The sequence below is a fragment of the Psychrobacter sp. BF1 genome, assembly GCF_019279065.1.
GTDB classification, from domain to species: Bacteria; Pseudomonadota; Gammaproteobacteria; order Pseudomonadales; family Moraxellaceae; genus Psychrobacter; species Psychrobacter urativorans.
The window spans coordinates 230686-284414 of record NZ_JAGYWV010000004.1; the positions used below are offsets into that span (position 1 = coordinate 230686).

A 53729-nucleotide genomic window follows, 5' to 3' on the forward strand; every position below is an offset into this window, starting at 1 on the left:
TATCCCTATCACCAATGGCCTAGCTGCCGTTACCGGAACGGCTAGATGTTGATCAGTTGCTTGGTGAATCAACTCAGTGTCTTTAGCATACGAGATAGAATCAGTCATAAAAAACTCTTAATAGTAATGATTTACTATGAATGGTATAACCATAAATAGAGAAGTATAACAAAATTTTGGTTTTGACATTCCAGTTATGAGTCAATAAAGTCGCCGACTGCCCTTGTCAACTCAAGGTTTTCAAAGCATAATGAATATCCCTATAAATTAGTTAAACGACATATAATCATGACAACACCAGCTACTCATAACGCAGATATTGATGACGTGAATATTGAAAAGTTCATCCCCCTGATCACTCCCGCTGAGCTAAAAACTGAGCTTCCTCTTTCAAATGAAGCTTATAAAACAGTGCTGAAAGGTCGCCATACCATTCAAGATATCTTAGATGGTAAAGACAAACGCTTGTTTGTGGTTATTGGCCCTTGCTCTATCCATGATATCAAAGCCGCTCACGAATATGCTGATCGCTTAGCTATATTGGCCAAAGAGATTGAAGATAGTATCTTTGTAGTGATGCGCGTTTATTTTGAAAAGCCACGTACTACTGTGGGCTGGAAAGGCATGATTAACGATCCTGATATGAATGATAGCTTCGATATCGAAAAGGGTCTGCGTCTCGCTCGTAAATTACTATTGGAGTTAAATGAAAAAGGGCTACCTTGTGCTACTGAAGCCCTCGATCCTAATACCCCCCAATACATGCAAGACTTGATCAGCTGGTCGGCGATTGGTGCTCGCACTACTGAGAGCCAAACCCACCGTGAGATGAGCTCAGGCTTATCCTGTCCAGTAGGTTTCAAAAATGGTACTGATGGCGGCATGACTGTAGCGGTTAATGCTATGCAAGCGGTCAAAGAAGGCCATAGCTTCTTGGGCTTGTCATCAGACGGTAAAGTATCAATCATCAAATCTAAAGGTAACCCATACGCCCACGTGGTATTGCGTGGCGGTAATGGCAAACCTAACTATGATGAAACTGCTGTTGCCCAAGTAGAGAACGCTTTAGCTGAAGGCAAAACCAGCGGTAAGATTATGATCGACTCAAGCCATGCCAACTCAGGCAAAGATCCGTACTTGCAGCCAATGGTTATCAATAATGTCGCTGAACAAATCCAAAATGGCAATCAGTCAATCATTGGTATGATGATTGAGAGTCATCTTAAAGGCGGCAGTCAAAAACTAACTGCTGATTTGGACGCACTAGAGTATGGTGTCTCAATTACGGATGGTTGTCTCGATTGGGAAAGTACGGTCACTGCGCTACATAACTTACGTGACATGGTAAAAGACGTTTTGCCTACTCGTTAAACTTAACAAGCATTAAACTAAAACCCCCTCTAGTATTGATTACTAGAGGGGGTTTTTTAACGTTTATAATTTTATATCGTATTAAATTTTATAGCCTAATAAATTATTTATCGGCGGCGCCAAGAACGCTGTCCAAGCTCTCCAATACGTGTTTGGAAGTCGCTTGCTGCTGCAATTCGCTGAGTTTGTCATGGGCTAGTTGACGACGGGGCTCTACCAAAGTATACCAACGGGCTAATACTTGTAATAGTCTAGAAGCCATTACTGGGTTAGCATCATCGAGCTTTTTGATCACGCCAATATAGATATCTAAGCCTTCAGCGCTCCATAACACTGCCGGCTGGGCGGTAAAAGCACTGACCACAGAGCGTATACGGTTCGGGGTATTCCAGTCAAAGTCAGCATGCGCCAACAAAGTGTTGATGGTATCAGTGCTCACATGACTACTAGAGGCTTGGACACTAAACCAAAGATCTATCACTAAATCATCGTCTACAAAACGCTGATAAAAATCGGCCAAATACTTATCGGCCGTGGCTAGCTGATGGTTGACCATAGCCTTTAACGCCCCTAAGCGCTCAGTCATACAGCTGGCATTATCATACTGCTGCTGCGCCCATTGCTCAGCCCCAGCTACTTGTGCGCTCAAAGCCATATCAAGCACTACATTACGTAATGCTCGTGCGCCTAAGTCTGCTGGCTTGTCTGAATAAGGTTGCAGAGGTAATTGCTCGTATAATAGCGCCCACTGATCTTTTAGCGAATCAGCTACCTGACGATATAAGTCTTCACGTTGCTGCTTGACCACTACTGGATCATAGTCAGCATTAATAGCTGCTGCTAGCTCTTGCGCTGAAGGTATATCGAGTAAACGCGCAGCCAGCATCGCATCAGTCGCCGCTAGTACTGGTAAAGTTTTTGCTAAAGCCTGCAAATAAACTTCTGGGCTACTCTTGGCATTGCTGCCTTGTAATAAGATACGGTTAACTAGCATTTGCGTAACTTGCCAGCGATTGAAGCCATTGGTCTCATGCGTCAATAAAAACGCCAAGTCTTCATCTTGATAGTCATAGTTAAGCTGTACTGGCGCACTGAAATCACGTAGTAACGAAACTACCGGTTCGCTGCTAATATTATCGAAGCTAAAGGTTTGCTGTGCTTGATCAAGCAGTAACATACGCTCACTGACGATCTCTCCTGTTACTCTATCGAACAAAGCGGTCGCCACAGGAATAGGCAACGGCTTGGGTGCTGCAAAGCCTGGTACCTGACGAGTCTGCTGGCTCAAGCTGATAGTCAGCGTTTGCGTCTGGCTATCATAATGCTGATGCCCTGACAACATCGGTGTCCCAGGCTGACGATACCAATCGATAAAGTCTTCAACTTTGCTATCGGTAATACTAAGTGCCGATAAGAAGTCTTCAACCGTTACCGCTTGTCCATCATAACGACGGAAGTACTCGTCAGTGCCTTTACGAAAGTTCTCAGGCCCTAAAGTATTGGCCAACATACGGACGATTTCAGCGCCTTTTTCATAGACCGTAGTAGTATAAAAGTTATTGATCTCAACGAAGCTTTCAGGACGTACTGGATGCGCTAATGGCCCAGCATCCTCAGCGAATTGGTGCGCACGTAGAGTGGCCACATCATCGATGCGCTGTACTGCACTGGACTGTTGATCCGCTGAAAAAGATTGATCACGAAATACGGTAAAGCCTTCTTTTAGGCACAATTGGAACCAATCACGGCAAGTTATGCGGTTACCCGTCCAGTTATGAAAATATTCATGGGCAATAACCGCTTTTACGTTGAAACTGCGGGCATCAGTAGTAGTCTCAGGGCTGGATAATACACAAGCCGTATTAAAGATATTTAAACCCTTATTCTCCATAGCCCCCATGTTGAACTGGCTGACCGCAACGATCATATAACGGTCTAAGTCGTAGGCGCGGCCATAATTGACTTCGTCCCAGACCATCGAGTCTTTTAGAGCTTGCATGCCGACATGACACTTATCAATGTCACTGGCTTTGGCAAATAGCTCAAGCGTAACCTCACGACCTTCACTAGTCGTATGATGGTCAGTTAGTACGGCCAAGTCAGCGAAGACGCAAGCGAACAAGTAGCTTGGCTTATTAGTGGGATCATGCCAGATTGCATAGTGACGATCAGGGGCGCCAGCCACCTCACCTTGCTCAACCAAGTTACCATTGCCTAGTAAGGTGGGATAACGCTTATCCGCCTCAAGACGAGTGGTAAATATCGCTAGCACATCAGGGCGATCAGGATAGAAAGTAATCTTGCGAAAGCCCTCAGGCTCACACTGCGTGACAAACATAGTTTCGCTACCACTACCGGCTATATACAAGCCTTCAAGCGCCGTATTGGTCTGTGGGCTGAGGCGTACTTGCAACTCTAGTGTCAACTGCTCTGGTGCATCAGCTATGATCAGTTGACCATGCTGCTGCTGATACTGCCCTTCATCGAGCACTTGGCCGTTAACCTTAATGGCTAATAGCTCAATGTCTTCACCGAATAATATTAAGTCTCCTGCTGTCTGACGTGTCATTACTAACTTACTATCAACAGTAGCGTGATCAGCAAATATCTTGATATCTAAATCAACAGTTTTAACGGCAAAAATCGGTGGCTGATAGTCTTTTAGATTAATTTTATGACTACTTTCATTAGGCTCATGCGCTGGAATATCAGGCATTTCAACGTTAATAATGTTAGCATCGTTCTCAGCAGTAGACATGGTGTTTCCTATTTAAGTTAATATAATTATAAGGTGTTAATGGCGTTCACAAAATCAATAATACGCTGCTATATTCATACAGTTTTTAGATAAGGTCTGGCTGTTACAAGGACTAAAATGGTAAAGTTATACCCTAGCTTTACTAGAGCTTTATAATGGCCTTTTTATAATGCTGTTTTTATAATGACAATCTTTTTATAATAATACGGTCTTTATAATAATAGTCTTATTGCTTAATTGGTTTAAACATTCTCATTTCAAGCGCACTGATATAAACTTTCATTACTACTCAATAACTAGGCTGTGATTTATCCTGCTAAAAGAGGATAATTATAAAAATGACGCTGGTAAAAAATAATAATTATGAACAATGACACGATAAATAGCATTAGTGATAAACAAAGTTTTTTCAAAGACTTATTATCATAGAACATGAAAAACTATTAACATAAAATTTTATGCCTTGCTGTATTAGCACTTCGAGTTTAGCAGGCAGAACGGTATCCTATTATTAGCTTGTAAACTTAAAAAAATGGTCTGCCCTTATGACAAATCGCTCTATGCAAACTACTGTTACGCTGCCGCTATTAAAAACTTATGTCAACGCCCTATCGGCTACCTTAGCGGCTGAGGCTGCTGCACCAATAGCTAACGATAACAATACTAGCACTAACGCTGAGCTATTATGGATAGTGGAAGATCAAGCCGCTTTGAGCCAGCTAGAGTCTAAGTCATTATTTGAGACTGATGCTAATATTAAACCCAGTAAGCAGCAACAGCCATCAGTAGAATACAGCGCAACCACCTTACCAATGCTGGCTAAACAAAATATGCTCGGCCGTTATCAATTGGCTTGTTTTTGGCTACCTAACTTGACAGCAGAGTTGCTACCAGCTTATATTCCACTACTAATGCGCTACCGAGATCTGTATGCTGCTCATGTGATTATTGCCGTGCAGCAGAGTATTAATCTACGTACTTATGGCTTTATTCCCTTTGATATCGTTGCTGCTGTAGTTACAGATACGGCTGTAGTTACTGATAGGCAAATATCGTCTTCTGATATCGTCCTCTGGCAATTCAATCTCTATGACTATAAACGCTTACCCAATTGGTTAAACAGTGACTATTGGGCCAATCCTGAAAACTGGGATAAACGTCGCTGGTAATAAATAAGCTACTAGAGCGTTGCGAAGCATTTTATTAACCATTTTGCTAAAAACTATCTATAATCAATAGCGCAGAATAAAGCTCTAGTACCATACTATTATTCTACTATTATCAATAGTGGTAACAGTAGTTATAACTGTCTTGCCTTAGCCTACAAATATCTCATCCCATATCTAAGCTATTAATAGTAGACTTTGCTGACATTTACAGTAATACTATTTACATAACGTAACATCGACTCTACTATGAGCAGCGATTGTATAGGTTTTATTATAAACTGTTTTTAACAATAACAAATTCAATTGAGAATTTAGGAGCTAAGCATGTCAAGTTATTCTATCCAAACTGGTACTACTAATAATCGTTTTGCTAAAATTGCTGCTCTAGCAGTATTATCAACAGCCGTAGCATTGACTACTGGTTGTGCGACTAAACGTGCCACTTCAGAAGTTGTGATTGCGCCTTTAGGTATTCCAGGTGGACAAGTAGGCTATAACAACGGTGCCTTAGTTAATAACTCAGACGCCGTCATCAGTGCTGCTAGTAATCTACAAGCGGTAGTTTATTTCGGTTTTGATAGCAGTGAGATTACTCCTCAAGCTGCTGCCATCTTAAATCAACACGCCAACTTACTAAGTTCAAACCCATCGGCTAGCGTTCTTATCGCTGGTAACACTGATGAGCGTGGCAGCCGTGAGTATAACATCGCATTGGGTGAGCGCCGTGCACAATCAGCAAGTGCTTATTTAGCTAGTCAAGGGGTGTCTGCTAACAATATCCGAGTGATCAGCTATGGCGAAGAACGTCCTGCCGCTGCTGGTAACACTGAAGAAGCCTACGCCTTAAATCGTCGTGCTGAGCTGTCTTATTAATAATTGCTAGTCAATCAATCAATCATTGATAAAATTGCAGCAATAAAAATCTAGTAATAAAAGTCCAGTACTAAAAGTCCAGTAAGATAATTACTGGGCTTTTTTTAATACTGGCTCATTAAAGAGCGACCCAAAGCATTTAACAATGTGTAGTTATAAAGGGGGCAATATTCCCTATCTACTTACCCTTTACTGATAGACATCAACCATGCTAACCCTTGAAGCCATCACCCTAGATAATATTCGCTATGAGCCATTAGCCGCTACGAGCTGGTGCGCTACAGCTACTATCAGTACTGCTTTAATGGCACCCGTTATACTGTGGCCGCAGTTGCGCAGTCACCTCCCCAGCCAGCTAGCACCCTATCCAGACCCCTGCTCTGACTACCCAAATACTAGGGATATACCCTTATTATACTGGAACAAGGTCAGCCAACAGCAGCCATTGTCTATCCTTGCAGTTGCTCATCATAAGCGCCAACAGCAGAGTAAAGACGTACGTCTTTTATTAAAAGACTTACTTAAAAAGCTAAATATTACCGACCATTTAGATGACTCAGCATTCCCTTATCGACTTAGTAATAGCGGCTATTATGTTTGCTTTAGTCACTCCGATGATCATACTCAACGTTTTTCAAAGCAGGTGAATAGCAGTCCACGCTTTGAGTATAAGTTACAAAGCAAAGTTGCCGTAGCTATCAGCTTGCGCTGTGCAATCGGTATCGATATCGAAACCCAACTTGTTGCTTGGCCGACTGTTCAGCGTTATTATCACGCTAATGAGCTGCTAATACTAGCCACTCTGCCCCAGTCACAACGCGATATCACCGCCAAATATCTATGGCAGCTAAAAGAAAGTATGATAAAAATCCACAATGCTAAATTGGCTCAAGGATTGGGGATAGACTACAGCGCTATTATCCCAGTTCTAAAAAGCAAGCTTAGTGCTACAGGCCTTGCTAGTCATCCTGTAAAAAGCACTTTAACAGCTACTCATTCAACTTCAATCATCAATGAGATAGAGGTAGGGAAAACTAGCTATCAGCTAGCCATACTAGCAGAACAACAGACTTTGGTTGTTTTTTAGAGTCTATTACTCTCACACTGCTAACTGTTTCACTACTGATGGGCATCGCTATAATAAAAAACTGTATTTATAGAACAAAAAAAACGACCCGAAGGTCGTTTTTTTATTACTTTGCTATTTATAGAAGAATAACCTTTTCTATAAATTAGAAGCGGTAAGTTGCGCCTAGTTTAACGATTGGTAACCACTCGATGAAGTTTTTATCTTCTAGTTCAGCTTGAGCTTTTTGAGCAACAGTAGCTGAAGTTTCACCTGTTGGTGCGTTGTTTTCATCTCTGATGAAACCATTAGCACCACCAACTGAACGAACTTCTGCATCAGTTTTACCTAAGTATGCAGCACCGATTTCACCAAACACACCGAAGTTATTAGTGATGTTAGGACGGAAACCTAGAGTAGCATAAGGTGCTAGTTTGTTGCGATGATCGATAGAACCTTTCAATACGCCTACATCGTCTGCATTGTATTGAACGCCATCAATTTTGTAAACGCCGCCATTAGGGTTAGAAGTAACTTCGAGATCGTTGTCAGGAACGATAATACCAGCACCCATAGTGAACCAGTTACCAGCAGGACGTAGTTGAACGCCCATGTACGGGTTGCTGAAGTCTGAATCAACATCGTAGTTTACGTCGTTAGCATCAAAGTCGCCGCCGAATAGATCAGCAACATCGCCACCTGCCCAACCAGCTTGTAATTCAACTTTATCATTTAAGCTAAAGCCAACGTTAGCACCATAACCTAAAGTACCCACTTCAGCACTGATAGAAGCTGGATGAGTTAGAGTATTAAAGATAGTTTTAGTACCGCCAACTACCGCGCCAGTAGTGTTACGAATAACACCAGCATCTTGGTAAGCATAAGCAGGTGCAGCTGTAGTGTAAACAACTGGTGCTACTTCACTGTCAACAACAATGATAGGTGCAGCTAGAGCAGCACTTGATGCCAAAACAGCTGCAGTAATAGCAGTATATTTAATAAGTTTCACGGTTATTCTCCTAAAGTATGAAATAGCTAACCCAAAAAAAACGATTATTTTCTTTCTTTTTAAACAATCATTTTGTTGAGCAGATTAAAACAATTTTGATGCAAAAAGTCACCCCTAAAGACGCACTTTTTATTTACCATTATGTAAAGATTGCGTATAAATTGTAATCATTACTACGCAAATCTATGAATACAGGGTTTATAGTTACAATACGGTCATAAAGACGATATATAAGTAACCCTATCCTCTATACAGCGAACTATTATTAGGGCTGCCCTATAATAATTCAATAGCGATTAGTAAATTTTTAATTTTCAGCTGCTTAGTTAAGCACCAATAATTGCTCATTGTGACTCGTTTGTAACTAAGGTCTGAATAACAGCGCATAGAATATAGTATTTACATATCATCAAATGTTGTGATTTGTTAATTAACACAAAAAATGTTACAAATGATTTCTATCTACTCTATGCAAGCATTATAGCTTGATAAATATTGAATTTGAGTCAAGCTTTGTAAACTAGTACCTAATAATAGTTATAGATTCAAATCATTTTTTAATTTTAAGTTATAGCGTGTTGAACTATTCAGCAATAGACACCGCTATGGTCGAAGGTTAAACATGCCATAACGGATACAATCATTGGTGCTATCAGTAGCAACTTACTAGCCAATCGAAACTAGCATTAACGTACGTATTGCGCACTTAGTGCATTGAGGCCTAGCCACTCACTCAAAGGATGCGTAGTTGCAGTATAAGGGTTATCCAGATGCTCCTCGATATAGCTACGCCCTTCAGCAGTTAAGCACTCTGCTAGTGAGCGCGACCACTGGGGACTTTTATCTTTATCAATAAGCAGGGCCCTTACCCCTTCTCTAAAGTCAGGGTTAGCAGCACAATGCACCGCTACATTTAGCTCAAGATACAATATTTGCTCTAAAGATAGCAGTTTGACTTTATGGTATAAGGTATAGGCCAATGCCGCTGTAACTGGACAGCCCTGTCTATAAGTCTGTACCGCTCGCTGTACCCAGCTATCATTAGCAAAATTGCTATCGAACTGTGTCAAAGCTTGATCGTCCTGTAGCAGAGCATCAATAGCGGCTAAACCCCCGCTATTCATCAGTCGCTGTATTGATGACCAGTGCATAGCCAATTTGCTTGCTGCTAATTCAACTGTCGGCTGTTTGGCCAGCGCCTCGCTAACAATATTATGCGCAGTTAGCAAGTAACCCGAGTCAAACATCGCTTGCCAATCACTAGCTAATAGCTGCTGCAACACCGCATCATAATCACTACTAGCCACCCCATACTCAGCAAGATTGCTTAGCAAAGCATCATTGCCATTACACTGCGCGCCAGTCAACCCTAAGAACAGACCGGTTTTGGCCGGCATGTGTTGTAAAAACCAACTGCCAGAGGCATCAGGGAACAAACCAATAGTCATCTCTGGCATGGCAAAACGTGTGCGTTCAGTGACTATTCGATGACTACAAGAGGCCATCAATCCCATACCACCACCCATGATAATACCGTCACCCCAAAGAATTATCGGTTTGGGATAAAAGTGCATTTGCCGATAGAGACGATACTCGTTACTAAAGAATTCAGTCGCATAAGGGTTGGGGAACGGTGCGCTATCAGACATACTGTCATAGAGCTTACGGATATCACCGCCAGCACAAAAAGCCTTGTCGCCAGCCCCCTTTAATAGGATAGCTACTAGTTGCGACTCGGACTGCCACTGCTCTAACTGCTGTGACAATAAATGACACATCTCTACACTTAGAGCATTTAGTGACTTAGGGCTGTTCAAAGTCATAATACCAATCAAGTGGCCGCTAGCTGTGGTTTCAGTAGCGAAAAGCACTGCTGCGTTAGGATCAATGTTGCCACTGAGGTCAGTATTGCCATCAAAATGATATTTGGGATCGTTTGCTGCGCTCATAATAGCTGCCTATCGGTTGTAGAATGAAGTAATCCGTTAAAACTTATAGCCAAAGCCTACTGAAAATAAATAGCTCAGCAAAATTGGCTTAATAGTTGGCTTAACAAAGGTAGCTTAATAAAAATGCTCAATAAAGGTGCTTAAGGCCATCATCTTGAAGCAGTTGCCGTGAGATAATCACGCGCATAATCTCATTAGTCCCTTCTAGTATTTGATGCACGCGCAAATCGCGCACATGACGCTCAAGAGGATAATCATTGAGATAACCGTAGCCGCCGTGTAGCTGTAGAGCTTGGTTAGCCACTTCAAAGCTTAAATCTGTTGATAAGCGTTTTGCCATTGCACAATACACTGACGCTTGTGGGTGATTTTCATCGACCTTACTGGCAGCTAGATAGAGCATGTGCCGCGCGGTAATAGTTTGAGTTAGCATATCTGCAAGCTTAAACTGTACCGATTGCAGGCTAGCGATAGGCTTACCGAACTGGCTACGCTCCTTAACATAGCTAGTCGCCGTTTCCAGCGCTGCTTGAGCAGTACCAACTGCGCAAATACCAATATTGATACGTCCGCCATCCAAGCCTTTCATAGCCATCATAAAGCCTTGACCTTCTTCACCAAGACGATTAGCTACCGGCACTTTGACATTATTAAAGCTGATGCTTCTAGTTGGCTGAGCTTTCCAGCCCATCTTATGCTCACTTTTACCATATTCAATGCCGGGACTCTGCGCATCGACAACTAAGGCCGACACCCCTTTTGCACCCGTAGTACCAGTGCGGGCCATTACTACTAAAACGTCAGTAGCCCCCGCCCCTGATATAAAGGCTTTTTCTCCATTTAGGATATAGTAATCGCCTTGTCTGTCAGCTTTAGTACGTAACGAGACAGCATCAGAACCCGCCTCTGCTTCGGTTAGACAATAGCTACCTAACCATTCGCCACTAATCATATTAGGTAGATACTGCTGGCAAAGCGCCGGGCTACCATACTCACCGATCATCCAACTCACCATATTATGGATGCTTAAATAGGCCGCAACTGAGGTATCACCCCAAGCCAGCTCTTCAAACACCATAGCAGAATCCAAGCGTGGTAAACCTAAACCGCCATAATCAGGGTTGGTATATAAGCTTAAGAATCCCAGCTCACCGGTTTTTTTGATGACCTCTACTGGAAAGTAGCCTTCACGATCCCAAGTAGCCGCATGCGGTTTTAGCTCTTTTAAGGCGAACTGTTGGGCGGTTTGTTTAAAAGCGATCTGATCGGCTGTCAAAGAAAAATTCATTAGTTGATCCTCAAGCGTATAAGAGCATAGGGAAAAGTCGTTTTAGCTTAATAAAAAGCTCATAAACAGTTATGAGCTTTTTACCAACCTAGTTGCTTATGTGTTTACCATGAGCTGGTTTAGCTCTAGGCCTATTTAGCATTTAGCTGTTGAGTATATTGTTCGCGCATAACCTTTTTATCATGTTTACCGACTGAAGTTTTTGGCAAGTCAGCGACGAACTGGAACTCGCTAGGTATACCATATTTAGGAATGATACCTTTGCTAACGGCTTGCTCAGCGATGGCCTTGATATCATCTGCTTTAGTCTCTTGGCAATTAGGCTTGAGCACGATCAAGGCGACTGGACGCTCGCCCCACTGCTTATCCGCCACCCCAATTACAGCGACATCAGCAACTGAAGGATGTAGCGATAAAATAGTCTCAATCTCAAGCGATGATATCCACTCGCCGCCAGACTTTATGACATCCTTTAAACGATCGGTAATTTTGATATAACCATCAGGGCGCACATAAGCAATATCTTGAGTGTGCATATAACCGTTTTGCCACAGCTCACTGCCAGCGTCTTGATTTTTAAAATAGCTTTGAGTCAGCCAAGGGGCCCGTAATACTAGCTCGCCAGTATGATCTTTGCCAGTACCTACCGACTCGCCCTTTTCGTTCCAAATTTGTGCGTCGACCATCAGTACTGGTTTACCGGACATACAACGGCGGCTGATATCCTCTTCCTCAGTCATCGCTGGCTCATCAATACTAAACTCAGTCAAACTAATCAGCGGCGCTGTCTCTGACATGCCATAGCCGGTGTAGACCTCGATATCTTGCGCTAAGGCAGCCTTTGCTACACCTTCAGTCAATCTCGAACCGCCGATAATCATCTTCAGACCATTAAAGCTTACGTTACGATCCTGCGCTTCTTTGAGTACCATTTGCAGTATCGTAGGTACGCAATGGGTAATACTGACCTTTTCATTAATGATTAAATCCAACAGCGTATCTGGCGCATAACGCCCTGGGTAAACTTGCTTAAGACCAGCCATAGTAGCGGTAAACGGAAAACCCCAAGCATGCACGTGGAACATCGGCGTCATCGGCATATAGACATCGCCATAACTGACCCCTTGTTTATTCGGTAACATGCCTAATGAGGCCGCTTCTGCCATAGTGTGCAGTACCAATTGACGATGACTAAAGAACACCCCTTTTGGGTTGCCCGTCGTTCCTGAGGTATAAAAGGTAGTAGCAATAGTATTTTCATCGAAGTCGGCAAACTCAAAGCTGTCATCAGCAGCAGCCAGTAGCGCTTCGTATTCACCAGTTACTCGGTTTTGATTGTTACCGAATACGCCTTCAACAGTAATGCCATTATCATCCAGCCAGATAATATGCTCGATACTAGAGTTCTCAAACTGATAGTCTTTTACTAAAGCGGCAAATTCAGAATTGAGCATCAACACTTTTGGTTTGGCATGATTAATAGTATAGAGCACCTTATCAGGCGACAGGCGTACGTTGACCGTCTGTAGAATATATTGCGACATCGGTACCGCAAAGTAGGATTCTAAATAACGATGGCTATCCCAGTCCATCACCGCTACTACATCACCAGCCGCCAGATTCAAATCAGCTAGTACGTTAGCCAAGCGATTGATACGAGTGAAAAACTCTGCATAAGTAAAACGCATTTTGTCGGCATAGACAATTTCTTGCTCTTGAGATACAGTCTTAGCGCGGTTTAATAGCTGTTTTATGAGGAGTGGGAACTCGTAGGCGCAGGGCGCACTATTGTAAATACTGGACATGGACTTAACTTCCTTTTTTTAATTATAAATGGATATATTGATAGTAAGAAACAATAGCACTGATGTAAAGTGAGCGGGCGTAAACACAGTCAATTCCAGCGTTTGTTTTTCGTAGTGTACTATTGTTGAAGGTTATGATAAGAAAGCTCTTATCTAGCGCTATAATAAAGCGCCTTAACACTCTAAAAACAGCTTTTTGCGCTATAACAGTAGCTACTATGCTGACTGTGATTTAGCCAAACGCTTAGTTTTAATCATGCCAAAGCTGGCAACTAATAACGCCAACACTTGCACTAATAGCAATAGCCACACCGTCAGTGACCAGTCTCCTCGTGCATAAGCCAATCCGCATAGCCAAGCACCCATAGTACCGCCTGCATAGTAGGCCATGTAATAAATACCCGATGCCAAAGAGCGTCCGGTTTTGACATTGACTGCAATGTAACTGATGGTTGCGGCCTGCGTTATGAATACTCCTGAGGACATAATAGCCAGTCCTACAACGATAGCCCATAACGGTGTCAATAAAGTCATCAGCACCCCAAGTATGGAGATCATTACCGCTACTCGCACTGTACGTGCTGAGCCAAATCGACTTAATAAAGTCGTCGATAATGGGGTAATTACCACCCCAATTAAATACACCGCAAAGATATTAGCCAACTGACCGGTGCTCAAACTGTACGGGCTATTGGCAAGGTGCAAGTTGATAAAAGTAAAGCAGCCTACCAAAGAGAACAATACACAAAATCCTAGCAAACAAGCGGTCACCACATAGCGATTAGTCAAATGATCGCCCAAAGTCTGCAATGCTGAGCGAAAGTTAGGATTAGCGACAAAGCGCCGTGATGAAGGCAAGGATTTACCTACCCAAAGCGCGCCAATCAGCGTCATAACCGCCATCACGTAATAGCCATGGCGCCACCCAATGAATTCATGTAAATGGCCTAATAAAAAGCGCCCCATAAATCCGCCCAACACCGACCCTGATACGTAGAATGACATGAGCTTGGTAAGGTCTGATCCTTCGAACTCTTCACCAATATAAGCAATAGTAACGACTGTAATACCCGGTACGGATAGCCCCTGCATAAATCGCCACAATCCCATCCAGCCAATACTAGGACTTTGAGCAATTAGGGCAGTGGGAATCGCTAGGAACAATAAGGCCCCAACGATAAAAGACTTGCGCCCTACTGCATCAGATAGCATCCCCAAAAATGGCGACATAATAGCAATCGCCATTACCGTAGCGCCCACGATCATACCGGCTTGTACTTCAGTCGCTGAAAAATCCACCATCAATACCGGCAATACTGCTTGAATGGAATAGACTTGCAAAAAAGCAAACATCCCTATCATACCAACGGTGATCTTCAACATCAGTGAAGGCGAATTGGTAGGCTGTAACAGAGGAGACTTTTGCATATAACTTGTAGAATTATTCACGATGATACTGACTATGTTAGACGCCTGTTGTTTAGGCATAGGTGATAGAAATAAGGCGGTAATAGATATCGATGACTACTTATACATTTTTATGATGGTAGCACAATCGTAGCTAAAATCAGGATTCAATGTGTTATGAATATATTCCTGTAAAACTATAAAACAGTACTTGTAAAACTACTGAGCAAAACAGCCTATAAAAATATAGCACAAGCGACGTTAGATGTCGTGTTAAAAAAACTGGGCTATTGTCTTTTGTTAAGTAACTTCTTAAACTTAAGTTCCACAGGTATCCTACGAACAGTAATGGATTATTTATAGTCTGATGCCTACTCAATAAAAATAAAGTCAACATTTGAGCGCAAAACCTCAAGTGTCAGCACTAACGCTTTATGCAAGGAGCCATTATGAGCAAACCCTCCAATCCTTATACTGATAATAGTTTTGCCTCCTCTGATCTCAAGACCATCCTGCATTCTAAGCGTGCCAATATTTATTATCTGTCGCATTGTCGGGTGATGCAGAAAGTGATTTAGCAAATTAGTCCTAAAAAGAAAAACTACGTATCTTAATCAAATATTACCGACTGAAACATAAAATCATTTAGGAGGATTGTTATAAGCTATAAGTAGATTTGACAGTAGCTAGATACAAGCGCATAGCAGGAAATAGCTACAAACAAAACCGTATTCACTAGTTTTGTGGCTATGAATAGTAAGGCAAAAAGCTATTACCACCCTAAATACACTTAGAAAATAATAGGGCACACAAAAAAAGACGACCGATAATACTCAGTCGTCTTTTTATTTATAGTAAGCTTAGGATCAATAACCGCCCTCTACTTTTCAGGTAAGGAGCAAGGCTAGCCTTTACTCACAGCTAGCTTTACCAGTACGATGATTGATGGCACCATTAGCCTTTAATAACTTTTGCATCTCTACATGACCACGCCCACAAGCATAAGAGTAAGCGCTTTGGTTATAGGAGCCTAGTTTGGTATCTTTTGTAGTGGCTACTAGGTTAGGGTTAGCGCCTTTGGATAATAAATACTTCACCGTCTCTAAGCGGTTATTACTGGCAGATACCATGATCAAGGTTTCCCCATCACTCTCTTGAGTTTGGTCATTAAGATCTACTGGCGCTTTAGCGTTGAGCCATTCGTATACTTTTTTTACTACATTAGTATTTTTGCCTAATGCCGCAGATTTTAGTACATTGTAGACATCGCCTTTATCAGTGGCATAGAGACTAGCGCCTTGGCTGACTAGATAATCCACCATGTCCTCATAGCCGATGAATGCTGCCCACCCTAAAGCCGTTTGGCCCAGATTGCCAGTGTCTTTAACTTCTAAATTTTGGCCATTGCTTACCATATATTTAACCGTAGCTAAATCGCCTTTTTTGACCGCATCAAACCAAGTAGCATCTGCGCCTTTAGAAGGCTCAGAATAATAATTACGATAAGATAGCTTGTCTTTATTAACAATATCAAAGTTTTCAGCATCGCTAAAACGATAGCCTACTTGCGGTATTGGCGCTGTTTTGGCAACGGCTACCGTGGCATTGCTGTTAGCGCTAGTGACAGGACTAATATTTGAGCAGCCAGCTAATAACATGGCGCCCATGACAGCAGAAACACTGAGTTTGTAAACGATATTCATAATATAGCCTCAAAAGTTCAATTAAATAGTAATAAAAAATTCGCTAATATAAAAGTCAGCTGTTGATCATTATCAAATTTTACAGCTGTATAGAGGTAGATTGTAAAGCATAACTATATAATGCCGCCACAAAACGCTGTATAGCGATTGTTACTCTTATTCTCATTAGTGAGCAATCACGAGTATCATTCAATACTGCTATCTTCTCATTCAATAAGGAATAATAACAATGTCAGATAAAATTTACGACTTAGGTGCTGGGTTTTGGAATATACAAGGCTCGTTTCGTTTAGGCGGCATAATCAATATCGGCACTCAATGCTCACTAATACGTTTGCCCTCAGGAAGCTTTGTTTTTTTGGATAGTTATACCCTCACCGATGACGCGCGCAGTCAAGTCATGGCATTGACCGACGATGGTCAAAAGGTAGAAGCGGTATTAAATGTGCATCCTTTTCATACCGTGCACTGTGCCCAAATGGCCAAAGACTTCCCACAAGCCACCTTTTATGGCAGTGAGCGTCATCACAAACAAGTGCCCACAGTGCAATGGAGCGATGATTTAGTCGAGAGCAAAGCCGTTGCCATGCGCTATCCTGAGCTTGAATTCTCTGTGCCCAAAGGTATCCACTATATCTCGCCTAATGAGAAGGTTCATGCAGGCTCGCTATTGGTATATCATCCTGTCAGCCAAAGCTTACATGTCGATGATACTTTTATGAGTCCGCCCTCAAAGTTACTCAAAGCGGTTTTACCTGAGTTGCTGCTACATCCTACTACCAAAAAAGCGCTTAAAAACGATGCGGATGCGGGTCAACAATATTGCGATTGGGCGACTCAATTAGCGCATCAGTGGCGTGATACTCGGCATTTTTGTGCTGCGCATTCAAGTATGGTTAACTTCGAAATTGGTGGCTTTGAACAAGCTCTATTAACGGCCATCAACAAAGCTCGTCCTAAACTTGAACAAGCTTAAATAGGTGACTTTAAATCAGCCTTATTTAGGGTAAGTGATGATAGCTAGTAATCATGGCGATTGAGAGCTTAGCGACGCTTAACATGATGCATAACGATGCATTGTTATCAGATAAGTCATTATAGAAGTTATTAAAGATAGAGGCCGCTGAAAAGCTGGCCTTTTTTATTAGCGCGGGCTTGGCTCCTCACCATTAATCATCATTTTTCAGTAATAATTTGCAAAAGGTGATAAGTTCTGTTAAAAAATAGCCCTACTTATTAATAATAGCTAATCATATGATTTAGCTAATATTGATAAAACGGATGAATAATCCTCGGTAGCAACAGGTATAACGGCTAGCTCTATATGAGCTACTTTGCTTATGCCCCTTTAACTATTAAAAGGATTTAACTATGCAAGTTGGTTTTTTAACGGTTTCTATTTTAGCAGTGGCTGCTCTAAGCCTCACTGCCTGCAACAACAGCTCTCCAATTTTAAAAGGTGCAGCCCCTTCTACTAGCTCGGTAAAGGCCGCCTCGGCTCATAAAAATAACAAAGACTCTGCTCATCCAAGCTGGTCTTATGCTGGTCACACGGGTCCTGAATATTGGGGCGATATTAAAGATGCCAGCGCTTGCTCAATTGGTCAGCAGCAGTCCCCTCTTGATATTACTAAAGTTACCGCAACCAAGACTGAGACTCCTACCATCAGTTATCTGCAAACGGCCGATCTGATCATTAATGATACTGGTCATACTGTGGTATATACTCCGACTACTCAAGATAATACTATCACCCTTAATAACGAACGCTATGAGCTAAAGCAGTTCCATTATCATACGCCAAGTGAGCATCAATTCGGTGGGCAAAATTACCCAGCTGAGATACACTTTGTCCATGCCAATAGCGCTGGCAACTTAGCCGTAGTTGGGGTGATGTTAAAGCAAGGGTCAGCTAATAGCACTTTAGCAGCGCTATTGACCGGCTCTCAATTCAGTGCGGCTAATAAAGTCGACTTTACCGCTCATAACGTTAATTTATCAGCATTGATTCCAGCCATGCCCACGTTTTATCATTACGATGGCTCACTGACTACCCCGCCATGTTCAGAACAGGTCCAATGGTATGTCACTAAGCAACCGCTTGAGCTTGCCGGCGATCAGCTTGCCATCATGACTGATTTGTATGAAGGTAATAACCGACCTGTACAGCCACAAGGCAGCCGTATTGTAGAGCAGATCAGCCAGTAATTGCCGACCTGTAGTTATAGACTTAATTAAAAACGAGCATAAAAAAACGACTTTCACAGTCGTTTTTTTGCTTATGGCCTAGGCGGGCTAGTAGCTAAATGCGTGGGCTGTAGATAATATGATAATTATCAAACAGCTGTTAAACACCAACCATCAGCTAGCTTAAAAGCTCAGCTAGCTTAAAAGCTCAGCTAGCTGCGCCTCATTATTAATAATGTCAGCTAAAGTATAGCGCTCCAGTACTGCAATGAACGCAGTCAACGCCTCAAAAAACACCGATTTTAGTTGGCATACTGGACTGATGACACAGCCAAGCTTAGATATAGCGGGTGAGGCGGTAGCATCGATAAGGGTCAGCGCTGAGTCGCGTTGCCCTTTACCTGTTTCATCGTTAGTGGCAGGCACGACAAAACACTCCACTAAAGCAAAATCTGCTTCGATTTGCTTAATCAACACTCCTAAATTAATATCTTTTGGCGCACGGGCTAAACGAATGCCCCCATTCTTACCCCGCACACTGTCTATGTAGCCGAGCTGACCGAGCTGATGAATGATCTTAGTGAGATGGCTTTTAGAGATATTATAGCTGTTTGCAATATCGCTGATATTAGCTAGCTTATGCGGTTCTGGTTTGACCGCCAAATAAATCAACGAGCGCAGCGCATAGTCACTGTAATTGGTTAGTCGCATCGAGTGACTTCCTTATTAGGTAGTAATCTTTTATTAAGCATTTTTTATGAAATAAGTTTTATTAAGGAGCTGATTATTAAATACAGGTTAATCAACCAAATAATCCATCTGGACGTGGCCGCGCCAGCAGCGGTAAGTAACTAAAGCAAAATAGTACAAAACAGCCAATCCAAGCCCCTTGAGCGAGCATAATCCATAACCCATAATGACTCATATCGACTAGCGGCAATAGCACTCGGCTGACAAACGCTAATATCATCAGGCCAAACATAAATTTGACGCTGTTGGGCGGCTTATGAATACTACGTCCAGTATGTCCTAGTGACACTCTAGCCATCATAGAAACAGTCATCATTCCAACTCCTGCAATCGCTAAGCCATGCACAGCGATACTATGATTAAAGCCAAACCAAGGCTGTAAAGCGTATAATAAGAAACTCAAACACATCCCTAAAAATGCGCTAAACAATGACCATAATAAAGGCTTTTGCCAAATATCACGATGGTACCAGCCTACTAAGCGCACGATATTGACTACGGCAACCCCTAGGGCGGTAATAGTCAGTAAATACTTATTGGGATAAAATAAGTCGCCAATAAAAAAGGCTAAGAAAAATAATAAGCTGGCAATATCTTGCACTTTACTATTACGTACTTTGATAGTTTCTGTACTATCGATACTAAGCCCACGCTCGATAAAGAAGGGCACTACTCGCCTGCCAATAGTCAGCACTAAACCGATGATCAGATAAAACCCTAAGTATATCCCCAGCTTAGTAGTTGCCATATCAGCGCTGATAATACCCCAATAGCACAAGCCATTGCCTAAAGTTAGTAGCAACAACTTAGCCAAAATACCCATCTGCTTATACTGCTTAACTTGCATGACCGCTCGAAAGATAACCAAAGCCATCGATCCTATAAATAACATATCGAACCCTGCCGCTACGTAGAGCAGCCCTGCGCCATGCTCAGCCCCTAGATTTAAACCAAAGTCGATACCTAAGCCAAAGGCTAACCAGCTTAAACGTGCCAGCGCCCAACAGCTAAAGATAGCGAGCAGTTTATAGCCATGCGGCATCATTACCCCAGTCCAAGTCTTCACTGCGGTCAATAAAAACCCAGCCACTACTGCTAGAGCATAGCCATATATCATCTCATGGCCATGCCAATATAACGGATTTAGGGTTTGCGCATCAATAGCAGTGTGCCCAGTAGATACTAATGCCCATAATAGCATCGTAATAATGGCAAATATTGCTGCAGCACTAAAGAATATACGGAAGCTTAAATTAAGAATAGGATGCACAGACTTTGGCGGATGGCTAGGTAACTTGATGGATTGCATGGCAGTCTTCTTACGATAGATTTTAGCTCGATGCTAGCTTAGCGATAGCTCAATGTTAGCTTAATACTATAAACACTAGCTTAAATATATATTTTAAATGAATGTTATAGATTATACAATAAGCGCGCGTAAGGGTTTAAACAGCGATGACTTAAATACTTACCGCTCAGCTAGTAAACTAGTAAAGTCTTATGACTTACATCTGCCACACCGCAACTATTAGCGCCACTACTACTATCGCTGTGACATACTTCCTAACTGTAAAATAATCAGGGCTAATAATCTGCGCTTGATAGAGACCGTAATCGACCATAAGCAAACTAATAAAGGCAAAGATAAGTAACCCCATAAAACCAACAGCTGATAATGTCAAAAATCCAAGCCATAATATAAGCGCAACAACATTGCTAACTATAGGCAGTCTGACCGCCCAGCGGTTATCATCAGTTAAGCTTAAATGATTACCCCACTGTGCGCCTGCCATAAAAGTGGCAATCACTAAGCCATAAACGGCTAAGATATGCTCAGTCTTGCCAAACACTGGTACCGCATCTACTCCCATAATCAATAGGATAGCAGCCGCTATAAACGGAATAGTACCGGCAAAGGTCAAATAAGGGCTAGGTTTTTTCATAAGCTAGTTTCTTTTTATTGATATAGTTAGTTCATGGTAAAACGATACAGCGAGATTGAGATCAGTTTTTTGCAGCCTCTGTCGGCATAGGCATAGCAAGCCAAAAAACTCATCCAGTCTCGCCTAATAAAGTGAGGTATCTATTATATTCGGTATCGACTATAGCGTATTTTATTAATGCTGCCCTTTACTAACTCGGCTTTGGGTTGCTGAGGTTATGGTAAACCTTAGATAACTATTTAAATAATTATCTTATCCATCAAGTCCATTTATCAATGAATTCATTTTTGGGGTCATGCTGCTGGCTTTGTTTTTTTAGATTGAACTGTCTACAACCTCTAGGGTCTGCCCCTACTCCAGCCAAATATTGCCAATTACCCCAGTTACTGCCGACATCGTAATCAATTAGCTGCTGCTCAAAATAAGTGGCCCCATAGCGCCAATCGAGACCCAACTCATGAATAAAGCAGCTAGCTACTATTTGTCTACCACGATTAGACATATAGCCAGTATGGTTCAGCTGTTTCATACAAGCATTAACGATAGGATAAGCGGTTTGGCCATTTTGCCATTGTACTAAACGCTTATTATTAAAAGTCGTCGTCGGCTTATGCTGGGCAATCCCTTGCAACAAGAATAGATTTTTTTGATGGACCACAGCATACCAATAAAAGTACTCACGCCATAAGAGCTCAAACCATATCCAATAAGTTGAGCCATTAGCTATCACCTCACGCTCATACTGACGTAAACGATTGAGCAATACCTTAACCGACAACGAACCATTAGCGAGCCAAGCTGAAAACTTGGTAGAGTGCGTCCACTCATCTAGGGCATTACGAGTGGTCTTATAAGTGCTAGGGGCGTCAGAATCAAAGTAAGTATTTAGGTGAAGTATAGCGTTAGATTCGCCGCCTCTAAATTCAGCTGACGCTTGATGGTCAAAGATTTGAGTAACAGAGCTTTGCGGGTCAAAGAGCCACTGCTTATTGGTCGCTGTGCTAGTAATCATAGCCTCCGGTAGTGGGGGCAGCGCTGTTGCTGTCGGGCTAATAGCAATATCTTTTGCAGCAGTCAATAAATTATGCTGGTCTTCAACTTTTTTGCGGAACTGGGTAAAGCTTGGCGGCAAGTCTTCAGTAGGCATAACTGCAAACAAAGTAGTAGTTGCATGACTGTGCCATTTTATCTGCGCATATTTAGTCTGTAATGCCTGATAAGCTTGGTTCTGGGCGTAGTCAGCTGTTTGACTAATGCAAATATCAGTGACTTGTTGCGCTTCAATTAGCTGGCATAGCTGACTAAAACTATCTGACTCTGACTCTGACTCTAAGTTTAGATGACTATTTTTTAGATATAGCAATCTATTACCGAGGCGCTGTAACGTCTGATCTAGATCCGCCAAACTCTCAAGCAAAAACTGCTGGCGGGCCGCGCCCATATCATCAAAATAATAGGCTTGACTCCAGTTGTTTTGATTGCGGGTATTTAACAATCCTTGCGCATAAGCTAATATCAAGCGCCCATCAGTAGAGCTCGCTAACTGCGCAGCGCTTTGCAGAGTAGCATTGTCATTTAGGCGTAGATCATTATGAAATAATACTAAGACCACTTTTTGTCCTAAGCCGTCAGCAGCTAAAGTATTCAATAGGGTATCAACAGGCTGATTTAACATATTTTAAGTTCCCAAAGGCTCGAACGCTGTTAGTAAAACAGCTGATTTAAATTATAATATCTAAAAATCTAGCTAGCGCATAAAGCTTGTTAATGCTTCTATCGATTCTAGCCTTTATTGGCAGGATACTGTGTATAAACATTGACTATATTTACACTGACTGCTTAAATGGTCTACACCTAGGAGATTGCCATGACTGAAGTACACGCTGCCGTTCAAAAACGTAAAATCATCGATAAGTTTTTGATGAAACTTACCCAAGAAGAACCACAAATGTATTATGCCTCGACATCTGATATCGCCCGCAGTCTTTATACTATGATAAAAGAGCACACTAACCGCTTATCAGTAGAAGATCAGGCGCTCGTTAGACATATGACTATCGAGGAGATACAAGGTTTGTTAGGCTTCCATGCTAAGTAACGCTATAAGTGATGACATAGCAAATTCATAATAGAAGAGCGTTATTTATAATAAAGGGCTATGGACAAAGTTTGCAAAAAAAAGACTACCCAAAGGCAGTCTTTTTTATACTAAAAGTTTAATTAAAAGGTTTAGAACGGATAATCACGAGGCGTATGTTGCACCGAAATCCAATGCAAAGTAGTGAACTCTTCTAGTACCCACTCACCATTAAAACGGCCAATACCGGAGTTCTTTTCTCCGCCAAACGGCGCATTACTTTCATCATTAACAGTGATGTCATTGATATGAGTCATGCCCGCCTTGATACCACGAGCGAAGCGTAAGCCTTTTTCCATATCTTCAGTGAATACGGCGCTTGATAAGCCATACTCCGTATCGTTAGCGATAACTAAAGCATCCTGTTCATCTTTGGCACGAATAATTCCGACTAACGGACCAAAGATTTCATTGCAAGACAAGTCCATATCAGCAGTCACTTCAGTGAAAATATGTGGTGGCACCAATTGCCCTTTGATTTCCCCACCCATGATCATATTTGCACCCGACTCTTTAGCTTTGGCAATTTTATCTTTTAGCGACTCAAGCTGTTTTTTATTAATGATAGGACCAATCGCCGTATCTTGCTCATTAGGATCACCTACTTTTAGCGTCTTAACATGAGCATGAAAACGTGCTACAAAATCGTCATAAATCTCATCTTCAACGATAATGCGATTGATAGCGATACAGATTTGACCTTGGTGTAAGAACTTACCGAACACTGCCGCCTTGACAGCGTTGTCAATATTGGCATCTTTTAATACTACGAACGGATTATTACCGCCTAATTCTAGTGCTAACTTTTTAATGTAATTGCCGCTATTAGCCAGCTCACCAATATGTTTCCCCACTGCCGTTGAGCCAGTAAACGAGACTAAACTTGGCGTATCATGGGTAACAATGGCATCCCCAATCTCACTACCTGCGCCAACGATGACACTAAGCAGACCTTTAGGGAGACCCGCTTCTTCAAATATTTTGGCTAATAATAAACCACCAGTAACTGGGGTATCACTAGCAGGCTTGAGCACTACCGCATTACCAAGCGCTAAGGCTGGAGCAATAGAACGCTTAGTCAGATGGAAAGGGAAATTCCATGGGCTAATAACAGCGATTACACCGATAGGCTCACGATAAATAAAATTCTCTTTACCTGGAATCTTTGAAGCGCGAATCTCGCCATGGACACGATTGGGATAACTAGCTGCTTCTACGGTAATCGCTCGAGCACTACTGAACTCTACCATCGCCTTAATACGTGTACTGCCCGACTCTTTTACTAGCCAATCAATAATCTCATCTTGACGTTGATCCAAAATATCGACCACTTTGTGCATTAAGCTTGCACGCTCCGCAGGCGTTACTTGTGCCCATTGCACTTGAGCAGTCGCTGCAGCTTTATAAGCTTGATCGAGCTGGTGTTTATTGGCTTGTTGAATTTCTACTAAAGTTTCACCATTGAACGGGTTAGTGTCAGTATTGACACCGTCGTCCTTACCTTGCTGCCATTCACCAGCAATATACTGTAGCTGAAAATCGCTATAAAGGTCAGTGTTAGGCTTATTGTTTGACATAATGGTTCCTATTTTTATTCAAATTAAATTTATTAGGTAAATATTAATAGTCAGCAAGTATTAACAGTAAGTACAGGCTATTTGCTTGAGTCATAAACGCTAATGCTTAAGGTGAGAATATCTAGTCCAAAACTCAAAACAAAATATGACGACGTTTACCATAGCACAGCGCTTACCATAGCACAGCGCTTACCATAGCAGGATAACTAAATCTGACTTGCTAGACGACTGGTCTAATGCTACCATATACGCTATAAAAACAAGACAGCATTCATACTATTGTTTGTTGAATAAACGTAACTTGTTTACTAATAACACTCAAAGTTTAAAATTTTCAAAGTCTCAAAGTCTCAAAGTCTCAAAGTCTCAAAGTCTCAAAGTCTCAAAGTCTCAAAGTCTTAAAGTTTAAAAGTCTTAAAGTTTAAAAGTCTTAAAGTTTAAAAGTCTCAAAGTCTCAAAGTCTCAAAGTGATTTCTTGTTGCAGACAACTACTGTTGCTTATAATTAAAACAATCACTATCTGCTTTAACTATACAAAATAAGGAGGACATAACCTTTATGTCTACTACTAGCATATTACCAGACTCTTTTGCCTCAGATACTAGCCTGTCAAACACTAAAATGCATCTATTGACTACAGGCTACCAGTTGATATCCCAAAAAGGGTTTACAGCTGTCGGCATCAAGCAAATATTAGATACTGCTGGGGTACCTAAAGGCTCCTTCTATCATTACTTTGCCTCCAAAGAAGCCTTTGGTGAAGCCATAATTAGTTACTATTTCACTCGTTATAAGAGACGCCTAGAGATCATCGATGAGCAAGACAGCAGCGCTCAACAGAAACTCTATGACTACTTCCAAAACTGGTATGACACTCAGCAGAACGGCTGTGATCATGAGAAATGCTTAGTGGTGAAGCTCAGCGCCGAAGTTGCTGATATGTCAGAGCCAATGCGTAAAGTATTACATCAAGGCTATCAGCAAACCATAAACTGGTTGGCCACCCAAATTAAAGCCGGTTGGCTAGATCACTCCGTGCCTCACCCTGCCAACCTCTCTGCTGAGAGCATAGCGAAGCGTTGGTACTTCGCTTGGTTGGGTGCTAGTTTGATCGCCAAAATCAGTCAGACTGATACACCATTAGCAGAAGTCTGGCAAATGGTTACCACTGAAATAGGGCGCTAGTAGCGCTTTATTTGCTTAGCTATTTACTCAACCCTTTCATAGTTAGTCCTGTTAGCATTCAATTAGATTTTCTTAACCTATAGTAACGCTCATATACCCCTACTTAACACTGAGTTTTGTTAGGCGTCTATAAGATAGTTTTGTAACTATTAATAAATGACTACTAGACGACCGGTCTAATTAATGTACAATGCGGGCAGATGCAAACAATATGCATAACCTCCATTGAGGATTACCACCCTCATTTAATACTTAACATACTCTTATACCCATTAGGAATCTTATGAATAATTTCCAATATTACAATCCAGTACGCATCGTCTTTGGCGAGAACCAAATCAAACAATTATCAGAATTAGTTCCGACTAATGCGCGCGTACTTATTACTTATGGTGGCGGTTCAGCGCAACGTACTGGCACCTTAGATGAAGTAAAAGACGCTCTATCTGCAAATGGTGAACGTCAAGTATTTGAGTTTGGCGGTATTGAAGCCAACCCAGAATTTACTACTTTGCTAAAAGCGGCTGATATGGTCAACGAGCATAATATTGACTTCTTATTAGCGGTCGGTGGTGGTTCAGTGATTGATGGCAGTAAATTTGTGGCGCTAGTGTCATCACTTACTGAAGAAGATGGCACAGTATCACGTGAACAAGCTTGGGATGCCCTTACTAGTTATTGTAGAAATCTTGACTCTGCTATCGACTTAGGAGCCGTGTTAACTATTCCAGCGACTGGCTCTGAGATGAATTCAGGCGGAGTGATTAACTATAGCGAGCGCCAAGCAAAACTACCGTTTGGTAACCCGCTTACCTTCCCTAAATTCTCTATTTTAGACCCTACTAAAACTTTCACTTTACCTGAACGTCAAGTGATGAACGGTGTTGCTGATGCGTTTGTGCATGTGATGGAGCAGTATCTGACCTATCCAGTCAATGCAAAAGTGCAAGATGGCTTTGCTGAGAGCTTGCTAAAAATTCTGATTGAAGAAGGCGCTGCGGTTAAAGCAGATCCAGAGAATCTGGAGACACGTAAAAACCTAATGTGGACCGCAACCATGGCGCTCAATGGCCTGATTGGTACTGGTGTACCACAGGATTGGACAACGCATATGATTGGTCATGAGTTGACCTCATTGCATGCAATCGACCATGCTCGTACTCTAACGATTGTCTTACCATCTGTCATGCGTGAATTGAAGGACAGCAAAAAAGATAAGTTGCTGCAATACGCACGTAATGTCTGGAATATCAGTTCTGATACCGCACAAGATGATGAGGCGACTATTGAGGCGGCTATTGTCCACACCGAAAACTTCTTCCGTGAGCTTGGACTACCAGTCAGCCTAGCGGACGCTGACTTAGATCAGTCGGCTATTGATCCTATCATCAAGCAGTTAGAAGTGCATAAAATGGTCAAGCTGGGTGAGCATGGTAACAATGACTTAGCAGTGTCACGCCGTATTCTAGAGCGGGCGTTAACTAGCCCTGCTTAACGCTAAAGCCTGAAACTATGCGTTTAAAAAGCACTAATAGGGGCTTAAAAAGCACTAAATAGTAGCTGCTCACTGGCCAGCAGCTACTAATATTAAATAAACATTACCAGCCATTATAAATAAAATAAGGAGCTTACCATGAGCTTTGATACTCCATTTGAACAACAAACCGTCAAAACAAACCGTCAAATCAAACTGGCTAGTCGCCCACATGGCGCACCGACTGCCGATAACTTTGAATTGGCTGTTGGTAGTATTCCTACCCCAAATGAAAGTCAGATGTTACTGCGCACTATATATTTATCGCTTGACCCTTATATGCGCGGACGTATGAGTGATGCTGCCAGCTATGCTGACCCGTTACAGATAGGAGATGTAATGCTGGGCGGAACTGTAGCGCAAGTAGTTGAGTCTAATTTGGCTAATTTTGCTGTTGGTGACTTAGTAGTATCGAATTCAGGCTGGCAGGACTATAGCGTCAGCGATGGCGAGGGCGTACTAAAACTTGATAAAGATATGGCTAACCCTTCGTACGGCTTAGGGGTGTTGGGTATGCCAGGCTTTACCGGCTATATGGGTCTGACCGATATTGGTAAGCCGCAAAAAGGCGAAACCTTAGTAGTAGCAGCAGCTACTGGTCCTGTTGGCGCAACCGTCGGTCAAGTCGGTAAGCAGTTAGGCTTACATACTGTAGGCGTGGCTGGCGGAGCAGAAAAATGTGCTTATGCCGTTAATGAGTTAGGCTTTGATATTTGTATTGATCATCACGCTGATGACTTTGCCGAGCAGCTAAAAGCCGCCTGTCCAAAAGGTATCGATATCTATTATGAAAATGTCGGCGGCAAAGTATTTGATGCGGTATTGCCCCTATTGAATGCTCATGCCCGTATTCCAGTATGTGGCTTAGTATCACAATATAACGCCACTGATTTGCCAGATGGTAAAAATCGCTTAAGCGTCCTGATGGGTAATATTCTCAGTAAACGCTTAACGATCAAAGGCTTTATTATCTTTGAAGAATATGGTGACCATTTCCCAGAGTTTCTAAAAACTATGAGTGCTTGGGTCGAGTCTGGCACCGTAAAAACTAAAGAACATCAAGTCGAAGGTTTAGCTCAAACGCCGCAAGCGTTCTTTGACATGCTAGAGGGTAACAACTTTGGCAAAACAGTAATAAAAGTTGCTGAAGTTAACTAATTCTTAACATTATTCATCAGTAATTACAGTAAAAAACAGCTACGGTTAGTAGTCGGCTTTTAATTATTTATTATAAAAACTGATTACTAACTGTCAATAAGTAAAAAAATATAAATAAGTAAAACTAATAAATAGGGATAAATATGAATATTCTAATGGTACTGACTTCTCATGATCGTTTAGGTGATACTGGTAAAAAAACTGGCTTTTGGCTAGAAGAGTTTGCTGCCCCTTACTACGCTTTTCTTGACGCTGGAGTAACTATTACTCTTGCCTCTCCTGCTGGCGGTCAACCACCACTTGATCCTAGTAGTGATACGCCAGATACGCAAACCAAAGATACCACCCGTTTTAAAGACGACACTGATGCTCAACAGCATCTTGCCAATACTAAAAAACTGGCTGATATGAAAGCTGAAGATTTTGATTCTGTGTTTTATCCTGGTGGTCACGGTCCATTATGGGACTTAGCAGTTGATAAAGACTCTATCAATTTGATTGAGACTTTTGTTAAGCAAGACAAGCCGGTTGCTTTTGTTTGTCACTCGCCTGCCGCTTTGAAGAATGTCAAAATTGACGGTGAATATTTGGTCAAAGGTAAAACCGTTACTGGCTTTACTAACTCAGAAGAAGAGGCAGTTGGCCTTACTGATGTCGTGCCCTTCTTAGTAGAAGATGCGCTAAAAGCTAATGGTGGTAACTACCAAAAAGTCGCTGACTGGCAGTCTTATGTGGTTGAAGATGGTTTATTAATCACCGGACAGAATCCAGCATCATCAGAGGAAGCTGCCAAGCGCTTACTCGCAAGACTGCAACGTTAATAAAAAGCATTACTGCAACTAAGGCTACTATCATGATCAGACTGCATCATCTTAACCAATCTCGCTCACTGCGTACTTTATGGCTGTTAGAAGAATTGGGCCAACCTTACGAGATTATTAGTCATCAGCGTAATGCGCAGACTAATTTAGCACCCGATAGTTTAAAAGCGGTGCATCCACTAGGTAAATCACCAGTCATCGAGATGGATGGTGAGTTATATTCAGAATCAGGTGCTATCACTCAGCTATTGATTGAACGCTTTGCACCAGAGCGTTGTTTGCGCCCAGCCTCTACGAGCACTGACTATGGTCACTATTTACAATGGATTGATTTTGCTGAAAGCTCGCTAATGGTGCCTTTATTGCTTGAGCTCTTCACCAAAAAATCAGGGATAGTCGATAACGCTTTTCTAGATAGTTATATTAGTGAAGAAAAACATAGACTGCTGAATTACTTAAACACTATGGTTGAGGGTAAGTCTTTTATTGTCGGCAATAAGCTTAGTGGTGCTGATTTTATGTTGTCTTTTGATCTAATTATGCTCGCTAAGCGCAAGCAATTGGATAATTACCCCCATATCAAACAGTATGCCCTACAGCTTGCCAGTCTCGATAGCTATCAACGGGCAATGCGCCTAGAAGCTAATCACGATGAAACTCGATAGTAGAGTTTAAACCTGAACTGGCCACTGTAAGCAAGTGAACGCCTAACTAAAAATATGATAAAATAGCTCAAGCGACTCTTGGGCTATTTTTTGTATGGTAGTCGAAAGTTCGTTAAATATTAGACTTTGGCACTGATAGGCTTTCGTTAGCTATTGCTTTATAAGCGGATTTATAGCGTTCTTTTAAAATACCGTTTTTAAAATACCGTTTTTAAAATACCGTGTTTTTAAAGTGGCAGTAAAACGGTCTAATAGAATCATTGTAGGCGCATAGTTTAAGGAACTAGTGGCAGTACACCGTCCTGTCCTTATTCATTTAAATGGGTCTTAGCTTTACTTTGATAGTATTTTTGCTGGCTTTAAAGATCGGCTAAGTCCTTACCTCTTCTCTCTACATAGAATTCTGTACCCTCATGAGTAACGAATATCAATTTAAGCCGCATGAACAGCCGTTTATGGTGGGCTCGCCTGCTACCCCCGATCATCCTGTGCCTCGCAAGGTACTCTATCTGCTCATCGGTATTTTTATTGGTTTAACCGCCAGCTTTCAAAACGGTCTATTGGTAGCCAATCTAACTCAAATTCAAGGTGAAATGGGTCTGACCCCAGTCGAAGGTGGCTGGATATCGGTCGCTTATAATATGACTAATGCTTGTATTACCGTACTGCTATACAAGATACGTCAGCAGTTTGGTATGTCACTGTTTAGCAAAATTACTTTGTTCTTTTTATTAACCGCCACTAGCATGCAGTGGCTAGTGAGTAGTGGACTATTAACGACTACTACGGGCATCCAAATTGACTCTTATTATTTAGAAATCGTGGCGAGGGGCTTTAGTGGTGTGGTCGCTAGTGCTATGACTGTGCTATCGATATTTTATTGTCTGCAAGGAATGCCAGCAGCTAAGCGTATTAGTGGCTTAATTTTGGGCTTTGGCTTAGTACAGCTAGGTATTCCGTTATCACGTATTATCTCCCCTTACCTTGCTATCGATGGTCAGCTAGAGAATCTATTTCTATTTGAAGTAGGCTTAGCGCTGATCTGCTTTGGCTTAATGAATATTCTCGAGCTGCCAGCAGGTATTACCGAAAAAGTATTTGAGAAACTCGATATTTTGAGCTTTGCCTTTTTTGCTAGTGGTTTAGCCGCGTTATGCGTATTCTTCGTACAAGGTAGGATTCAGTGGTGGAGCACGCCTTGGCTGAGTTATCCCCTTATTATCGCAGTGATTACTATTAGTATCGCGCTATGGATCGAAACGCATCGCAAAAATCCTATGCTGCAAGTACGTTGGATGCGTAGCCGCAACATTATTGCTTTTATGATTACTGGTGCAACCATGCGAATTTTGCTGTCTGAGCAGAGCGTAGGCGCAGCAGGATTATTAGCCAACTTAGGCTACGGCAACGATCAATTGATTACTTTTTATATAGTGGTACTGGCAGCCAGTGTACTAGCTCTAGCGATTAGTGTTTTTCGTACTAATGCGATGGAATTACGCCGACCGGTTATCTTTGCGGTAGCATTGATTGCTTTAGGCGCTTGGATAGACACCGGCGTATCAGTGAACTCAGCGCCTTATATGTTTTATGCCAGTCAGTTTATGATTGCCTTTGCCGCCATTTATTTTATGGGGCCGATGGTGTTTGAGGGTATGTTTCGTGCGCTGGCTAATGGCCCAGCCTACATCATTAGCTTTTCGGTGATCTTTGGTATCTCGCAAACTATTGGTGGCCTTGCTGGTGCCGCTGCTATTCAGGCTTTTACTACCATTCGCACTAAGGTCCATTATGCCGATATGGTTGGCACTGTAAATTTAGGCGATCCTGCGCTGGCGGGACAAGTGGCAGGGATACGTGGTGGCTTATTGAGCCAAACTACGGATTCAGCACAAGCAAGCGTTGCCGCAGTAGCACGAGTATTACAAGGCGTTCAGCAGCAAGCAACGGTCGCAGCTTATGATGATTTATTCTTTTTGATGGGCAGTATAGCGACTATTACTGTCATTATTCTATTGATTAATTACTTATATTATCGCTATCATAAAATTAATCCATTGGCTAAAGAGCTGGCTGCCATTGCTAAAATGCGTGAACCAAAATAACGCTAATCACTGTTGGTATACTTGGCCTTACTAGCTATCAATAGTGACTATTGGTTAATGTTTAATAGACCCTATTACTATAGAAGTTACTTTTTATGTTTATTCAAATTTTTAGGAGCGCGTCGTGAGCCCAGATAAAACCAATGGCACTGATAACAACGGCCAACAAGCTCAGATGCCAACTGACGCTACAGCGCCCAAAGCCCCCATACAGCCTAGTACTAGTCTCAGCAAAACGGTCATCACACCTACGCAAGACGATAACCTAACAGCAGAACCTAATGAGGTTTCGCCAGCTGCTGTTTCCTCAACCACAGAGCCAGTGACCGCTGAAGCTGATCAGCCACCAATGCCACCTAAAGAGCCTATCCCTAGTGCTGAAGGTTGGTCCCCTAAAAAGAAGTCTTACCTTAATTTAGGCTTATTGATTGCGCTGATTATCATTGGGGTAGCACTGATACTCTATGCTTGGAAACTACCGCCTTTCACCCCGACTGTTCAGCAGACTAATAATGCCTTTGTCAAAGGTCAGACTACGGTCATTAGCTCGCAAGTATCAGGCTATGTTACTGAGGTCAATGTGGAAGACTTCGCCAATGTAAAAACTGGTGATCTGCTAATCAAGATAGACGATCGCACTTTTCAGCAGCAGCTAGAACAGGCGCAGGCCAATATTGAAGTAGCAGTCTCTAACCGCTCTAGCAACGAGCAAGATACTGGTACTAGTCAGGCGCAAATCGAGGCGCGCGAGGCTGACTTGTATAGTGCTAAGGTGAGTGTTGATAGCGCTCGAGAAGATGTCAATCGCTATCAAGGTTTGGATTCTATCGGTGCTGTGTCAAAGGCAGAAGTGGCTCATACTAGAGCGCAACTGGCTAAAGCTCAAGCCGCCGTCCAGCAAGCCCAAGCTAATCTACAAGCCGCCAAACAAGCCAGCAAGAAGACCAGCGGTAATCGCTCATCACTAGATGCTAATATTAAAAATGCTGAAGCGGCAGCTAAGCAAGCACAGATTAATTTAGATAATGCTATTATTAGCGCTCCTGAAGCTGGACAGCTCAGTCAAGTCAGTGTGCAAGTAGGACAATTCGTCAATGCTGGTACTCAGCTGATGTATATTGTGCCAAAAGGCGTATGGATTATTGCCAACTTTAAAGAAACCCAAGTAGCTAATATGAAGATAGGTGAAGGGGCTATAGTCCACGTCGATGCTCTAGGCGGGGTGAAGTTCACAGGTCATGTTAGTAATATTTCACCGGCGACTGGCAGCGAGTTCAGTGCTGGCGCTGCTAACCCAGCTACAGGCAACTATATTAAAATAGCTCAGCGTATCCCAGTACGTATTGACTTAGATCAGGGCCAAGCAGGTCTAGCCCAGTTGCGTCCTGGTATGTCAGTCTCAGTGGATGTCGATACTAATGCTGGTAATGCTGCTAGTACTGATAATCGCTAAAAGTAGAAAAATATTGATTATAATTAGTAAAAATAAGTAATAAAAAGCCACTCGATAAACCTTATTAAAATAGGGCTTGAGAGTGGCTTTTTACTGCTAAAAACAAATCATTAAAAGCAAATTATTAAAAATACGCTATTGGCTAACTAGCGCTTAAATAGTTATGGCAATAGACGCTTAGTAGTCCAATCATTACTATCCGCATCATGACTATAGACAATACGGTCGTGTACCCGATTGGCGCGCCCTTGCCAAAACTCAATCTCATTAATAGTAATCTCGTAGCCACCCCAAAACGCTGGAGTTGGCACCTTTTCGCCTTGTGGATATTGATTTTGTAGTTGCTCGAACTTATCTTCCATTAGCGCACGGCTAGCGACTACGCCACTTTGTGGTTGACTGACCCACGCACCGACTTGGCTGTCATGTGGACGCTTTTGAAAGTATTGAGCTGACTTATCAGCATCAATCTTAGCGACGTGACCACTGATACGAATTTGACGCTCAAGTTCATGCCAAAAGAACAGTACTTCAGCGTTAGGGTTTTCAGCGATATCTTGCCCTTTAGCGCTATCATAATTGGTATAAAACACCACGCCCTTGTCAGTAATCTCACGCATCAGTACAATACGCACGCTTGGCTTTTGGTCAGCGCCGCAAGTGGCTAAGCTCATCGCATAAGGTTCTTTTACTTGCTGGTCAGTGGCTTCGTTGACCCAGCTTTTTAACAGCTCAAATGGTGAAGCTGGCACTGACTGTTGATCGAGAGTACCTTTCTCGTATGACAAACGCTGATCGGTGAAATCCATACTCATAACTTATCCTTAGTCATTTATTGATATTATTACTAGGTATAGAATACCGCTAACTCATGATAGCTTATACCATACCGCTAGGATGGTCAGCTATTAATTTAGCACCGCTTTGATATGATCAGCTAAGCCGTTAGCCATAACATCGCACTCTATTTCATCGTCCGACTCAACCATGACTCGGATCATCGGCTCAGTACCTGACTGGCGAATAAGTAGACGGCCGCGCCCTTTTAGAGTCGCTGTTGCTTTATCAAAAGCGCTTACTAATTCTGCATGAGCAAAAGGGTCTTGCATTTTTGCTAGGCGTATATTGACTAGCTTTTGCGGCAATACTTCAAAACCTTCGGTAAGGGTACTCAAAGCCTTATCTTGCTCTTGCATCACAGCTAACACTTGCAAGCCGGCGATAATAGCATCACCAGTACGGCTCTTATCTAAGCATAATATATGTCCTGAGGGCTCGCCGCCTAGTATCCAGCCATTAGCGTCTAGCTCTTGCATCACATAGCGATCGCCAACTTTAGCACGAGTAAAGCCAATGCCGAGCTTTTGTAAGGCTAGCTCTAGGCCCATGTTACTCATCAAGGTACCCACTACCCCAGCGGCTTGTTGCTTACCTTGCGTCGCTAATAGATACAAAATACCATCGCCATCGATTAGGTTGCCCATTTCATCGACCATGACGATACGATCGCCATCACCGTCTAGGCCAATACCGACATCAGCATTATGTTCTATTACTGCTTGTTGCAAACCTTCAGGATGGGTAGAACCACAATCAGCATTGATATTGAGACCATCTGGTTTGTTATTGATTGCTATTACTGTAGCGCCAAGCTCACGCAATACTCTAGGCGCCACGCTATACCCTGCTCCATTAGCGCAATCTATCACTATCGTCAAATGAGCCAAATCATATTGATAAGGGAAGCTGCCTTTACAGAATTCTATATAACGGCCTTTTGCATCATCGATACGATGGTTTTTACCTAAGTTTGCCGGATCTACTATGGGCATTAACTCGCTAGCATCTGCGCCATCTGCAGGGCTCATAATGGCCCTTAACTTGTCATTAATAGCGTTTTGCATCTCATCAGTTAGCTTTTTGCCATCTCCTGAAAACAGCTTAATACCGTTATCAAAATAAGGATTATGAGAGGCGGAGATAACTACCCCTGCATCAGCATTAAAACTACGAGTTAAATGAGCGATAGCTGGTGTCGGTAGAGGCCCGAGCATGTGTACATCGACCCCAGCAGCATTGAAACCTGCTTGCAGTGCGCCTTCAATCACATAACCTGATAGTCGAGTATCTTTACCAATCACCACACTAGGTCTACGGCTACTGTTATTGTTTTCTATAAGCACTTGGCCGGTGACATAGCCTAGCTTCAAAATAAAATCAGGGGTGATAGGCAACTCACCGAACTTTCCACGAATACCATCAGTACCAAAGTAACTCATTGTCGTTATATCCTTTTGCTAACTCATAAAAGTGCTAAGACCTTGAGCATTAACATACTAAGACCTCTCTTATTAAACTGTTTTTTAAATCTACTATCTTATTAATATTATTTGAAGCGCTATAGTAGAGACCTAAGTTTATGATTTTAAAAAAACCATCATAACCTAAACCGCCAAAAACAACCTCTGTTATTGCTAAGACTGACTTATTTTACAAAAAAAACAGCCAACAATGTATAAGCATCGTTGACTGTCTGTATCTGGGTGCTAATAAGACCTAATTGACTCGATAGTTAGGCGCCTCTTTAGTGATTTGTACATCATGAACATGCGACTCTTTCATCCCAGCTGAAGTCACTTTGATGAACTGCGGCTTAGTGCGCATATCCTCAATAGTGGCACAACCGGTATAGCCCATCGAGGAGCGCAAGCCACCGACCAATTGATTGACGATACCTGCTACTGGACCTTTATAAGGCACACGACCTTCGATACCTTCAGGAACCAGTTTTTCAACTCCATCTTTAGCGTCTTGGAAGTAACGGTCTGATGAGCCGTTGTCGCCTGACATAGCTCCTAAACTACCCATACCACGATAAGCTTTGTAGTAACGGCCTTGGAATAGCTCAACTTCGCCTGGTGCTTCTTCAGTACCTGCCATTAATGAGCCGACCATAATACAAGAAGCGCCCGCAGCGATAGCTTTAGCCATATCGCCTGAATAACGAATACCGCCATCAGCAATTAGTGGGATACTGTCTTGTAACGCACTAGCCACATTATCGATAGCCGAGATTTGCGGAACACCAATACCAGCGATAATACGAGTAGTACAAATTGAACCAGGACCGATACCTACTTTTACCGCATCAGCACCAGCATCACGTAACGCCTTAGCAGCATCGCCTGTAGCAATATTGCCACCGATGATTTGAATATGTGGGAAGTTCTTTTTGATCCAAGCAACTTTATCGATCACCCCTCTTGAGTGACCATGTGCAGTGTCAACTATGATGACATCGACGTCAGCGCCAACCAAAGCTTCAACGCGCGCTTGAGTATCTGCGCCCGTACCAACTGCTGCGCCAACACGCAAACGACCTTGATCATCTTTACAAGCGTTAGGATTATTCTCGGCTTTGGCAAAGTCGTTGACAGTGATTAAACCGCGCAAACGGAAGTCATCATCGATGACAATAACTTTTTCGATGCGATGCTCATGAAGCAGCTTTTTGATATTTTCGTTGCTTTCACCTTCATGTACGGTGACTAACTGCTCTTTTGGCGTCATGATATGACTGACTGGCAATGACAGATTAGTCTCAAAACGCCAATCACGATGGGTGACGATACCTACTACTTTATCAGTACCTTTTTCAACTACTGGCACCCCAGAGATATTGTTGTCTTGCGTTAACTTTAGCAGCTCACCGATAGACATTTCTGGATAGACAGTAATAGGATCTACTACTGTACCGGCTTCGAATTTTTTGACTCGGCGAACTTGGGTTGCCTGCTGAATGATATCCATGTTTTTATGTAGAATACCCATACCGCCTAACTGCGCCATAGTAATGGCCATTTCAGACTCTGTCACTGTATCCATAGCCGCAGAAATGAGCGGTAAGTTCAAGGTGATACTTTTGGTCAGTCGCGTGGTTAAGTTGGCTGTTTTTGGGAGAACTTCAGAATAGGCTGGTAACAATAACACGTCATCAAAAGTGAAGGCTTCATCGACAATACGTAACATACATACCCCTAATAGTGGTTATTTTGATGGGAGGGAGCTTGAGATCAAGATAATAAATTAGAGCGGGTTGAAACCACTGATAATTAGTAACGGCTAAATACAGACAGTTACTATTGGTTTTTGCTTAGCCTGATTAGACCTTATGCAAACGATGCTTAACTACTCATAAGACCAGGCCGAAGCAAAGGTAAAACAGTGCTCAATTAATCTATCGTCAGTAGCGATAAGCAATAAAGCAGCTAATGGCTCACAATGACTTAATTATCCCGCTAAAATAACGCCATATTATAGCAAATATGACGCTTGCTCGCATGTTATATTTTCGCTTGTGCTCAGAGTCTCTAGCTTGCTGGGTTAAATGATTAACTATAAAGGCAACTATTACCCCAAGCTCATTATGCACGTCGCCACGTAGTCCCGCTACGGCTGTCTTCTAACTCAATACCAGCGTCTTTTAGCTGCACTCGAATCTCATCAGCACGCGCAAAATCTTTATTACTTTTGGCATTGGCCCGTTCAATGATCAAATCATCGATAACGCCATCAGTGAGACTATCGTCGGCCTTATCACCAATGACGGCTTGCAAGAACTGCTGTACTGGTTGCTGTAATATGTTTAGCACTTGCGCTAAAGCTTTAAGCTGCTGCGCGCCCTGCCAAGCAGTATCGACATCCTCAGCTTTGATAGCTTTATTAATATCACGTGCCAGCCCGAACAATATGCTAGTAGCCGCCGAGCTATTAAAATCATCATTCATCGCTGCTATAAAGTCTCGTCCAGCGGTACTAGCATAAGCGCTATTGATAATAGCGTCATCGAGCACTAAGATCTCATTGCGCAGCTGCTCGGCACTTTTTAAGGCTTGATATAATCTACTTAAGCTATTATGAGCTTCATCTAAAGCCACATCTGAAAAGTTCACTTGGCTACGATAATGGCTCGACAATAAGAAAAATCTTACTGTTTCAGGTAAATATCTAGCCATGACCTCACGAATGGTAAAGAAATTGCCTAGCGACTTGGACATCTTTTCGCCATCAACGTTAATAAAGCCGACGTGCATCCAGTTGCGTGCATACTCACAACCAGTACTGGCCTCTGACTGCGCAATCTCATTCTCATGATGCGGGAACTGTAAGTCATGACCACCGCCATGAATATCAAAAGTATTACCTAAGCATTTGATCGACATCGCTGAACACTCAATATGCCAGCCTGGACGTCCTTGGCCCCAAGGGGATGCCCACTGCGGCTCGTTCGGTTTTGCCGCTTTCCATAACACAAAGTCAAATGGGTTGCGTTTAACGGTTTCAACTTCTACTCGTGAGCCAGCTTGCATCTCATCAAGATTGCGTTTGGAGAGTTTGCCATAATCGGCAAAGCTATCGACCGCATAATAAACATCACCATTATCTGCCGCATAAGCATAGTTGCCATTAATCAAAATCTCGATCATCTGCTGCATATCATTGATATGATCAGTCGCACGAGGCTCAGCATCCGGTGCTAGGCAACCAAGAGCATCAGCATCCTCATGCATCGCTTCGATAAAGCGTTGAGTCAAGGCCGCAATATCTTCTTTATTCTCCAGCGCACGGGCGATAATCTTGTCGTCTATATCAGTAATATTACGTACATAGTTGACCTTATAACCCGATTGCGCCAGCCAGCGTACCACCATGTCGAAGGCGACAATCACTCGGGCATGGCCAATGTGACAATAATCATAAACCGTCATTCCACACACATACATACCCACTTTACCGGCGTTAAGCGCTGTGAAGGTCTGCTTTGCTCCTGTCATCGAATCATAAATAGACAACTGCGACATGGCATCGGCAAGAGGTGTGGTGATCATAAAATAGCCTTGTAAGTGAAAGTATTAACAATAATATTAATGATAATAAAAAGTAAAGTAGTAGCAGTTTACTATAATCTCGTTAACTAGACGCTATTTGCGTGAACTTGAGCGCTTTAAAGCTGCTACCCTACTTTAATAGCAATCTATCTTAGCGAAAATAGCATTAAAATACTACAATGGTAATGACAGTCCTAAACATCGACTGATAAATAGCTAATTATAAACAAATAAGGAATAATAATGGGCAATCGCTTAAGCAAAATTTATACTCGTACCGGAGATGATGGTACTACTGGCATGGCAGATGGTAGCCGTGTAAGCAAGGCTGATGACTTATTTAGTGTAATGGGTGATATCGATGAGCTTAACTCCCATATCGGCTTAGTGCGCGCTCACTTTAGCAATGCTATCGCCAATAGCTGTTTACCTGAGCGTTTACAACAGCAAGCTGCTACTGATTTTAATCAAGCATTAGTCGTTATCCAGCATTTATTATTCAATATCGGTGGTGAGCTGGCAATGCCTGAGTATGAAGGTATTAATGCCACTCACATCGACTGGCTAGAGCAGCAAATCGATGCCATGAATGAGCATTTACCGCCGCTAAAAGATTTTATCTTACCCACAGGCTCATTGTTAGTCAGCCAGCTGCATGTCGCTCGTACGGTTTGCCGCCGCGCTGAACGCCAAGCGGTGGTGTTACAACAGCAGAGTCCACAAGCCATTCGTAGTACAGCGGTAAGTTTAGTCAACCGCTTATCGGACTGGTTGTTTGTAGCAGCAAGATTCTGTACTGATCCTAAACAAGTCTCTGAAGTATTGTGGGATAACCAAGTATTACAGAACTTGCCTAACCCACAAAATTAATTTAAAGCTAGTAGCACTGCTGGCTTCAATAACTATATAAGCATTGCTTCAGTAATGCATCAGTACTGCCTCAGTAATGCATAAGTACTGCCTCAGTAATGCATAAGTATAAACCATAAAAAATGCTCGCAGCCGTTATAGGGGTTGCGAGCATTTTTTATGGCTTAGGATAACTATTAACTTAACGCTTAGTTGATACTATCAGCATAAGCGCTAAGCCATTAATAGCAATCATCAAAACCTATTACTAAAATCATCAATCGATAGTGGTTAATCAGCTATTGATAGCTTACTAATAAACCGCACTTCCATCTTCAATGATTACCATATCGATACTGTCATCTTTAGGTGCAGTAGCTGGAGCCTTAGTACTACTGCTAGTGCTAGGAGTCGCTGCTGGGCTACTAGTTTGTGGTTTGCTTGGCGTACTGCTCTGTCCACTGTCTTGATTAATCTTCGGCGGCGTTACTGGCTGAACCGGACGCACAGGCTGTACTGGACGCGTAGCTTCAAGCGGTCTTACTACTTGCGGCTTCGGACGCTCAACACGATTGTTGTTTCTTTGCGCGGCGCCTTCACTACGACGTTCGGCCTGCTGTTGTTGACGCTGAGCTCTTTGATTGTCGATAACTGACTTCACTGTAGAACCTGCCATGACTTCAGACACTATAGTGACTAGCGTAGACTCTCCAGCGATACGAGCTTGGATTTGTCCATCTTTAGCAGCTACTACATAAGTAAAGGCATCATCGACCAACATATTATTATTGATACGAATATTGGCTTGAGCCAAACGAGTTTGTAAGCTTGGTTGGTTATTAGCAGCTTGTAATTGGCTGGCTTGATACAGGTCTTCGCTAGACAAAGTCATACTGACACTGGCTTGACAAGTAGTCATACCGTTGGCGTTGGCTTCTTGCAGTACTGCTGCATTTTGCACATCGATCAAAATACCATTAACTTTACTAGTAACTGAACTAGGGTCAACACTGACTTCTACCGCATTAGCATAGCTACTAGATAAGCTCTGGGCTTGCTGATTTAAAGTGTTTTTTAATGCACTTCTTAGGCGATCTTGTACCAGCGGATTATCACAGGCGATTACAGGAGCTACTGCACCATCATTGACTACTACTGCTTCCTCAGTATTATCAAGCTCTTCTTGATCTACTTTTTCTGAGCGATTGCACCCAGCGACGGCCAAACTGCATAATAAACCAATACCGGCAACTTGTGACCATTTGATTATGCTATTACTCGCTGTACTCATACTTGTCTTGCTCCTGATTTTACCATTTGCGCTACTATCGTCAGTGCTTGGTTTCATAGTTGTTGACTAGCTTTATAGTCGTAGATTGATTCATTAGTCATTAGACTAAGTACTGATCTAAGCTTACTAACAGTTTTGCACTTATCAAAGCTGCAATGATAGGGCTTAAAATCACGCTATTATACGGTGTTTGACACAGATGTTCATTACCCCAGCTTAAAGATATAGAAATAAATACAGTCAATAGTCACAAAACAGACTAATAGTTGCAAAAACATAACAAACTATTGATTAGATTGCCATAATAATTTCATTTATAAACGCTAAACTTTATTTCTGGTTTGAATAAACTCAGTCGCCTTCTATTTTTAGCAGAGCAATAAAGCCGATATCAAGCGTTAACCGTTAGTGGTTTATCCTTAATAGCTGAGTGTTATACCCCCTACTCCTTAACCCTTGACTATACCCTTATGATAGAGCTTGCCAATACCCAACTTCTAGGTCATCGTGGTGCACGCTATGAAGCACTAGAGAACAGCTTTTCCGGCTTTGAACATGCTAATCAGTTAAAGCGGCATGGCTTAGCAGGTATTGAGTTCGATGTGCAGTTGACCGCTGATGGACATTTAGTGGTCTTCCATGATGATACTCTACAGCGCCTGTGCGGACTACAATCTCGTATTGACCAAATGAGCTTAGTGGAGATTCAACGTCACTTACAACTAGGTCATCAAATCATTACTTTAGATCAGCTGGCACAGGCCTTAGCCGTAGCATCGCCAGCAAAAAAAATGCATACCTTAAAACCCTCGCTGGTAGAGCCACAAAAAAAGCGGCTTAATAATTCATTGGCGTTAGCCGAACCTAGGGCTACTAAGGCCAGCTCTAACCCTTCATTGAAAACCGTGCAACCGCTAACTCAGTTCACTCATATTGAGTTGGAAATAAAAACTCATAGCCGAACCAATCATCCAAAATTGGTGCATGCCTTATGCCGCTATTTAATTGACAGTCCTTTAGCTCGCCTACCCATTGTGCTCACTAGCTTCGATGTAGAACTGTTAGCTCAGCTACAACGCAATAAACTATTATCACCTATGGCACGTGGCCTACTAGTACGTGACGCCAAGCTGTTGAACCGTGCACCCCATACCGCTTTACAACTTGGCTGTAGCAGCTTAGGTATTCACTATTTACTACTTAACAAACAAGTGATCGATTACTGTCACCGTTATGATTTGCGGGTAAGCGCTTGGACCGTCAACGATATTGCATTTGCTAAACAGTTGGTTCATTGGCAAGTCGATACCATTATCACTGATATTCCCAGTCAACTATTAATATAGAATGCTGCTACTGGCTAACGACTTGATTGGCATGGCTTATTTAGCGAATAAATAACCGCTAACTTTTCTTAAACGGTTAACTACTGCCTATAATGACTTAATAATTATCAGCGTTAATTGGTTAACATATTTGCATAATCAATTACATATTCGCCTAATTGCTGAGAGCTAATAAGATACTGGTTATATATATTGCCTTATTCATACAAGCTATTGTTATTTAGCAATATTTTTCTAGTGTATAGGTGTTCACTTTCTATCAGTTTTAGAGTAATATAGAGGCTGAAACTAATACCGTAAGGGATATTATATGATTGCAAAAACAGCAATGGGCTTACCGCTCAAAGGCTTACGTTTGGCTATCAAATCTAGCGACATACTTATTCAGACCGCTGGTACTCAGGCATTACGCCTAAAGACTTGGTATGAAGAAGGCAAAGCCAATGAAGCTGCTAGCGAGCAGCCTACCGCAACTAGTAACGTTAATGAGCTGTCTCCTGCTAATGATGACACTAGTATTAATACTAAAACTAGCGCCAGCACTAGTGATAACAATAATGCTCTCTCTACTGAGAAGCCTATTGATATTCGTGAGCTTGAATTTAAAAAAGCACCGATTAACTGGATTCCAGCCACTATTTTGATAACCACACCAATTGCTGCTGCAGTTATTACTCCGTGGTATCTATTTACCCATCAAGTTAGTGCGCCTGTTTGGGGTGTATTTGGTGCGTTTATGGTATGGACGGGTATCAGCATTACTGCAGGCTATCACCGTCTGCTTGCTCACCGTGCCTACAAAGCTCATCCTATTGTAAAAAACTTTTTGTTGTTAGGCTCAACCCTAGCAGTGCAAGGTTCAGCATTTGATTGGGTATCTGGTCACCGTAGTCATCATCGTCATGTTGATGATCGCATGGATGATCCGTATTCAGCGAAGCGCGGATTTTTCTTCAGTCATATTGGTTGGATGTTAAAGAACTATCCTAGTGGTAAGTTTGATTACAAAAACATTCCAGACTTGACTAAAGATAGAACTTTGCAGATTCAACATAAGTACTATGGTCTTTGGGTACTAGCGGCTAACGTCGGTTTAGTAGCAGCGATTGGCTGGTTGATAGGTGATGTATGGGGAACTTTAGTACTAGCGGGCTTGTTACGCTTAGTATTGACTCACCATTTCACTTTCTTTATTAACTCGTTATGTCATATGTTTGGCTCACGTCCTTATACTGATACTAACACTGCCCGTGATAACTTCTTTTTAGCTCTGTTTACTTGGGGCGAAGGCTATCACAACTATCATCATTTCTTCCAATACGACTATCGTAATGGAGTCAAATGGTGGCAGTATGATCCAACTAAATGGTTGATTGCTGGATTATCAAAAGTTGGTTTGACTACTGAGTTACGTACTATTGATGATACGACTATCAAGCATGCTGAAGTACAAATGCAGTTCAAAAAAGCGCAGCAACAGATCGATACAGTCAATGCTGGTGGTCTAGATATTCCTCATGCTATGAAGACTTTTCAGGATCGTATCAAGTTTGAATTTGAGGCCTTTACTCAGACCGTTGAAGAATGGCAAGCGCTAAAAGCAAAAGCTATTGAGATGAAAAAGACTGAGTTTGCTGATCGCTTACATGAAGTTGATGATAAGCTTAAGCATGAGTATGCCAATATCGAACAGAAGATCCATGAGCATAATGACAACTTAAAGGTGGCTTTCCGCTCTATTGGTCATAACAGCAAAGCCGCTTAGTTCTAATATAAGTTAAACTTTATATATTTTAAAAACTTCCTATCTTCAAGAGCTAGGGGGTTTTTTATTGCTTATTTTTTATAGTTAGTGCTGTTAACAAGCACTGTTATTAATAAGCACTGTTATTAACAAGCACTGTTATTAATAAGTAATGTTTTCAATAAGTCCTTTTTTAAAGCTGCTTTTTCACTAGCTGCTTTTTCAATAGCTACTTTTTATAAGTACGCTGGCAGTTGCTTTGTTCACTCAATCTATTGACCTACAACATCTCAATAAACTATCCATGCTTAGTTTATTGTCTGTAACAGCGCGTTGATTAACTAAACGCTATCCATAGTGCTTAGATAACAACACATTATTGCTTAGGCTATGTATCATTAATGCTTAGCTAATTATAAACCAGCAACCAGTTATGCCTGATCAAACATGCCCTAGAAATATGGCTATGTTATAGTAGTTTTATTCACTAATACTTCTATAAGGGATTGTTGCTATGCGCTACCAAAATACTTATGTCAACTTAGACCCGCGCCTTTATAATCGTCAGCCTCCTGTTCCCTTGAATAACCCACGTGTAGGTCATTTCAATACTCAGGTAGCTGAGCAATTGGGCTGGACAGAAGATAGCGACTTGATGACACGCTGGGTTGATATTCTGGCTGGTCATTATCTACCTGCTGAGTTTGAACCGCTAGCCATGGCTTATGCTGGTCATCAGTTTGGACAATGGGCAGGACAATTGGGTGATGGTCGTGGCTTGCTGATGGCGCAAGTAATCGATAATAATGATAAGCGCCAAGACCTGCATCTAAAAGGCTGTGGTCTGACGCCCTACTCGCGGATGGGTGATGGCCGTGCGGTATTACGCAGTACTATTCGTGAGTACTTATGTGGCCATGCGCTCAACCAGCTCGATATTCCCTCCTCTAATGCATTAGGCTTCGTGGTAACTGATACTCCTGTACGCCGTGAACGTGTCGAGGCTGGTGCGGCACTGATGCGAGTCGCTGATACTCATATTCGCCTTGGTCACATCGAATGGATTGCTAGCTTTGCCCCTGACCTACTCAGCGAATTCACCGATTATATGATCGACAGCTGTTATCCTGAGTGCCGTGATAGCGAACAACCCGTATTGGCTTTTTTGCAGTCAGTAGTCGAGCGTAATGCACGAATGATTGCTGATTGGCAACTGATTGGCTTTGCTCATGGGGTGATGAATACTGATAATCTATCGATTACTGGTAGCACTTTAGATTTCGGACCATTTGGCTTTATGGAACGCTTTAATCCAGCATGGATCAACAATCACTCCGATCATAGTGGACGCTATGCTTATCAAAACCAGCCCGCTATTGGACACTGGAATCTTAATGTTTGGCTCCCACACTTTATGCGTCTGACCCAAGCTGGCGTTACTCGTGAAAGCTTGGATGACTGTTTATCAGTATATGAGCCCACATTCATGCAGCATTATCAGCAAGGGCTATGTCGTAAGCTGGGACTGCCGCACGAGTCTGAGAGCTTGCGCTTGGCCTTTGAGTTTTTGACATTGCTCGAGGATAATCTACTCGATTATACTAATAGCTTTCGTGCCTTGTTAGCTATAGTTGACGCCGTTAACTATCCCTACGAGCAGCAGCTACTCACTACCCTAATAGCAGAGCTTACGGGTGAAGCATTAAGCGTTTGGCAACAGTGGCATAAGCGTTATCTGCTACAGCTACAGCAAGTGGATAAACAGCAAGTGTTAACTGCCCTACAAAACAATAACCTTGTTTATGTACTGCGTAATAGTATGGCACAGCGTGCTATTGACGCAGCTGAGCAAGGAGAGTTTGCTGAAGTTGAGCGTGTTTATCAGTTATTGGCTAACCCTTATCAGGTACAAGCGATTGCTGTTGACTCGGATAGTACTGCGCCAGCCCCTAATGCTGTGCAGCAGCCGATAAGCTGTTCGTCTTAGCAGGTAGTAATAGTTATCTGTAGCACATAGCGGCAGTATCTTTCATTCTATTGCCTACTTTATTTGACTAATTGTCACTATTATTATGGCATTATTAGAGTGTGAAATATTGATTATCAACTGATGACTAACCTCTGAATTTTGTGTTATTGTTGACTAGTCAGTGACTTGGCAATAGTGCTAGAAGAATTGTTTTTGACCTTTGGTTGCTTACAAGATGCTGCTAGCACGTTTTGACTTGATGATTGTCTCGCATTATCTGCTTATTGCAACTATTATCTATGCAAGCTAAACCGCTAAAATTTTACGACCTTTAATTTTTTATGGCAGTAAGCCTTATATTTAAGTTCATTTTCACTTCAATTTATTTCAACCATGGCAGCCACTATGAATGACGATAACCATCTACATACCGATAAAGAACAATTTGAACAAGCCGCACTTCATTACCACGAGTTTCCACGACCGGGTAAAATTTCAGTTACCCCTATCAAGCAATTAGCTAACCAACGTGATCTAGCCTTAGCTTATTCACCAGGGGTAGCAGTACCTTGTCTTGAGATTGAAAGAGATCCAAAACTAGCTGCTAGATATACCGCTCGTGCTAACCTAGTTGGTGTTATCACTAACGGTACTGCCGTACTTGGTCTAGGTAATATTGGTCCATTAGCTTCTAAGCCCGTTATGGAAGGTAAAGGCGTATTATTCAAGAAGTTCGCTGGTATCGATGTTTTCGATCTAGAAATAGCTCAAAATGATCCTGACAAATTTATCGAAGCGGTTGCCGCTCTTGAGCCGACCTTTGGTGGTATCAACTTAGAAGATATCAAAGCGCCAGAATGTTTCAAAATTGAGCGCGAATTACGTAAGCGCATGAACATTCCAGTATTCCATGATGACCAGCACGGTACTTCTATCATTGTTGCTGCCGCTATGCTCAACGCTTTGACTCTTATCGATAAAAAAATCGAAGACATCAAAATCGTTTGTTCTGGCGCCGGTGCGGCTGCCATCTCTTGCCTAGATATTATTTGTGCCCTTGGGGTCAACAAAGAGAACTTATATGTCTCTGACTCTCGTGGCATCATCACAACTAGCCGTGAAAACTTAGACGAAACTAAGCAGCGCTATGCTCGTGATACTCAAGCTACTAACATCGATGAGATCATGGACGATGTCGATATGTTCTTAGGTTTGTCTATGCCGGGAACTATTACTGCTGATATGGTTCGCCGTATGGCAAAAGACCCTATCATCTTTGCTCTTGCCAATCCAACTCCAGAGATCATGCCAGAAGAAGCACATGCCGTTCGCCCTGACGTTATCATGGCTACTGGTCGCTCGGATTATCCTAACCAAGTAAACAATGCTTTATGCTTCCCTTATATTTTCCGTGGGGCCCTAGATGTAGGCGCAACTACAGTTAACGAAGAGATGAAAATCGCTTGTGTCCGTGCAATCGCTGCTATGGCCCATGTTGAAGCTACGCCAACAGCCAACGTCAAAAGCCTTGAGACGGTTAAGAGCTTCGGTCGTGAATATCTAATTCCAGGACCTCTAGAGCCAAACTTAATCATCGAGATTGCCTCTGCTGTCGCCCAAGCCGCTATGGATTCAGGTGTAGCGACGCTACCAATCGAGGACATGCAAGCCTATCGTCAGCGTCTATCTGAGTTTGTGTATAACTCAGCATTCGTCATGAAGCCGGTTTTTGCTCGCGCTAAATCTGGCCCTAAACGTATTGTGTACTGTGAAGGCGAAGATAATAACGTTCTGCTTGCGGTACAAGTTGTCGTCGATGAGAAACTGGCACAACCTATCTTAATCGGCCGTACAGCAATTATCGAAACCAATATCAACAGACTAGGTCTGCGTCTAAAAGACGGTGAAAATATTACTATCATCAATATTGATGACGATGAGCGCTATAAAGACTACTGGCAGCGCTACTATGAGCAGAACAAACGTCGCGGTGTGAGTATCGAGCTGGCACGTCGTGATGTACGTCGTAAGACCTCTTTAATTGGGGCTTTACTAGTACAAAATGGCGATGCTGATGGCATGATTTGTGGTACCTTTAGCCATTATCAGCTACATCTACAATACGTTGAAAGCGTTATTGGCAAAAAGCAAGGCGTCAAAGACTTTTATGCAATGAACGCCGTATTGATGCAAGACCGTAATATCTTTATTGCTGATACTTATATCCATGAAGATCCTACGGCTGAGCAATTGGCTGAAATGACTGTATTGGCTGCCAATCAGCTGCATCGCTTCGGTATTGTCCCACGAGTTGCTTTAGTATCACACTCAAGCTATGGTACTTCAAACCGCGCTAGTGCGGTAAAAATGCGCAAAGTATTCCAATTGTTATTAGACATGAAAGTAGACTTTGAGTTTGATGGCGAAATGCAAGGCGATGCCGCCTTAAATGAGCACATCCGTCTAGAAGATTTCCCATCAACTAGATTTAAGGGTGCGGCAAACTTACTCATCTTACCAACTTTAGATGCAGCAAACATTGCCTTTAACTTACTCAAAACCGCAACCAATAGCACCTCTATTGGCCCTATCCTATTAGGTGCAAACAAGCCGGTGCATATCTTAACCCCTTCGGCAACCGCTCGCCGTATCGTCAATATGACTGCACTTGCTGTAACGGAAGCTCAAGACTTAGAAAACGAACAGCAATAGTAGTTGTTAGATAGTCATAATTTATAGGCTCAAAAGCAGCTAGCGTTTTAGACCTTAGCTGTCTGTTATAATAAAGCCAGTCAACGTCATTATACTTGATGCCGTTGATTGGCTTTTTTTTGCTTACTATTTGTTATTTATTTTAAAACCCAATGACAAGAGGTTGAGATGCAAGTTTATCTGGTTGGTGGTGCGGTACGTGATCAGCTATTAGGACGCCCAATAAAGGACAAAGACTTTGTAGTAGTAGGGACAACGGTAGATGCTATGTTGGCAGCAGGGTTTCAACAAGTCGGCGCTGACTTTCCAGTATTTTTGCACCCCGTTACTCATGAAGAGTATGCACTAGCCCGTACTGAGCGTAAACAAGGTCATGGCTATCAAGGTTTTAGGGTGCATGCCAGCAGTGAAGTCACGCTAAAGGAAGATTTGCAGCGTCGTGATTTGACGGTTAATGCTATGGCTATTGAAGTGACTAGCTTAACTGACGACACCCCTATTACTGATACAGTGGTGGACTACTATGGCGGCCTAGAAGATATGGCTACTAAGACTTTACGCCATGTTTCAGAGGCTTTTAGTGAAGATCCGCTACGAGTACTTAGGACAGCGCGCTTTTATAGCCGCTATTATGACTTGGGCTTTACTATAGCTACTCAAACGCTAGAACTAATGACCCAACTGGTCAGCTCAGGCGAGCTTAGGCATTTAAGCGCAGAGCGGATTTGGCAAGAGTCTAGTCGCGCTACAATGCAGGACTCACCACAAGTTTATTGGCAGCAACTGTTCGATATTGGTGCTTTGGTTGATTATTTCGCGCCTCTACAGCAAGCTTGGAGGCACACTCATATCCGCGAAACGGTTCAAACTGCCTTATACTTTGCAGGGCAGATGCAATTGAACTTATCGCAGCGTTGGGCGCTATTAATGGCGAGTATTGATCCAACCTTATTCGCTACTATTAATCAGCAAAATGCTGAACAGGATAATGGCCTTAGCCATAGTAAAAACGCGGGTAAAAGTTATGCTGCTACTGCTAAAGCTGTAACCGATATCATCCATACCAGTGATGGTGTTAAAGTACCTAAAGCCCAGACTCAATTCGCTAGTCTATTCGTGCAACAAGCACACAAACTAGCCATGATTAACCAGCTAAGCGCCGCTGAAACAATAGATCTGCTTCAAGCTTGTAGTGCGCATAAAGACCCTAATAAGCTCTCACAATTATTAGTCACTAGCCAACTGCTACAGCTGGCACAGCAACATCGACGAACTATGCTAGCCCTCAATAGCTTTCACGCCATTACTATGGACAGTATAGACCCGCAGCTGAAGGGCGCTGCTATTGGTGCAGCGTTACGCCAAACCCGTATTGAACACTTACAAGCCGCCAGCAGCCAGACGTCGCTATGAGTGTTATAGAGCCACTAACGCCTTATGACAGTGGGCCGGCTCATCGTCAGCCTCCTTTGAACCACGCTGATAATGCAGCAGTGATGCTAGTTACTGGTAGCGCTAAACGTATCGGTGCATCTATTGTGCAAGCTGCCCATGCTAAAGGCTATCGAGTTATCATTCACTGTAATAGCAGTCGAGCAGCAGCCGACGCCTTAGCTGGCAAGCTCAATCGGCAGCGTACTGATAGCGCCCTAGTACTAGTTGCCGACTTAGCATTAGTCAATGACTCTGTTAGCTTAAGCGAATTTAGCCAAACAGTGATTGCAGCTTTTGGACAGTTGGATGTACTAGTACATAATGCATCGCGGTTTTATCCGACCCCTATCGCTACTATCGATGCTCAGCACTGGGATGAGCTGTTTTTGACTAATGCCAAAGCGCCTTTATTACTCAGTCAAGCGCTACTGCCCTATTTGCAGGCTCAGCAAGGCTGCATTATCAGCCTGTTAGACATTCATGCACATGACAAGCCCTTTAATGGTTACAGCCTATATAACATGGCTAAGGCGGCTCAGCATATGATGGTACAATCGCTAGCATTAGAGCTAGCTCCTTTGGTCAGAGTCAATGGCGTAGCCCCTGGAGTCAATATCCTACCGGATGCCGATAGCGATCAAGCGCTTGATAAAACTCAGCAATCTAATATCATCACCTCTATCCCTTTGCAACGTATTGGTAGCCCAGCAGATATTGCCCAAAGCGTACTTTTTTTGGCACAAGCCAGCTATATTACTGGGCATATCATTAACGTCGATGGTGGTCGTAGTTTGACTCTAGCAGGGGGTTAAGCTAAAAAAAGCAGTTATTATCTAATAATATTGCCCTAGAGCGTATCTTTTACTTGAAAAGTTGAAAAAATCAGGTATCATTAGCCGTCTGACGTTAGGGCCCATAGCTCAGTTGGTTAGAGCAGAGGACTCATAATCCTTTGGTCGTAGGTTCAAGTCCTACTGGGCCCACCATATTTAAACCCTTATAAGCATTGGCTTGTAAGGGTTTTTTATTGCTTAAATTTTATGTAAATACATTGATGTAATTAATTTTTTGATACTATCTTGATACTTTGATCCTTGTAGTAATTAAAGTATGATGACTAATAACACTATGGTTATATACTGCTACATGGGTGATATATGAAAGCTAAACTTACCAAAAAACTTGTTGATTCAGTAGACTATACCGATAAAGGCACTGAAACCTATATGGACGATGTACTAACTGGTTTTGCGCTACGTGTAGGCAAGCAGTCAAAGCGCTATACATTACATAAGCGCATCAATGGAAAGCTGTATAGAGACGAAGTAGAAGAAACGCACTTGATTACGCTAACCGAAGCGCGTGAGAAAGCCAGCATAATGATGGCAAACATAAAAAAAGGTATGCATGTTTATGACGGGCTTCATGAGATCTTGGAAGACACTAAAGATAAGACTAATAATGTACCAACACTGAGAGATGCATATACCTACTTTAAATCAGCAAAGACTAGTTTAGCTAAAGGCACTATTACCACTTATGATCGTCAAATACTAAAGAAGCTGGGAGACTGGCTAGATGTATCCTTAAACGATATATCTAAGTCAATGGTAAGTGATAAGCATAAAGAGATAAGTAAACATAGTGAAGCTCAGGCTAACGCAACTATGAGAGCTCTAAGGTCAGTTTGGAATTATTGCCGTGATAGCTTTTTAGATGATAACGAAGACTTTTTAATTAAAGAGCAACCAGTACGCATACTTAACGCCAAGAAAGATTGGAATATAGTTAAGCCGCGTACTAGACATGTTGAAGAAGAATATTTAGGTATGTACCTCAAAACACTTTTAAATTATGTTGATAGAAGCTCACACATGCAAGCGCCCCATAGCAATAATGCACGAGATATCATGCTGCTTTTTATGTTCACTGGTGTGCGTTTAAATGAAGCACAGCCCTTAAAGTGGTCTGACGTCGACCTTAAAGCTGGCAGAATAGTATTCAAAGATACAAAAAACGGTTCTGATTATCATATGCCTACTAGTGATATTTTACAGGCTCTGCTTAAAGAAAGATTCAGATTAAGCGCTGGCAAGCGATGGGTATTCCCGAGTGACTTGCAAGCCAGCGATGATCATATAAAAGATTTAAGTGGCAGTTACAAAACCATAGGTAATCAAGCAAACTTGTATATTACGCCACATGATTTGCGCCGCACTTTTGGAACGGTAGCTAATCACTCTAGCATCAGCTATCCAGTCCTTAAACGCTTGCTCAATCATCGTGAAGCTAAATCAAGCGATGATGTTACCCTACAGTATATCCAAGTGTCACAGCGGCAATTAAGAGAAGCCTTAAACTCAATAGAGTCTTTCTATTGTCAGCATGCTGGCATGACACAAAGCGATTTTATAAAACAACTTATATAAAGAAATACTTCACTTGTCATATATTTGCGAGAGTTTCCCAAACTTTGTGTAACTGCTTATAATCCACTAACCGGAGAATAAGCAATGACTACTCAATCTGACCTTAAAAAACTGGCTGAGCAAATGGCTGGTAGCATGAAAAGCTTTGATGACC

At 42.3% G+C, this 53729-nt stretch carries 40 protein-coding genes, 1 tRNA gene and 1 pseudogene (1 of these 42 running past the window's edge); 24 read left to right on the forward strand and 18 right to left on the reverse strand.

Annotation, left to right across the window (positions count from 1 at the left end):
• Nucleotides 1–108, reverse strand: the beginning of a protein-coding gene (lpxB, locus tag KZA12_RS07000) for a lipid-A-disaccharide synthase (protein WP_201622092.1). The gene continues 1203 nt to the left of window position 1, outside the view; 108 of the gene's 1311 nt are visible here — the first part of the coding sequence; its start codon is at nucleotides 106–108; its stop codon lies beyond the left edge, outside the window.
• Nucleotides 109–288: 180 nt separating this feature from the next.
• On the opposite strand from lpxB, the gene KZA12_RS07005 reads away from it, so the two are divergent.
• Nucleotides 289–1371 carry a 3-deoxy-7-phosphoheptulonate synthase gene (locus KZA12_RS07005; RefSeq protein WP_201622093.1) on the forward strand — a complete coding sequence of 361 codons (1083 nt, stop codon included), beginning with the start codon at nucleotides 289–291 and terminating at the stop codon, nucleotides 1369–1371.
• A 103-nt stretch (nucleotides 1372–1474) separates the two neighbouring features.
• Here the strand turns inward: KZA12_RS07005 and pepN are convergent, their stop codons facing one another.
• Nucleotides 1475–4129 carry an aminopeptidase N gene (pepN, locus tag KZA12_RS07010; protein ID WP_218689726.1) on the reverse strand — a complete coding sequence of 885 codons (2655 nt, stop codon included), beginning with the start codon at nucleotides 4127–4129 and terminating at the stop codon, nucleotides 1475–1477.
• 545 nt (nucleotides 4130–4674) lie between these two features.
• Here pepN and KZA12_RS07015 point away from each other — a divergent pair.
• The 3 genes from KZA12_RS07015 (at nucleotide 4675) to KZA12_RS07025 (ending at nucleotide 7258) form a co-directional block, all read left to right on the forward strand.
• Nucleotides 4675–5298 carry a DUF6231 family protein gene (locus KZA12_RS07015; protein WP_218689727.1) on the forward strand — a complete coding sequence of 208 codons (624 nt, stop codon included), beginning with the start codon at nucleotides 4675–4677 and terminating at the stop codon, nucleotides 5296–5298.
• Nucleotides 5299–5622: 324 nt separating this feature from the next.
• On the forward strand, nucleotides 5623–6171 hold the full coding sequence (gene pal / locus KZA12_RS07020) for a peptidoglycan-associated lipoprotein Pal (RefSeq protein WP_218689728.1): 549 nt from the start codon (nucleotides 5623–5625) through the stop codon (nucleotides 6169–6171).
• Between the two features lie 208 nt (nucleotides 6172–6379).
• A complete protein-coding gene (locus KZA12_RS07025) occupies nucleotides 6380–7258 on the forward strand; it encodes a 4'-phosphopantetheinyl transferase superfamily protein (protein ID WP_218689729.1) in 879 nt (292 codons plus the stop codon).
• A 145-nt stretch (nucleotides 7259–7403) separates the two neighbouring features.
• Here the strand turns inward: KZA12_RS07025 and KZA12_RS07030 are convergent, their stop codons facing one another.
• The 5 genes from KZA12_RS07030 to KZA12_RS07050 all read right to left on the reverse strand — a co-directional run bounded on the left by KZA12_RS07030 (nucleotide 7404) and on the right by KZA12_RS07050 (nucleotide 14716).
• On the reverse strand, nucleotides 7404–8246 hold the full coding sequence (locus KZA12_RS07030) for a hypothetical protein (RefSeq protein ID WP_218689730.1): 843 nt from the start codon (nucleotides 8244–8246) through the stop codon (nucleotides 7404–7406).
• Between the two features lie 686 nt (nucleotides 8247–8932).
• Nucleotides 8933–10195 (reverse strand): enoyl-CoA hydratase/isomerase family protein, encoded by a 1263-nt coding sequence (locus tag KZA12_RS07035; protein WP_218689731.1) that lies wholly within the window; start codon nucleotides 10193–10195, stop codon nucleotides 8933–8935.
• Between the two features lie 127 nt (nucleotides 10196–10322).
• Nucleotides 10323–11483, reverse strand: a complete 1161-nt coding sequence (locus tag KZA12_RS07040; protein ID WP_201622100.1) for an acyl-CoA dehydrogenase family protein — start codon at nucleotides 11481–11483, stop codon at nucleotides 10323–10325.
• 131 nt (nucleotides 11484–11614) lie between these two features.
• Nucleotides 11615–13288 carry a fatty acid--CoA ligase gene (locus KZA12_RS07045; protein WP_201622101.1) on the reverse strand — a complete coding sequence of 558 codons (1674 nt, stop codon included), beginning with the start codon at nucleotides 13286–13288 and terminating at the stop codon, nucleotides 11615–11617.
• 216 nt (nucleotides 13289–13504) lie between these two features.
• Entirely contained in the window at nucleotides 13505–14716 is a 1212-nt protein-coding gene (locus KZA12_RS07050) for an MFS transporter (RefSeq protein ID WP_218689732.1), read from the reverse strand.
• A gap of 428 nt (nucleotides 14717–15144) precedes the next feature.
• Between KZA12_RS07050 and KZA12_RS07055 the strand changes: the two are divergent.
• A pseudogene (locus KZA12_RS07055) lies at nucleotides 15145–15264 on the forward strand (subtype I-F CRISPR-associated endonuclease Cas1); the annotation flags it as partial.
• Nucleotides 15265–15606: 342 nt separating this feature from the next.
• Here the strand turns inward: KZA12_RS07055 and KZA12_RS07060 are convergent.
• Nucleotides 15607–16398 carry an ankyrin repeat domain-containing protein gene (locus tag KZA12_RS07060; RefSeq protein WP_201622103.1) on the reverse strand — a complete coding sequence of 264 codons (792 nt, stop codon included), beginning with the start codon at nucleotides 16396–16398 and terminating at the stop codon, nucleotides 15607–15609.
• Nucleotides 16399–16627: 229 nt separating this feature from the next.
• Here KZA12_RS07060 and KZA12_RS07065 point away from each other — a divergent pair, with 229 nt between their 5' ends.
• Both KZA12_RS07065 and KZA12_RS07070 read left to right on the forward strand, forming a co-directional pair.
• On the forward strand, nucleotides 16628–17374 hold the full coding sequence (locus KZA12_RS07065; protein WP_218689733.1) for a hypothetical protein: 747 nt from the start codon (nucleotides 16628–16630) through the stop codon (nucleotides 17372–17374).
• Nucleotides 17375–17769: 395 nt separating this feature from the next.
• On the forward strand, nucleotides 17770–18606 hold the full coding sequence (locus KZA12_RS07070; protein ID WP_218689734.1) for a carbonic anhydrase: 837 nt from the start codon (nucleotides 17770–17772) through the stop codon (nucleotides 18604–18606).
• A gap of 174 nt (nucleotides 18607–18780) precedes the next feature.
• Here KZA12_RS07070 and KZA12_RS07075 read toward each other — a convergent pair whose 3' ends face one another.
• From KZA12_RS07075 to KZA12_RS07090, 4 genes are all read right to left on the reverse strand, one after another.
• Nucleotides 18781–19296, reverse strand: coding sequence for an Rrf2 family transcriptional regulator (locus tag KZA12_RS07075; protein ID WP_218689735.1), 516 nt, complete (start codon nucleotides 19294–19296; stop codon nucleotides 18781–18783).
• A 91-nt stretch (nucleotides 19297–19387) separates the two neighbouring features.
• Nucleotides 19388–20644, reverse strand: coding sequence for an NnrS family protein (locus tag KZA12_RS07080; RefSeq protein WP_218689736.1), 1257 nt, complete (start codon nucleotides 20642–20644; stop codon nucleotides 19388–19390).
• Between the two features lie 196 nt (nucleotides 20645–20840).
• Nucleotides 20841–21278 (reverse strand): DUF3429 domain-containing protein, encoded by a 438-nt coding sequence (locus KZA12_RS07085; RefSeq protein ID WP_218689737.1) that lies wholly within the window; start codon nucleotides 21276–21278, stop codon nucleotides 20841–20843.
• 259 nt (nucleotides 21279–21537) lie between these two features.
• Nucleotides 21538–22953 (reverse strand): DASH family cryptochrome, encoded by a 1416-nt coding sequence (locus tag KZA12_RS07090; protein ID WP_218689738.1) that lies wholly within the window; start codon nucleotides 22951–22953, stop codon nucleotides 21538–21540.
• Nucleotides 22954–23145: 192 nt separating this feature from the next.
• Here KZA12_RS07090 and KZA12_RS07095 point away from each other — a divergent pair, with 192 nt between their 5' ends.
• A complete protein-coding gene (locus KZA12_RS07095) occupies nucleotides 23146–23376 on the forward strand; it encodes a hypothetical protein (protein ID WP_201622110.1) in 231 nt (76 codons plus the stop codon).
• A gap of 131 nt (nucleotides 23377–23507) precedes the next feature.
• Here the strand turns inward: KZA12_RS07095 and KZA12_RS07100 are convergent, their stop codons facing one another.
• On the reverse strand, nucleotides 23508–24992 hold the full coding sequence (locus KZA12_RS07100; RefSeq protein WP_218689739.1) for an aldehyde dehydrogenase family protein: 1485 nt from the start codon (nucleotides 24990–24992) through the stop codon (nucleotides 23508–23510).
• 558 nt (nucleotides 24993–25550) lie between these two features.
• On the opposite strand from KZA12_RS07100, the gene KZA12_RS07105 reads away from it, so the two are divergent.
• The 7 genes from KZA12_RS07105 to KZA12_RS07135 all read left to right on the forward strand — a co-directional run bounded on the left by KZA12_RS07105 (nucleotide 25551) and on the right by KZA12_RS07135 (nucleotide 33913).
• A complete protein-coding gene (locus tag KZA12_RS07105) occupies nucleotides 25551–26177 on the forward strand; it encodes a TetR/AcrR family transcriptional regulator (protein WP_218689740.1) in 627 nt (208 codons plus the stop codon).
• Nucleotides 26178–26460: 283 nt separating this feature from the next.
• Nucleotides 26461–27672: an iron-containing alcohol dehydrogenase gene (locus KZA12_RS07110; RefSeq protein WP_218689741.1), complete on the forward strand. Its 1212-nt coding sequence runs from the start codon at nucleotides 26461–26463 to the stop codon at nucleotides 27670–27672.
• Nucleotides 27673–27810: 138 nt separating this feature from the next.
• Nucleotides 27811–28869, forward strand: coding sequence for an NADP-dependent oxidoreductase (locus KZA12_RS07115; RefSeq protein ID WP_218689742.1), 1059 nt, complete (start codon nucleotides 27811–27813; stop codon nucleotides 28867–28869).
• Nucleotides 28870–29012: 143 nt separating this feature from the next.
• Nucleotides 29013–29690, forward strand: a complete 678-nt coding sequence (locus KZA12_RS07120) for a type 1 glutamine amidotransferase domain-containing protein (RefSeq protein ID WP_218689743.1) — start codon at nucleotides 29013–29015, stop codon at nucleotides 29688–29690.
• Between the two features lie 32 nt (nucleotides 29691–29722).
• The gene (locus KZA12_RS07125; protein WP_218689744.1) at nucleotides 29723–30355 is read left to right on the forward strand and encodes a glutathione S-transferase family protein; all 633 of its coding nucleotides are present in this window, start codon (nucleotides 29723–29725) and stop codon (nucleotides 30353–30355) included.
• A 413-nt stretch (nucleotides 30356–30768) separates the two neighbouring features.
• Complete coding sequence (locus tag KZA12_RS07130) at nucleotides 30769–32460, forward strand: MFS transporter (RefSeq protein ID WP_218689745.1); 1692 nt, start codon at nucleotides 30769–30771, stop codon at nucleotides 32458–32460.
• A 124-nt stretch (nucleotides 32461–32584) separates the two neighbouring features.
• Nucleotides 32585–33913: an HlyD family secretion protein gene (locus KZA12_RS07135; RefSeq protein WP_373416595.1), complete on the forward strand. Its 1329-nt coding sequence runs from the start codon at nucleotides 32585–32587 to the stop codon at nucleotides 33911–33913.
• A gap of 161 nt (nucleotides 33914–34074) precedes the next feature.
• Here the strand turns inward: KZA12_RS07135 and pdxH are convergent, their stop codons facing one another.
• From pdxH to cysS, 4 genes are all read right to left on the reverse strand, one after another.
• Complete coding sequence (gene pdxH, locus KZA12_RS07140) at nucleotides 34075–34722, reverse strand: pyridoxamine 5'-phosphate oxidase (protein ID WP_218689766.1); 648 nt, start codon at nucleotides 34720–34722, stop codon at nucleotides 34075–34077.
• A gap of 99 nt (nucleotides 34723–34821) precedes the next feature.
• Entirely contained in the window at nucleotides 34822–36192 is a 1371-nt protein-coding gene (gene glmM, locus KZA12_RS07145; protein ID WP_218689746.1) for a phosphoglucosamine mutase, read from the reverse strand.
• Nucleotides 36193–36469: 277 nt separating this feature from the next.
• Complete coding sequence (gene guaB, locus KZA12_RS07150; RefSeq protein ID WP_201622119.1) at nucleotides 36470–37942, reverse strand: IMP dehydrogenase; 1473 nt, start codon at nucleotides 37940–37942, stop codon at nucleotides 36470–36472.
• A 395-nt stretch (nucleotides 37943–38337) separates the two neighbouring features.
• Nucleotides 38338–39801 (reverse strand): cysteine--tRNA ligase, encoded by a 1464-nt coding sequence (gene cysS / locus KZA12_RS07155; protein ID WP_256932867.1) that lies wholly within the window; start codon nucleotides 39799–39801, stop codon nucleotides 38338–38340.
• A gap of 243 nt (nucleotides 39802–40044) precedes the next feature.
• Between cysS and KZA12_RS07160 the strand changes: the two genes are divergently transcribed.
• Entirely contained in the window at nucleotides 40045–40671 is a 627-nt protein-coding gene (locus KZA12_RS07160) for a cob(I)yrinic acid a,c-diamide adenosyltransferase (RefSeq protein ID WP_218689747.1), read from the forward strand.
• Between the two features lie 292 nt (nucleotides 40672–40963).
• On the opposite strand, the gene KZA12_RS07165 is transcribed toward KZA12_RS07160, so the two are convergent.
• Nucleotides 40964–41941: a hypothetical protein gene (locus KZA12_RS07165; protein ID WP_201622121.1), complete on the reverse strand. Its 978-nt coding sequence runs from the start codon at nucleotides 41939–41941 to the stop codon at nucleotides 40964–40966.
• A gap of 470 nt (nucleotides 41942–42411) precedes the next feature.
• Here KZA12_RS07165 and KZA12_RS07170 point away from each other — a divergent pair, with 470 nt between their 5' ends.
• The 8 genes from KZA12_RS07170 to KZA12_RS07205 all read left to right on the forward strand — a co-directional run bounded on the left by KZA12_RS07170 (nucleotide 42412) and on the right by KZA12_RS07205 (nucleotide 53575).
• Nucleotides 42412–43287: a glycerophosphodiester phosphodiesterase gene (locus tag KZA12_RS07170; RefSeq protein WP_218689748.1), complete on the forward strand. Its 876-nt coding sequence runs from the start codon at nucleotides 42412–42414 to the stop codon at nucleotides 43285–43287.
• Nucleotides 43288–43597: 310 nt separating this feature from the next.
• The gene (locus tag KZA12_RS07175; protein WP_256932868.1) at nucleotides 43598–45052 is read left to right on the forward strand and encodes a fatty acid desaturase; all 1455 of its coding nucleotides are present in this window, start codon (nucleotides 43598–43600) and stop codon (nucleotides 45050–45052) included.
• Nucleotides 45053–45545: 493 nt separating this feature from the next.
• Nucleotides 45546–47018, forward strand: coding sequence for a YdiU family protein (locus tag KZA12_RS07180; RefSeq protein WP_218689749.1), 1473 nt, complete (start codon nucleotides 45546–45548; stop codon nucleotides 47016–47018).
• Between the two features lie 387 nt (nucleotides 47019–47405).
• On the forward strand, nucleotides 47406–49712 hold the full coding sequence (locus KZA12_RS07185) for an NADP-dependent malic enzyme (RefSeq protein WP_218689750.1): 2307 nt from the start codon (nucleotides 47406–47408) through the stop codon (nucleotides 49710–49712).
• Nucleotides 49713–49880: 168 nt separating this feature from the next.
• On the forward strand, nucleotides 49881–51125 hold the full coding sequence (locus KZA12_RS07190; RefSeq protein ID WP_218689751.1) for a tRNA nucleotidyltransferase: 1245 nt from the start codon (nucleotides 49881–49883) through the stop codon (nucleotides 51123–51125).
• A complete protein-coding gene (locus KZA12_RS07195) occupies nucleotides 51122–51958 on the forward strand; it encodes a pteridine reductase (protein ID WP_256932869.1) in 837 nt (278 codons plus the stop codon). Before KZA12_RS07190 ends, KZA12_RS07195 begins: the two co-directional genes overlap by 4 nt.
• A 97-nt stretch (nucleotides 51959–52055) precedes the next feature.
• Nucleotides 52056–52132 (forward strand) — tRNA-Ile (locus KZA12_RS07200).
• A gap of 171 nt (nucleotides 52133–52303) precedes the next feature.
• On the forward strand, nucleotides 52304–53575 hold the full coding sequence (locus KZA12_RS07205; protein ID WP_218689752.1) for a tyrosine-type recombinase/integrase: 1272 nt from the start codon (nucleotides 52304–52306) through the stop codon (nucleotides 53573–53575).
• Nucleotides 53576–53729: the final 154 nt, after the last annotated feature.

What these genes read in the sequence shown, in the direction of transcription:
- KZA12_RS07005 (WP_201622093.1), top strand. Translation starts at nt 289, where the DNA reads ATGACAACACCAGCTACTCATAACGCAGATATTGATGACGTGAATATT.
- pepN (WP_218689726.1), bottom strand. Translation starts at nt 4,129, where the DNA reads ATGTCTACTGCTGAGAACGATGCTAACATTATTAACGTTGAAATGCCT.
- KZA12_RS07015 (WP_218689727.1), top strand. Translation starts at nt 4,675, where the DNA reads ATGACAAATCGCTCTATGCAAACTACTGTTACGCTGCCGCTATTAAAA.
- pal (WP_218689728.1), top strand. Translation starts at nt 5,623, where the DNA reads ATGTCAAGTTATTCTATCCAAACTGGTACTACTAATAATCGTTTTGCT.
- KZA12_RS07025 (WP_218689729.1), top strand. Translation starts at nt 6,380, where the DNA reads ATGCTAACCCTTGAAGCCATCACCCTAGATAATATTCGCTATGAGCCA.
- KZA12_RS07035 (WP_218689731.1), bottom strand. Translation starts at nt 10,195, where the DNA reads ATGAGCGCAGCAAACGATCCCAAATATCATTTTGATGGCAATACTGAC.
- KZA12_RS07040 (WP_201622100.1), bottom strand. Translation starts at nt 11,483, where the DNA reads ATGAATTTTTCTTTGACAGCCGATCAGATCGCTTTTAAACAAACCGCC.
- KZA12_RS07045 (WP_201622101.1), bottom strand. Translation starts at nt 13,288, where the DNA reads ATGTCCAGTATTTACAATAGTGCGCCCTGCGCCTACGAGTTCCCACTC.
- KZA12_RS07050 (WP_218689732.1), bottom strand. Translation starts at nt 14,716, where the DNA reads ATGCAAAAGTCTCCTCTGTTACAGCCTACCAATTCGCCTTCACTGATG.
- KZA12_RS07060 (WP_201622103.1), bottom strand. Translation starts at nt 16,398, where the DNA reads ATGAATATCGTTTACAAACTCAGTGTTTCTGCTGTCATGGGCGCCATG.
- KZA12_RS07065 (WP_218689733.1), top strand. Translation starts at nt 16,628, where the DNA reads ATGTCAGATAAAATTTACGACTTAGGTGCTGGGTTTTGGAATATACAA.
- KZA12_RS07070 (WP_218689734.1), top strand. Translation starts at nt 17,770, where the DNA reads ATGCAAGTTGGTTTTTTAACGGTTTCTATTTTAGCAGTGGCTGCTCTA.
- KZA12_RS07075 (WP_218689735.1), bottom strand. Translation starts at nt 19,296, where the DNA reads ATGCGACTAACCAATTACAGTGACTATGCGCTGCGCTCGTTGATTTAT.
- KZA12_RS07080 (WP_218689736.1), bottom strand. Translation starts at nt 20,644, where the DNA reads ATGCAATCCATCAAGTTACCTAGCCATCCGCCAAAGTCTGTGCATCCT.
- KZA12_RS07085 (WP_218689737.1), bottom strand. Translation starts at nt 21,278, where the DNA reads ATGAAAAAACCTAGCCCTTATTTGACCTTTGCCGGTACTATTCCGTTT.
- KZA12_RS07090 (WP_218689738.1), bottom strand. Translation starts at nt 22,953, where the DNA reads ATGTTAAATCAGCCTGTTGATACCCTATTGAATACTTTAGCTGCTGAC.
- KZA12_RS07095 (WP_201622110.1), top strand. Translation starts at nt 23,146, where the DNA reads ATGACTGAAGTACACGCTGCCGTTCAAAAACGTAAAATCATCGATAAG.
- KZA12_RS07100 (WP_218689739.1), bottom strand. Translation starts at nt 24,992, where the DNA reads ATGTCAAACAATAAGCCTAACACTGACCTTTATAGCGATTTTCAGCTA.
- KZA12_RS07105 (WP_218689740.1), top strand. Translation starts at nt 25,551, where the DNA reads ATGTCTACTACTAGCATATTACCAGACTCTTTTGCCTCAGATACTAGC.
- KZA12_RS07110 (WP_218689741.1), top strand. Translation starts at nt 26,461, where the DNA reads ATGAATAATTTCCAATATTACAATCCAGTACGCATCGTCTTTGGCGAG.
- KZA12_RS07115 (WP_218689742.1), top strand. Translation starts at nt 27,811, where the DNA reads ATGAGCTTTGATACTCCATTTGAACAACAAACCGTCAAAACAAACCGT.
- KZA12_RS07120 (WP_218689743.1), top strand. Translation starts at nt 29,013, where the DNA reads ATGAATATTCTAATGGTACTGACTTCTCATGATCGTTTAGGTGATACT.
- KZA12_RS07125 (WP_218689744.1), top strand. Translation starts at nt 29,723, where the DNA reads ATGATCAGACTGCATCATCTTAACCAATCTCGCTCACTGCGTACTTTA.
- KZA12_RS07130 (WP_218689745.1), top strand. Translation starts at nt 30,769, where the DNA reads ATGAGTAACGAATATCAATTTAAGCCGCATGAACAGCCGTTTATGGTG.
- pdxH (WP_218689766.1), bottom strand. Translation starts at nt 34,722, where the DNA reads ATGGATTTCACCGATCAGCGTTTGTCATACGAGAAAGGTACTCTCGAT.
- glmM (WP_218689746.1), bottom strand. Translation starts at nt 36,192, where the DNA reads ATGAGTTACTTTGGTACTGATGGTATTCGTGGAAAGTTCGGTGAGTTG.
- guaB (WP_201622119.1), bottom strand. Translation starts at nt 37,942, where the DNA reads ATGTTACGTATTGTCGATGAAGCCTTCACTTTTGATGACGTGTTATTG.
- cysS (WP_256932867.1), bottom strand. Translation starts at nt 39,801, where the DNA reads ATGATCACCACACCTCTTGCCGATGCCATGTCGCAGTTGTCTATTTAT.
- KZA12_RS07160 (WP_218689747.1), top strand. Translation starts at nt 40,045, where the DNA reads ATGGGCAATCGCTTAAGCAAAATTTATACTCGTACCGGAGATGATGGT.
- KZA12_RS07165 (WP_201622121.1), bottom strand. Translation starts at nt 41,941, where the DNA reads ATGAGTACAGCGAGTAATAGCATAATCAAATGGTCACAAGTTGCCGGT.
- KZA12_RS07170 (WP_218689748.1), top strand. Translation starts at nt 42,412, where the DNA reads ATGATAGAGCTTGCCAATACCCAACTTCTAGGTCATCGTGGTGCACGC.
- KZA12_RS07175 (WP_256932868.1), top strand. Translation starts at nt 43,598, where the DNA reads ATGATTGCAAAAACAGCAATGGGCTTACCGCTCAAAGGCTTACGTTTG.
- KZA12_RS07180 (WP_218689749.1), top strand. Translation starts at nt 45,546, where the DNA reads ATGCGCTACCAAAATACTTATGTCAACTTAGACCCGCGCCTTTATAAT.
- KZA12_RS07185 (WP_218689750.1), top strand. Translation starts at nt 47,406, where the DNA reads ATGAATGACGATAACCATCTACATACCGATAAAGAACAATTTGAACAA.
- KZA12_RS07190 (WP_218689751.1), top strand. Translation starts at nt 49,881, where the DNA reads ATGCAAGTTTATCTGGTTGGTGGTGCGGTACGTGATCAGCTATTAGGA.
- KZA12_RS07195 (WP_256932869.1), top strand. Translation starts at nt 51,122, where the DNA reads ATGAGTGTTATAGAGCCACTAACGCCTTATGACAGTGGGCCGGCTCAT.
- KZA12_RS07205 (WP_218689752.1), top strand. Translation starts at nt 52,304, where the DNA reads ATGAAAGCTAAACTTACCAAAAAACTTGTTGATTCAGTAGACTATACC.